The organism is Pseudomonas helleri (assembly GCF_045830615.1).
Lineage (GTDB): Bacteria > Pseudomonadota > Gammaproteobacteria > Pseudomonadales > Pseudomonadaceae > Aquipseudomonas > Aquipseudomonas helleri.
In genome coordinates, this window is sequence record NZ_CP174501.1 from 5,153,442 (window position 1) to 5,211,112 (window position 57,671).

Sequence of the window (57,671 nt, forward strand, 5' to 3'; positions counted from 1 at the left end):
CGGTTTCGTGGTCACGGATTTCACCGACCATGACCACGTCCGGGTCCTGGCGCAAAATCGCCCGCAACCCACGGGCGAAAGTCATGTTGGCCTTGCTGTTGACCGGCGTCTGACCGATGCCCGGCAGGTGGTATTCCACCGGGTCTTCGACGGTCAGGATGTTGCGGGTCGGCGCATTGAGGTGGCTGAGCGCGGCATACAGGCTGGTGGTTTTGCCCGAGCCGGTGGGCCCGGTGACCAGAAAAATCCCGTGGGGCCGGGCCAGGATGTGTTCAAAGCGGCTCAGGGTGGCTGCGGGCATGCCCAGGCATTGCAGGTCGAGGCGCCCGGCCTGTTTGTCGAGCAGGCGCATCACCACGCGCTCGCCATGGGCCGAAGGCAGGGTCGAGACGCGTACATCGACTTCATGCCCGGCCAATCGCAGGCTGATGCGGCCGTCTTGCGGCACGCGTTTTTCAGCGATGTCGAGGCGCGCCATGACTTTGATCCGCGACACCAGCAAGTTCGCCAGCTCACGTTTGGGCCGCAACACTTCGCGCAGTTGGCCATCGATGCGCATGCGCACCGACAGGTAATGCTCGAAGGTTTCCAGGTGCACATCCGAGGCTTTTTCGCGCATGGCTTCACGCAGCAGCGCGTTGATCAAGCGAATGATCGGTGCATCGCCCTCCTGCTCCAGCAGGTCGGCGGTTTGCGGCACTTGCTCGGCCACGCTCATCAGATCGAGTTCGCTGTCGAGCCCTTGCGCCACTTGCTCGGCCGCGCTTTGCCCGGCGCTGTAGCTGTGGGTAAGACGCTCGTTGAAGTGTGCATCCGGTACCCGTTGCACGTGCACCTCTACGCCCGCCCGGCGCTGCACTTCGGCCAGCACGGTCAGCGGCGTGTCGCTGCGTATCAGCAGGCTTGCAGGCTGGGTCGAGGTGTCCAGCAGCACCCCGAAACGCCGGGCAAAGCTGTAAGGCAAGCGCACCGGCGGCTGGTTCATGGGCGGGCAGCCTTGGGACGGCGCAGGTCGACGGCGTCCGGGTCTTGCAGGTTGCCGTCAAACATCTGGTGCGGGTCGCTGGGCAGCAGCAACGAGTTAGTGTCTTTGGACGATGGCTGGCTGAGGTTTCGCAACGCGTTGTAGCGGTCTTCGCTAATCTCGCGAATATCATGTTTGCTGCGCACGATAGTCGGGCGCAAAAACACCATCAGGTTGGTTTTGGTGTGGGTGTCTTTGTTCCAGCGAAACAACGCCCCCAAATAAGGAATGTCGCGCAGCAACGGCACGCCGCTGACCTGGGTGCGCACGCTGTCTTTGATCAAGCCGCCGATGACGATGATTTCGCCATCTTCGGCGAGGATGGTGCTTTTGAGGGCGCGCTTGTTGGTGATCAGGTCGGATGAATCCACCCCTTGCAGTGAAGGGGCCAGTTCGGAGTTCTCTTGTGCAACCTCTAAGCGCAACGAGCTGCCGTCATTGATGTGCGGCTTGATTTTGAGGCTGATGCCGATGTCTTGGCGGGTCACCGTGGTGAACGGGTTTTGCGAGCCATCGCCCGTACCCGTGTAGGAACCTGTCTTGAAGGGCACGTTTTGCCCCACCAGAATCTCGGCTTCCTGATTGTCCAGCGTCAGCAAGCTGGGCGTGGACAGCACGTTGTTATTGGTGTCACTGGCCAGCGCCGAGATCAACGCATTGAAGCGGTCACCGCCCAATTGCAGCACGGCCCCTTCGGGCAGCGCAGGAGCGGGCCCCGAGAGCGCGCCGACCTGGATATTGGTGCCCGGAAAGGTGATGCCGCCCTGGGCGCTGCCACTGTTCACCCCCCATTGCACGCCCAGGGTGTTCACAATGTCGCCGGAGATTTCGACGATGGCGGCATGGATCAACACTTGCGAGCGCGGCTGATCGAGTTGGCGCACGATGCTTTCCAGGCTTCGCACTTTCGCCGGATCAGCCATGATCACCAACGCATTTTGGCTTTCATCGGCGGCCACCATGACCTCGCTGGCGGAGGTCTTTTGTGCAACGCCAGCCAGCGCGGTGTCTTGTTGCATGCCCTGGGCAACGGTATCGAGCACCTCGGCCAATTGCTTGGCATCACTGTGACGAAGACGAATGACCCGCGAGTTTTCGGACTGCCGGGTCGGCTGTGTGTCCAGCGAATGCGCCAGTTTGCTCAAGCGCTCACGCACCGCCTTGTTGCCCAGAATCACCAGCCGGTTGGCCGACGCATCGGCAATGACCTGGCTGCTCGGCCCTTCCGCTTTTTTACCCAGCGACTGCTGCATGACCTTGGCCACATCACTGGCCTGCGCATGGCGCAACTCGACCACCGAATAGTCATGGCGCGTGCCGCCATCCAGTTGGCGCACCAGCTCGGCAATACGCCGGGCATTGGAGGCCGTGTCGGTAATGATCAACGCATTGGCCGACGCCGAAGGCCCGACGTACCCGTTGGTCGATACCAAGGGCCGCAGCAGGCCCGCCACGTCAGCCGCGACGCTGGCATTAAGCTCGATGACCTGGGTGACAAAGGCCTGCTCGGAGCCATCCGGGTTGCCCGCGCGGGCTTTGGCCTCGGCAGCGGGAATGATCAATAAACGATCACCTTGGTCGACCACGGCAAAACCGTGGGCATCCAGTACCGCGTAAAACAGCTCGCGCACCCCGGCACGGTCCAGCGGCGCTTCAGACATGACGGTGATACGGCCCTGCACCCGAGGGTCGAGCACAATGGTGGCGCCCAGCACCGATGACATTTCCTGCACGATATCGCGCAGTTCGGCGTCTTTCATTGCCAACTGCCAATACGGCTCATCGGCCAGCACATCGCTTTGCACTAGCGCGGTGCTGAGCACAAGGCTACACAGTAAAAGACGGCCGATGCCGAACACGTTGGGCCTGGTCATGATGCTTCTCTAAGGTTGTTCGGCAAGGGGCCGCAAATAAAGGGAGGTGGCCTGGGCCGGTGTGGCGGGCGTTTGGCTGGCAGGTAACACATGACGACCGGGCGGCTTGAGCAGCAGGCGCTCTTCGCGGTTGTTGCGCCACAGCACCACGTGCGACACCTCAACCCGCCGCAACACGCTGCCCCCTGGTAGCCGTTCACCGACGCGGTAAAAGCGCGCTTGCTGGCTGCCCGCCAGCAACGCCTGCGACGCGCCATGGCTGGACACAAGACTGGCGCGCAGCTCCAGCGGCTCGGCGCTGTGTGCCAATGCGCCTTCAGGCGCAAGGCCCAGCACGCTGGCGATGGCCTCTGGCTGAAAAGGCTCAAGCGCAGGCGCGGGCGCCGGGCGAGCCGGGGCAATAACCGGCGCGGCCAGTGCCTGGCGGTATAACCTCTCTTGCCAGGCTAAGTGCCCGCCATATCCAAAACACGCCCCCCACAGCAGCACTTTCAAGATGAGCGGTAAGTGGCGAGTTATGGCACCCGAAAAATTATTCAAAACCTTTTCATCTGCAAGCCATTAATAAATAAAAAATCACTCACTGTTAAAACGAACCGTGTAGGAGCGAGCTTGCCTCGCGATCTTTTGATTGTTTTAAAAGATCGCGAGACAAGCTCGCTCCTACAGTTGTCGGTGGATAACGATTAAATTAAAAACGTTATCCAGACTTGATCACGTGGAGTTACTTCTCAGTCCACGCCATGTTCCAGCTCGCACCAACGCCCGGTTCAAAACCATTGGCATTTGGGTTGTATTGAATGCAGTAGCCCGAATTCGGGAACGGCTGGCACTCATAGACTTTGTCGTTTTTAGGTTGAAGCACCAACGTGCCCGCCTTGTAACCGGCAATGCCTTCAGGGAACACGAAGTCATATTCCTGAGCACCGCCTTCGCCGGTCAGGTTGATCGACTTGAGGTCCTGGAAGTTCTCACGACCATCCTGGCTGATCGCAATCAGTTTCAAGGAGTGCTCGCCCGGTGCGCTGGTCACCGCAATGCTGACCGGCGACGTGGTAGCGCTGACGGTTTGCTTGGTGTAGCCCACTTGTTTGTGGGTGGCGTTGAACACCGTGGCTTCCAGCGTGACATTTTTGTTGGTCATCACCGTGAAGCCAACAGTGCCCTTGCCTTTGACCAGCACGTACTCCGGCGCCACATCATGCAGGTGCAGGTAAGCACCCGGGTCTGGCACCATCACGGTCTGCATTTCGTAGCGGGTAACGCCGCTCTCGGCCTTCACGTACAGGGTGTTTGCGCCTTTGATCGGCTCAATGTCACCGTTTTCATTGCGTACGCCTGCACGTACCAAAGGCTTGTTCGCCGCGTTCACGGTTTCTGCCAATTTGTAGGACCAGTTGGCCGGCTGGCCTTCTTCTGGTTTTTCAATGGTGACGCCGAAGCTGTATTCAGCGCTTTCGGAGCTGCCGGTAAAGGCACGTGCCTTGACCGAATCGCCTGGCTGCAATGCCTGGGTTTGCGAGATCGAACCGACGTTTTTCCAGCCATCCGGGTCTGCGCTCTGCGCGGTGATGTTGACATCCACAACGTCATAGAACGAAGCGGCGGTGTCATCAACCGTCCAGACACCCAGAATAATGTGGTGACCGCTGCGGTCTGTCGGGATCGAGCAGCTGTGTTTCTCTTTGGCCGGGCCTGTACCGCCCGCAGCGCCGTCGATAGGCACGCCGCCGCCACCTTCAACCTGGCAGAACGGTGTCAGTTCAAAGCTGTCGCGGGAGATCGGCAGGTTGGGGTTCCAGCCACCTTTGGTGATGAAGTACTGCCAGCGTGTACTTTTATGGGCAGCGGTATAGAACCAGCTGAAGTCGATGGTGTGGTCCTTGATTTCAGTCAGGTGCCAGCGGTTGGCCGACTGGGCGTCCAATGCCGCGAAGCTGGCATGGCCACCGCTTGCGATCTTGCCGTCGGCCGGGCCGAACTCAGGGAAACCCTTAGGGGCTTCGCCAACGGTCTGCGGTTCATACTGAGCTGCACCGCAGTCAATGTTCAGCCCTTGCTGACATGCATAAGCCCGCGATGGCGGGGAGTTCATGTAACCGTGAGCAACTGCCTGTTGAGCCGTAAACAGGGTAGCCATCAGCGTTAAGGATGATGCGCACAGCATCAAATTGCGGGACTTTGACAGTGCAATAGCCATATAAGCCTCATTCTATTTTTTATATAAATGATAAAAATTGCGCTCTCTGTTAAACGCACAACGATATAAACAACGCGATATGACAGAGAGAGCCCTACCACGGGCAACTACAACAAACTAAGAAACTTCCTACGTGACAGCCTGAAAGTTTTAAATAATTCATGGCCGCCCGAAATCAGGGTGGGAAATTTTACTTATTCTGATATTTAAATATGTAGGACTCTTCCTAAATATATATAAGGGAAGTCTGAATTATTTTATTTGCACGCATAAAAAAACGCCCGGCATTAACCGGGCGTTTTAGCGAGGGTCACTTCCAACAACTGCACTTATTCGTGATATTGCCCCGAGAACTCATGCACAGCGCTGATAAACGCACCGGCGTGTTCAGGTTTAACTTCCGGGGTAATGCCGTGGCCCAGGTTAAACACATGGCCCGAACCTTTGCCGTAACTGGCGAGAATGCGTTTAACCTCGGTGCGAATGGCCTCGGGGTTCGCGTACAGCACGGTCGGGTCCATGTTGCCTTGCAGGGCCACTTTGTTGCCCACGCGGCGGCGGGCTTCGCCCAGATCGCAGGTCCAGTCCAGGCCCAACGCATCGGCGCCGGCATCAGCAATGCTTTCCAGCCACAGGCCGCCATTTTTGGTGAACAGGATCACCGGCACTTTGCGACCTTCGTGCTCGCGGATCAGGCCGCTGACGATTTTGCGCATGTAGGCCAGGGAGAACTCTTGATACGCCGCAGACGACAGGTTGCCGCCCCAGGTGTCGAAAATCTGCACCGCTTGCGCGCCCGCGAGAATTTGCCCGTTGAGGTACGAGGTGACCGACTGCGCCAACTTGTCGAGCAGCAAGTGCATGGCCTGCGGCGTGTCGTAGAGCATGGCTTTGGTTTTGCGGAAGTCTTTGGATGAACCGCCTTCGACCATGTAAGTGGCCAGCGTCCACGGGCTGCCCGAGAAACCGATCAACGGCACACGGCCGTTGAGTTCGCGGCGGATGGTGCTGACCGCGTTCATCACGTAGCCGAGGTCTTTTTGCGGATCCGGGATCGGCAAGGCTTCGATATCGGCCAGGGTGCTGACGACCTTTTTGAAGCGCGGACCTTCGCCGGTTTCAAAATACAGGCCTTGGCCCATGGCATCAGGAATGGTCAGGATGTCGGAAAACAGGATGGCCGCGTCCAGCTGAGGGAAGCGGTCCAGAGGCTGCAGCGTGACTTCACAGGCGAATTCAGCATTCTTGCACAGGCTCATGAAGTCACCGGCCTTGGCGCGGCTGGCACGGTATTCCGGCAAGTAGCGGCCGGCCTGACGCATCATCCAGACAGGCGTTACGTCTACGGGTTGCTTGAGCAAAGCGCGAAGGAAACGGTCATTCTTGAGATCAGTCATGTCTGCATCCGGAAAAAAAGTGGGGGCATTTTCTCAGAGACAGACGCAAAAGGCACGGCAAGAGCCGTGCCTTTTATCTATCGGGGCGATTTGACGCGGGGGTGACGCACTGTTTTCTGTAGGAGCGAGCTTGCCTCGCGATCTTTTTAAAGATCAAAAGATCGCGAGGCAAGCTCGCTCCTACAGGATTTTGGTTAGACGCCCAGGTAGTCCATGATCCCCTCTGCCGCGGTGCGGCCTTCGAAGATCGCGGTCACCACCAGGTCAGAGCCGCGCACCATGTCGCCACCGGCAAAGATCTTCGGGTGGCTGGTCTGGTGCTTGAACTGCGACTGCTCAGGCGCAATTACGCGGCCCTGGCTGTCGGTGGCGATGTCGAACTGCTCAAACCACGGCGCCGGGCTCGGGCGGAAGCCGAACGCGATGATCACGGCGTCTGCCGGGATGATCTCTTCGGAACCCGGAATCGGCTCAGGGCTGCGACGGCCACGGGCGTCCGGCTCGCCGAGACGGGTCTCGACCACTTTCACGCCTTCAACCTTGCCGTCACCGACAATCGCAATCGGTTGACGGTTGTAGAGGAATTTCACGCCTTCTTCTTTGGCGTTTTTAACCTCTTTGCGCGAACCGGGCATGTTGGCTTCGTCACGACGGTACGCACAGGTCACCGACTTGGCGCCCTGGCGGATCGAGGTCCGGTTGCAGTCCATGGCGGTGTCACCACCGCCCAGCACCACGACCTTTTTGCCTTTCATGTCGACGAAATCTTCCGGCGATTTTTCAAAGCCCAGGTTGCGATTGACGTTGGCAATCAAGAAATCCAGCGCGTCGTGCACGCCCGGCAAGTCTTCACCGGCAAAACCACCTTTCATGTAGGTGTAGGTGCCCATGCCCATGAAGACCGCGTCGTACTCGGCCAGCAGTTCTTCCATGCTGATGTCTTTACCGATTTCGGTATTGAGGCGGAACTCAATACCCATGCCGGTGAAGACTTCGCGGCGATTGCTCAGTACGGTTTTCTCCAGCTTGAACTCCGGGATGCCGAAGGTCAGCAGACCGCCGATTTCCGGGTTCTTGTCGAAGACCACCGGGGTCACTCCGCCACGCACCAGCACGTCAGCGCAGCCCAGACCCGCAGGCCCGGCGCCGATGATTGCCACACGCTTGCCGGTCGGCACCACTTTGGACATGTCCGGGCGCCAGCCCATGGCGAAGGCGGTGTCGGTGATGTACTTCTCGACCGAACCGATGGTCACCGCGCCAAAACCGTCGTTGAGGGTGCAAGCACCCTCGCACAGACGATCTTGCGGGCACACCCGGCCGCACACTTCGGGCAGGGTGTTGGTTTGGTGCGACAGTTCAGCGGCGGCGAGGATGTTGCCCTCGGCCACCAGTTTGAGCCAGTTGGGAATGAAGTTATGCACAGGGCATTTCCATTCACAGTACGGGTTACCGCACCCCAGGCAGCGGTGGGCCTGGTCGGCCGACTGCTGGGGTTTGAAAGGTTCGTAGATTTCCACGAACTCTTTTTTGCGTTGACGTAACAGTTTCTTCTTCGGATCTTTGCGCCCGACATCGATGAACTGGAAGTCGTTACTCAGACGTTCAGCCATTGTTAAAACCTCATCAAACTCTTCAGGCGCATATCACTGCGGGTTGGCACGGATGCTGGAAAGCAACGTTTTCAAGCTGGCAGCCTTAGGCTTGACCATCCAGAAACGACGCAGGTAATCATCGAGGTTTTCCGCGAGATTACGACCCCACTCGCTGTTGGTTTCCTCAACGTATTCGTCCAGCACGTGTTGCAGGTGGTTGCGATAGGCTTCCATCGCTTCGCCGCTGATACGCTGGATCTCCACCAACTCGTGGTTCACCTTGTCGACAAACGTGTTGTCCTGATCCAGCACATAGGCGAAACCGCCGGTCATGCCTGAGCCGAAGTTGTAACCGGTTTTGCCCAATACGCAGACAAAGCCGCCCGTCATGTATTCGCAGCAGTGGTCGCCTGTGCCTTCCACCACGGTGTGGGCACCGGAGTTACGCACCGCGAAACGCTCGCCTGCGGTGCCTGCGGCAAACAGCTTGCCGCCAGTGGCGCCGTACAGGCAGGTGTTGCCGACAATGGCGCTGTCCTGGGTTTTGTAGACGCTGCCCGCAGGCGGCACGATCACCAGCTTGCCGCCGGTCATGCCTTTGCCCACGTAGTCGTTGGCGTCGCCTTGCAGGTACAGGTTCAAGCCACCGGCGTTCCACACACCAAAGCTCTGACCGGCAGTGCCTTTGAAGCGGAACGTGATCGGCGCCTTGGCCATGCCCTGGTTGCCGTGGGTACGGGCGATTTCACCCGAGATCCGTGCACCAATCGAACGGTCGCAGTTGCAGATGTCGAGGTCGAACTCGGCACCGCTCAGGTCGTTGATCGCCGAGCGTGCCATGTCGAGCATTTGCTCAGCCAGCAGGCCTTGGTCGAACGGCGGGTTGCGATCAACCTGGCAGAACTGCGGCTTGTCAGCCGGGATGTGGTCGCTGCCCAGCAACGGTGTGAGGTCGAGGTTGTGCTGCTTGGCGGTTTCGCCCGGCAGGATGTCCAGCAGGTCGGTACGCCCGATCAGCTCTTCAAGGCTGCGCACGCCCAGCTTGGCCAGCCACTCGCGGGTTTCTTCAGCCACGTAGGTGAAGAAGTTGACCACCATGTCGACGGTGCCGATGTAGTGGTTTTTACGCAGCGATTCGTTCTGTGTGGCCACACCGGTCGCGCAGTTGTTGAGGTGGCAAATACGCAGGTATTTGCAGCCCAGCGCGATCATTGGCGCGGTGCCGAAGCCGAAGCTTTCAGCGCCCAGAATCGCCGCCTTGATCACGTCGAGGCCGGTTTTCAGGCCGCCGTCGGTCTGCACCCGCACTTTGCCGCGCAGGTCGTTGCCGCGCAGGGTCTGGTGGGTTTCCGCCAGGCCCAGTTCCCACGGCGCGCCCGCGTACTTGATGGAGGTCAGCGGCGATGCACCGGTACCGCCGTCGTAGCCGGAGATGGTGATCAGGTCGGCATACGCCTTGGCCACGCCAGCGGCGATGGTGCCTACGCCCGCTTCGGCCACCAATTTGACCGAGACCAGCGCTTTAGGGTTGACCTGTTTGAGGTCAAAGATCAGCTGCGACAAGTCTTCAATGGAGTAGATGTCGTGGTGCGGCGGTGGCGAAATCAGGGTTACGCCGGGCACGGCATAGCGCAGCTTGGCGATCAGGCCGTTGACCTTGCCGCCTGGCAGTTGCCCGCCCTCACCCGGTTTGGCGCCTTGGGCAACCTTGATTTGCAGCACTTCAGCGTTCACCAGGTATTCCGGCGTGACGCCGAAACGGCCGGTGGCCACTTGTTTGATTTTCGAGCTTTTGATGGTGCCGTAACGCGCCGGGTCTTCGCCGCCTTCACCGGAGTTGGAGCGGGCGCCCAAGCGGTTCATGGCTTCAGCCAGGGCTTCATGCGCTTCTGGCGACAGGGCGCCGAGCGAGATACCGGCCGAGTCGAAGCGCTTGAGGATCGAGTCCAGCGGTTCGATCTCGTCGATGGCCAATGGCGTGTCGAGGGTTTTGACCTGGAACAGGTCGCGGATCATCGACACCGGGCGTTTGTCGACCAGTGCGGTGTATTCCTTGAACTTGCTGTAATCGCCCTGTTGCACAGCCGCTTGCAGGGTGGCGACCACGTCCGGGTTGTAGGCGTGGTACTCGCCACCGTGTACGTACTTGAGCAGACCGCCTTGCTGGATGGCTTTGCGCGGGCTCCAGGCTTCAGCGGCGAGCAGTTTTTGCTCGGCTTCAAGGTCGACAAAACGCGCGCCCTTGATGCGGCTTGGCACACCACGGAAGCTCAGGTTGCAGACTTCTTCGGACAGGCCAATGGCTTCGAACAGTTGTGCACCGCGGTAGGACGCGATAGTCGAGATGCCCATTTTCGAGAGGATCTTGAGCAGGCCTTTGGTGATGCCTTTACGGTAGTTTTTGAATACTTCGTAAAGGTCGCCCAGCACTTCGCCAGTACGGATCAAGTCGCCCAGCACTTCGTAGGCCAGGAACGGGTACACCGCCGAGGCGCCGAAGCCGATCAGCACGGCAAAGTGATGCGGGTCACGAGCGGTCGCGGTTTCGACCAGGATGTTGCTGTCGCAACGCAGGCCTTTTTCGGTCAAGCGGTGGTGCACAGCGCCCACGGCCAGCGAGGCGTGGACCGGCAGCTTGCCCGGCGCGATATGACGGTCGGTCAAGACGATCTGGCTATGGCCCGCACGCGCGGCTTCTTCGGCCTGGTCGGCGATGTTGCGCACGGCAGCTTCAAGGCCAATCGACTGGTCGTAGTTGAGGTCGATGATCTGACGCTCAAAGCCCGGCAGGTCGAGATTCATCAGCGAACGCCATTTGGCTGGCGAGATCACAGGCGAACTGAGGATGACGCGCGAGGCGTGCTCTGGCGATTCCTGGAAGATGTTGCGCTCGGCACCGAGGCAAATTTCCAGCGACATGACGATGGCTTCACGCAGCGGGTCGATCGGCGGGTTGGTAACCTGCGCGAACTGCTGGCGGAAGTAGTCGTATGGCGTGCGCACACGCTGGGACAGCACGGCCATTGGCGTGTCGTCACCCATCGAGCCCACGGCTTCGTAGCCTTGTTCGCCCAGTGGGCGCAGCACCTGATCGCGCTCTTCGAACGTGACCTGATACATCTTCATGTATTGCTTGAGCTGATCGACGTCGTAAAACGCAGAACCGTGGTCGTTGTCTTCAATGGTGGCCTGAATGCGCAGGGCATTCTTGCGCAGCCACTGTTTGTAGGGGTGGCGCGACTTCAAGCGGTTGTCGATGGAGTCGGTGTCCAGCACCTGGCCGGTCTCGGTATCGACCGCAAGGATTTGCCCTGGGCCAACGCGGCCTTTGGCGATCACGTCTTCAGGCTTGTAGTCCCACACGCCGATTTCGGAGGCGATGGTGATGTAGCCGTTGGTGGTCGTGACCCAGCGCGCCGGGCGCAGGCCGTTACGGTCGAGCAGGCAGACCGCGTAACGACCGTCGGTCATTACCACGCCCGCCGGGCCGTCCCACGGTTCCATGTGCATGGAGTTGTACTCATAGAACGCCCGCAGGTCGGGGTCCATGGTTTCAACGTTCTGCCATGCCGGTGGAATCAACATGCGCACGCCACGGAACAGGTCAATGCCGCCGGTGACCATCAACTCAAGCATGTTGTCCATGCTGGAGGAGTCAGAACCCACGCGGTTAACCAGCGGGCCGAGCTCGTCGAGGTCGCCGATCAGGTCATTGGCAAACTTGGTGCGACGGGCCTGCGCCCAGTTGCGGTTGCCAGTAATGGTGTTGATCTCGCCGTTGTGGGCGAGAAAGCGGAATGGCTGAGCCAGCGGCCATTTCGGCAATGTGTTGGTGGAGAAGCGCTGGTGGAACACGCAGATGGCGGTTTGCAGGCGCTCGTCACTCAGGTCTGGATAGAAGGCGGTCAAGTCCGCCGGCATCATCAGGCCTTTATAGATAATGGTCTTGTGAGAAAAGCTGCAGATGTAGTGATCGGTGTCCGCTGCGTTGGCCACCGAGGAACGGCGACGGGCGCTGAACAGCTTGATCGCCATGTCCTGATCGCTGAGGCCGTCGCCTGCGATGAACACTTGCTCGATTTGTGGCAGACGCTCCAGCGCCAGACGACCCAGCACGCTGGTATCAATCGGGACTTTGCGCCAGCCCACCAATTGCAGGCCCGCCGCGAGGATTTCGCGGTTCATGTGGGCGCGGGCCGCTTCGGCCTTGATAGGGTCCTGGTTAAAAAACACCATGCCAACCGCATATTGCTTGGGCAAATCAGTGCCGAACTGTTCTTTGGCGACTGCACGCAAGAACTGATCGGGCTTTTGAATCAGCAGGCCACAACCGTCACCGGTCTTGCCGTCTGCGTTGATCCCACCGCGGTGGGTCATGCAGGTCAGGGCCTCAATGGCGGTTTGCAATAGGGTATGACTGGGTTCGCCCTGCATATGGGCTATCAGGCCGAAACCACAGTTATCCTTGAATTCATCGGGGTGGTACAGACCTGCTTTCATAGACACTTTCTCACCAGGCTGCCCCAAAAAGGGGCAAATTTCTTTTTAATTCAACCACCTGCTTTCCGCGCTGAACGTACGCCAGCTTAGCGGTAGCAAAAGGGTGGCCATTTTACACACCGTCGCAAAGACCCACAAATTAAGCGGCGATTAACCGTAAATTTATGTCGCATTGATGAAGGTTTAAAGCGATTGCTCGTGCTAGTCAAAACATTTTTGATGTTGACCGCCGCACGGCGCAGACACCACAACGCATGCGGCTCGATTAAGTCGCATGCTGGGCGAATATTTTGATGGTTTAGAACGGCGACCTGGGTAAGGCCGCCGCCTCATCAGCGAGCTGCTGCCAGTTCTTGTTGGACGCTGGCGACAGTGCGAGGCCAAGGTTTACCAGCCTGCGTCTTCGCTGGCAAGTTCTTGATTGCCGCAGTGGCGGCGGCATGGCTTGGGAAATTACCGTAAGTCACGACGTACAGCGGCTTGCCGTTCAAGGATTTCTTGAAATAACGAGCTTCGCCACCCAACTCTTTTGCGACATTTTGCGCTGACGCTTCAGAGCTGGTGCCCACGATCTGCACGACGTAGTTGCTGGCCGGTTGGCTGGCGTACCAGCTACCGCCCGGTGCAGCCTTGGCCACAGTCACCGGCTTCTCAGCAGGTTTGGCGGCAGGCTTGGGAGCCGGGGCCGGAGCGGGCTTGGCGGCTGGCGCAGGTGCAGGTTTGCTCGCTGCCACCGCTGGAGCCGGTGTTGGACGCGGCGCAGGAGCAGGCGCCGGGCCAGACGGCACACCCGCAGGTGGCGCGGTGGTGGTTACAGTTGGCGGGTTGGCCACACCGCCGTCGACCGCAGGCGCACCGCCGTCGTCACCTTCGCTAATGCCACCGGCGGCTTCCGCTAGCGGGCCACGCATGACCGGTTGCGATTGCCCAACCAGCGGCAACGGCATCGGCTGGGAAGAACCGGCGAAATCAATCGACGGGTTGGCGCCATTTTTCGGCGTGGCCTGACCCAGCGGCAATTGCCCCTGTTCAGCGTTTGGCGCGGTCGGCGTTTTGCCCCGGCCAGGAATCAACACAGCTGCGGCAACCGCCACGACCACAACGGCACCAATGGCCAATACGTGCTTCTTCGGCATTTTGAACCCCATACTTGGACGCTTGACCGCTGAACGGCTGGCAATCATGGCTTCGATCATTGCATCGCGGGCGACCTGATTGATGATGCCAGGCCAGCCTCCAGAGCTCTCATGTATATCTGAGATCTGCTGAGCGCTAAAGAGTTCGATTCCGCGCCCTGCACCTTCAAGGCGCTGAGCCAGATACTCGCGGGTTTCTTCTTCGGTGTACGGCTGCAATTCGATGACGTGGAAGCGCTCTTCATCACCGCTGAGCTGCTCAAGCCCGGCAATCATCGACGGCTCGCCGAACAGGAACACATGCGGACGGCCTTCAGGCGTACCGGCGGCCAGGCCCAGCAAGGCTTCCTGGGCTGAGTCGTCGAGCTGCTCGGCATCATCGACCAGCAAATAGACTTCTTGACCGGTGAGGGCCAATTGCACCACTTGCTTGAGGATCGCGTCGACTTCAGGCCGGGCCACATTCAGGGTTTGTGCCACCTGGCGCAAAATACCCGCCGCATCACCTGCACCGCGCGCCGACACCACCACGCTCTGTACCGACTGTTTGTTGGTGCTGGCCACCAGTGCCTGGCGCAGCAAGGTCTTGCCGCTGCCTTCAGGGCCGGTCACCACCAGCAGTAACTGGCTGTAACGGGCGAGGTGGTGCAATTGCCCCAGCACGGGCTTGCGCTGTGCAGGGAAAAACTTGAAACCCGGCACCCGAGGGGCGAACGGGTCATGGGTCAGCTGGAAGTGACCGAGGAACGCCTCGTCGGCATGCAAACTAGTCATCGGGATCTTATTAACCTTTAAGCTGAGCCAGCGCGCGGTAATCCGCACCCAGCGTGGCTTGTAGAACCTCTTGTGGATAATCGTCGGTCACTGTCGCTTCACCGATGCGACGCAACAGCACCAGGCGCATACGACCGTCGATCACTTTTTTATCAACTGCCATGTGCTGCATGAAATCAGCGGGGCTCATTTCAGCAGGCGGCACCACCGGCAAGCCGGCGCGCTCGAACAGGCGAATCCCGCGGTCACGCTCGGCGTCAGTGATCCAGCCCAGACGTGCGGACATTTCCAGCGCCATCACGGTGCCAGTTGCTACCGCTTCGCCGTGCAACCACACGCCATAGCCCATGTGGGTTTCGATCGCGTGGCCAAATGTATGGCCCAGGTTAAGCGTAGCGCGTACACCCGACTCGCGTTCATCAGCGCCCACAACGATGGCCTTGGCCTTGCATGAACGGTAAATCGCGGCGGTCAGGGCCTGTTGGTCAAGGCCGCGCAGGGCATCCATGTTGTCTTCAAGCCAGGTCAGGAACGGCTCGTCGCAGATCAGCCCGTACTTGATGACTTCAGCCAGGCCTGCCGACAGCTCGCGCTCGGGCAAGGTGTTGAGGGTTTGGGTATCGATCAGCACCAGGTTGGGCTGGTAGAACGCGCCCACCATGTTTTTGCCCCGCGGGTGGTTGATGCCGGTTTTGCCGCCGACCGACGAGTCGACCTGGGACAGTAAGGTGGTCGGCACCTGAATAAAATCAACGCCGCGCTGGTAGCACGCCGCCGCAAAACCGGCCATGTCCCCCACCACGCCGCCGCCCAGAGCGACCACGGTGGTGCGACGGTCATGACGGGCGGTCAGCAGGCCATCAAAGATCAGTTGCAGGGTTTCCCAGTTTTTGTGCGCTTCGCCATCCGGCAGGATGATCGGCATCACAGAATACTGCGCGAGGCTGCGCGTCAGACGCTCGAGGTAGAGTGGCGCAACGGTTTCATTGGTCACAATCGCCACTTGGCGGCCAGCGATGTGCTCGGCCAGCAACTCGGGCTGATCCAACAAACCTTCGCCAATGTGAATTGGGTAACTACGCTCGCCTAGATCAACCTTCAGTGTCTGCATGAAACCCCGTGCCTTGTTTCGCAATTATCAAGTGATGGCATGCCGCTGCGCGGTCATGGTCGGCGCCGAGGATAACGCATTTCGTGGCGCACTTTAACGGGGAGGCAGCTGCCCCAGCCGCTCGAGAATATCCAGAACCACCATTCGTGGCGGCCGCTCATCGGTTTCTACCACCAGGTCGGCGATTTCTCGATAAAGCGGGTCACGCATGGCCAGCAAATCGCGCAGGGTTTTCTCGGGGTTGGCAGTGCGCAGCAAGGGCCGATTGCGATCGCGCGCGGTGCGGGCAACCTGCTGTTCAACCGATGCATGCAAATACACCACGCGCCCGCCCGCCCACAACGCCTTGCGGTTTTCGGGGCGCATCACGGCGCCGCCGCCCGTCGCCAACACCACGCCATCGGCCTCGCACAGCTCGGCGATCATGGCCGACTCGCGATCACGAAAGCCTGGCTCGCCTTCTTTATCGAAGATCCACGGGATATTGGCACCGGTGCGCACTTCAATTTCCTTATCGGAATCTTTAAATGGCAGGTGCAGCTCTTTGGCCAGCAAACGTCCGATGGTGCTTTTACCAGCCCCCATGGGCCCAACAAGAATCAAATTTCGCACAGAATCAATGACTCACAGCAATCGCCTGGTTGCTCATAATACGCGGAGTAAGGAACACCAGCAGCTCGGATTTTTTTTCCAGCACAACGTCTTTACGGAAAAGTCGGCCAACATACGGCAGATCGCCCAAAAATGGCACTTTATCTACCACATTGCTTTGAGTATTTGAGAAAACACCGCCGATTACGATGGTTTCGCCATTTTTGACCAGCACCTTGGCGTTGACCTCGTTCTTTTTGATCGGCGGCACATCATTGACCATGTTCATGTAGTCCGGCTCGTCCTTGGTCACCACCACGTCCATGATGACGCTGTTGTCCGGGGTGATTTGCGGGGTCACCTCCAGCGACAGGGAGGCCTCTTTGAATGACACGGAGGTGGCGCCGCTGGCACTGGACTCCTGGTAAGGAATTTCAGTGCCTTTAAGGATTTTGGCGGTCTCCTTGTCGGACGTGACCACTTTGGGCTGAGAGATGATTTCGCCATTGCCGGTTTTTTCCATGGCGCTCAACTCAAGGTCCAGCAAGACGTTGTTGCTGATAAAGGCGATGCCCAAGCCCGAGGTATTGCCCCTGACACCCATGTCGACAAAGGGCGCACTCATCTCGCCCGCCCCGGCGCCCGTGCCGCCGACACTCCAGTTGCCACCCGCATTCAAGGTGCCACCCCAGCGCACCCCCAAATGGCGTTCAAAATCCACCCCGGCCTCAACAATGCGCGCTTCGATCATGACCTGACGAACCGGCACGTCCAGTTGCGCCACGATGCGCCGCAGTTCGGCCAACTGCTCGTCCGACTGCAGCGCGATGATGTTATTGGTGCGCTCATCCACGGTGATAGACCCGCGAAGGCCCATGCCGTCCTGGCCATGGGTAACGGACTGGAACAGCTTGGCGATGTCACTGGCCTTGGCGTAATTGACCTGCACCAATTCGCGTCGCAACGGCGCCAGCTCAGCCCGCTGGTTGTGCGCCTCCAACTCGTGGCGCTCACGGGCGGCGATTTCTTCTGCGGGGGCAATCAACAGCACGTTGCCTTCGAGACGCTTACCGAGGTCTTTGCTGGCCAGCACCAGGTCCAGCGCCTGATCCCACGGCACCTCCTGCAAATTGAGGGTAATGCTGCCTTGCACCGCATCACTGACCACCAGATTGAACCGGGTAAATTCGGCCAATAACTGCAACACCGTGCGCACTTCAATGGCCTGAAAATTCAGCGAGACCTTTTCCCCGACATACACCGGGGGCGGCGCCACTACAGGGGGTTTTACTGACAACGGGGGTTGATGCTGGGCGATGGCCAGCGCTGTCTGCGAATTCAGCGCACTCCATAGCGCCAGTGCACAGACCGGGAAAATCCTTTTCATGGTGTTTATCCGTTAAGACTGCTGCTTTAAAGGGATGCTCAGGGACCTTTCCAGCCAACCGCCCTGACCATCTGAAATCACTTCAAACACTTCAACGTGCGCGCGATTGATCGAGGCAACCTGCCCGTTATTGCGCCCCAGGTAGTCACCGACCTTCAAACGGTGCACCAGCCCATTAGCGCGCAGCAGGGCGTTGGCCCCGTGCTCATTGGAAAACGTGCCGACCATCTCGAAGTGCTCAAGGGCCAGCCCCTCCAGAAAATGCCGGGGGCGGTCGTTGTCCAGGTCTTCGGCCACCAGCAAGCTGGGCTGCCAACGCCCTGTTCCGCCGTCAAGTTGCGCCTGAAAAGGGCTGCGCAACCCCGACGCTGCATACGCCACCACAGCGAGAGGCTCGACACGCGGTACAGCCGCCATAACGGCGACCGGGCCCGCCGGCACTGCCTGTAAAGAGGCTTGCAGTTGCGCAAGGTTGTGCGCGTGATCGCAGCCCGTCAGGCCCGCCAGACAGCAGGCACCGAGCAGCCGAAAGCCAACACTCATGGGATCTATCCTTGATCGTAGGTGCGGTAGGTCTTGGCCAGCAGCGTCATGCGCAATTGGCCGTCGTTTGACTCATTGAGTGGGGTGAGGGTGAAGTCATGCAGGGTGACAATGCGCGGCAGGCCCGCCAACTGGCTGACGAAATGCCCCAGGTCGTGATAGCCGCCAATCAGCACCAGCTTTAACGGCAGTTCGGCGTAGAACGGTTGCAACACCTCGGGCGACCACTGAATGTGTTCGATCTGCAAGCCGCTGGTCTGGCCGAGACGAGACATGTCGACCAGCAGGCCGGGCACTTGGGCCTGACCGGGCAGTTGCTTCAAGACGTCGCTGAACGCCGCTTCCAGCTCATGCATAGACAGCAACTGGGCTTCCAGGCTCGCGACCTGAGCGGCCTTGGCAACAAATTCGCCATGCAGCATCACTTCGGCGTCACGCTGCTGGGCAAGCTGGTTAATCGGCGCCCGCAGCATCAGTCCGTAGCCCATCACCAGCACTGCACTCACTAACAACAGTGCAACCAAGGCCTTGAGCTTTAGCGGACCATTACTGACACGCTCAACGCTCAGGTCTCGCAAATCAAAATGGCTCAAGCGCGCCAGCCACTGAGCAACCATCAGAACTGGGCGCCGGTATGGGCATGCCGCGTTTGGCGCACGCTCATCTGGAACAAGCGCTGCGGCCCTTCGCTTGGGCTGGGGCCTGCCTGCACGTCGATCAGCACCGGCGCTTCAAGCCAATGCGAGGCGTCCAGATTGCGCATCAGCTCGGCAACGAGGCTGTTGGACTGCGCCACCCCGGTGATCACAAGGGTCTGGTCAGACATTTTTACGTCGGTAAAAAACACGCCCTTGGGCAAGCTGCGCGCCAACTGCTCCAAAATGATCCCGCTGTCAGACCGGTTGCCCTGTAGCGTTTCGATGGTCTGCATGCGCTCAAGCAATTGCTCGCGGCGCACTTTCAACTGGTCGATCTGCTCGGCACGACCATCCAGTTGCACCATCGAGCTTCTGATCAAGTCATTGCGCGCCAGCTGCCGTTCAACGGCCCGATCAATAAAGTGGTCGATCACAAACAACCCGCCTACCGCCACCGCTGACAGCGCGATCAGTACGACTACAAAACGCTTACGTCGTTTTTCTCGCAACAGGGTGCGCCACGGCAGTAAGTTGATGCTCGCCATTAATCAAAACCCCTCAAGGCCAGGCCGCAGGCAGTCAACAACATCGGGGCATCGCAACGCAAGGCTTGAGGTGTAACCAAAGGGCTAATGGTCATTTGCGAAAACGGGTTGGCAACGTGCACGGGCAGCCCGAGGCGGGCCTCAAACCAGGCGCTGAGGCCGCTGCGGGCGCCGATTGCCCCCGCCAACCAAAGCGATTGCACGGCGGGCGCTACAACTGATTCGGCGTATTGCTCAAGCCCACGCTTCACCTGCTCCAGCGCGCCCGGGTTAAAGGCGCCCTCTTCACGTGTGTCGGCGCCAAACAACAGCTCACGGGCATAAAGCACCTGCCCTTGGTGCACGACGCTGAGCAGCGTGGTGTGGCCCGCAACGTCGATGACGGCCACGGTGGCCGGCAACTGCGCCTCAGCGACCAACGGTGTTGCGCCTTCAATCGCACGCGCCAGCGCATGGGCCTGAACCGCGACCACTCGCGCCTTGAGCCCGGCCTGGCTCAGCACCGCCTCGTACCACGCCAAGGTTTGCTGGCGGCACGTCACCAGCAGCACGTGCAGCTGTTCGGAGTTGTTCGGTGAAGGCCCCAGCACGTCGAAATCCAGGGCGGCTTCGTCCAGGGCATACGGAATGTATTGCTCGGCCTCAAGCCGCACATAAAGCTCCAGATCGTCATCGCTGAGCCCGGCGTCCACCTCAAGCTGTTTACAGATGACGTGCGTGTCCGGCAGCGCCACCACCGCCTCGTGCGCCGACACCGAAGCGGCACCCAACGCCTTGAGCAGCACCTGGGCGACACTTTTCGGCTCGGCGCTGGTCTGATCGTCCATGAGCGTGGCGGGCAGCGGTTCAACCGCATAGGCCTCCAGCTGGAAGGGGCCGTTTGAACGGCTCAATTCGACAATTTTTATCGTGTGCGAGCCAATGTCGACACCCACAAACCGCTGGCGGGTTTTACAAAAGTATCCGGGCACTGTGATTTTCCCTAATGCATTGCGTGACTTACGGAGGGTAAAAAATGAGATCCGTTCATAACCCGTTCTGACATGCGGCCCATGACGCTGGCAGCCGAAAAATGCTTATAATGCCGGGCGTTTTTTTCCGCATCGTCGACCCGGCGCAGCATGCGCACTACCCTGACGTGCAAACCCATTTCTTAATCTGGAAATCCAAAAGCCTTGATTCGTCTGCTGAAGTTTTTCGGGTGGTCTTTCGTTGCCGTGGTCTGCGGGCTTTTGCTCGTGCTCAGCGGCGCGTTTCTCTATCTTAGTCCTGGCTTGCCGTCCGTAGAGTCGTTGAGAAGCATCCAGTTGCAGATTCCTTTGCGGGTCTACACCAGCGACGGGAAATTGATTGCAGAGTTTGGCGAAATGCGCCGTTCTCCAATCAAGTTCGCCGACATTCCGCCCAATTTCATCAATGCATTGCTCTCGGCAGAAGATGACAACTTCGCCAATCATTACGGGGTCGACCCGAGCAGCCTGATGCGTGCCGCCAGCCAGTTGGTAAAAAGCGGACACATACAATCGGGTGGCAGCACCATCACGATGCAGGTGGCGAAGAACTATTTCCTCACCAGTGAGCGGAGCTTTTCACGCAAAACCAACGAAATCCTGCTGGCCCTGGAAATCGAACGCGAACTGACCAAGGACGAGATCCTTGAGCTGTACGTGAACAAGATTTACCTGGGTAACCGCGCTTACGGCATCGAGTCTGCTGCGCAGGTTTACTACGGCAAGTCGATCCGCGACCTGAGCCTGGCGCAGATGGCCATGATTGCCGGTCTGCCAAAAGCCCCTTCGCGCTTCAACCCGCTGGCCAACCCGGTGCGCAGTAAAGAACGCCGCGACTGGATTTTGGGCCGCATGTACAAGCTGGGCAAAATCGACCAGGCCAGTTATGAAGCCGCGATTGCCGAGCCGGTTAACGCCAGCTACCACGTGCCGACGCCAGAAGTGAACGCGCCTTACATTGCTGAAATGGCCCGTGCCGAAATGGTCGGCCGCTATGGCAGCGAGGCCTACACCGAAGGTTATCGCGTCACCACGACCGTCCCGAGCGACCTGCAAGAGCTGGCCAACAAGTCGGTTGAAGACGGCTTGATGGTCTACGACCAGCGCCACGGCTATCGCGGCCCTGAATCACGCTTTGCCGGCAAATCTCCGTCGGCCTGGGCTCAGGAGCTGACCAAACAGCGCACCATCAGCGGGCTTGAGCCGGCCATCGTGACCCAGGTCGACAAAGACGGCCTGCAAGTATTGACCCGTAACGGCGAGGCTCACGTCCCGTGGGACAGCATGAAATGGGCGCGCAAGTTCATTAACACCAACAGCATGGGCCCCATGCCCAAGCAGCCTTCGGATGTAGCGCAAGTTGGCGATTTGATTCGCCTGCAACCGCAAGCCAACGGCACCTACAAATTCAGCCAGGTCCCTGACGTGCAAGGCGCACTGGTGTCCCTTGACCCGGACAACGGCGCCATTCGTGCACTGGTGGGTGGTTTTGCCTTCGAGCAAAGCAACTACAACCGTGCCACTCAGGCCAAACGCCAACCGGGCTCCAGCTTCAAACCATTCATTTACAGCGCCGCCCTGGATAACGGCTACACCGCCGCCACCCTGGTAAACGACGCACCGATCGTGTTTGTCGATGAGTACCTGGACAAGGTCTGGCGTCCGAAGAACGACACCAACACCTTCCTTGGCCCGATCCCGCTGCGTGAAGCGCTGTACAAGTCGCGCAACCTTGTGTCGATCCGCACCCTGCAAAGCCTGGGTGTCGACCGCACCATCGACTACATCAGCAAGTTTGGCTTCAACAAGCAGGACCTGCCGCGCAACCTGTCGCTGGCCCTGGGCACTGCCACCCTGACGCCGATGGAAATCGCCACCGGCTGGAGCACCTTTGCCAACGGCGGTTACAAAATCACGCCGTACCTGATCGACAAGATTGAAAGCCGCAACGGCGAAACCCTGTTCGTGGCCAACCCGCCAAGCGTTCCGAAAAACGCCAGCAAAGACGTACCTGCTGAGGCCGCCGCGCTGACCATTGACACCATCAACGCCGCCCCTGGCCTGCCCACCGCAGAAACCCAGGCCGTGGCTGAGCGTATCGTTGACGGGCGCACCACTTACATCCTCACCAGCATGCTGCAGGACGTGATCAAACGCGGTACCGGCCGCCGCGCTTTAGCGCTGGGCCGTACCGATCTGGCAGGCAAAACCGGTACCACCAACGAGTCCAAAGATGCGTGGTTCTCGGGCTACAACGCCGATTACGTGACCACCGTATGGACCGGTTTCGACCAACCCGTGAGCCTTGGCCGTCGCGAGTACGGCGGCACCGTGGCCCTGCCGATCTGGATGAGCTACATGGGCGGCGCGCTCAAAGGCAAACCTGCGCACACCCAGGCCGAGCCGGAAGGCATCCTCAGCCTGCGCATCGACCCGGCCAGCGGCCGCATTGCTTCACCGGGCACACCGGGCGCCTACTTTGAACTGTTTAAAAGCGAAGACACACCGCCGACCAACAGCGAACTGGGCAGCACCCCGGCACCGGGCAGCCCGCTGCCAGCAGAAGACGGGGCGCCAATAGATCTCTTCTGACGAAGAGAGCGCCAAGGGGGTTAGCTGCAAGCGGCAAGTTTGAAGCCGCTTGCAGCTAACCCCCTTTTGTTTAGGGCTGCTGAACACAGTCGCCATACACCTCAGCCACGCCTGGCACCTTGAACCTCATGTCGTACAAGCGCTGGCGGGTGATGTGGAGCCGGCTCAGCTCACGCATCAACAGGTTGATCATGCGTTCTTGCTCATGCGAGTGCGCATACACCTCGCTCACCACGGCCTGATAACGGCTACGCAGTTGCTGGCCAATATGCTCAAACGCCAGATCAACCGCCTTTATTACAGCTTCTGTCACTTCGGGTTCACGAGCCTCCAATGCGGCCTGTGAACGCTGCAATGCAGCCCAACTGCTCGCCACATAGCTGTCTACACCCAACGACTCCCCAAGGCCGATCCCAACCACCCCGTCGCACTCGGGCCTGTCACGCACCTTCTCAAACACCAAACGACTCAGCGCATGCTGGGTCACGATATCGCTCGTGGGTGCCCACATCAGGTGCGCACTCTCCTGCCCGGACGCCAGCGGCATGAAGTGGCACAAGGCTCCGTGATGCTGATACAGCTCGCCGGTCAACGCGCCAAGGCCAGCCACAAACACACCCAGCTCAGGCGGCGCATGGTTAAAGCTCTGCGCGGCGTGCCCGTGATACGTCGACAGCCGGGTGTTCATCCAGCTGCCTGGCAGGCTGGGCAACAGGTCGTGATGGTGGACCATCCGATAATGCGCCAGCGATTGCGCCGCCCCAACAAAGGCAGCGTCGCCCGCACGGGGAGCGCCGTAGGTATAAAGCTGCACGTCACGATGGCGCAGCATCTGGCCGAGGATCAGCGCAATGGCACCACTCACACCGTGCCCGCACATCAGCACTTTATGCCCGCCGAAGCCGTTATTCAGACAAGCACTTACGCGCTCATAAAGGCACTTGGCGGCGTGGTAAAAGCCCCGATGCACGCGGCCTGCCCCCTCATCAAAGGGCACTGGCTCAAGGTCGCCCTCCCCCAAAAAGGCCGTCGCCGGGCGCGGCTCGCGCACGGCGATCAGCAACAGTTCAGGGTTATGGGCCATAAACAGCTGATCGCAGGCCCCCGGCACCGACTGAAAACGCTGTGAATACGCTACGTCCTGGTACAGCGGACGATAATCTTGATGCTCCTGCGCAGCAGGCTCCAGGATGCCGCCACCGTGCGCGGCCACCAAGGCCATTTGGTAGCGGTTCAGGGCACATTGCTGGCCTGCGCCCGACAACATGAGGCTTTGAGCACGCAATACTCCGTTGATTTCTCCGCGCCCAGTAGCGTCCAGGCCATCGTGGTGACGCTGGCCCTGTTCATCGGCCAATTGAAGACAGGTATTCAGGAGATCAGGCACTGGTGTCTGCATATCAGCGGGCGTCATGGGCTGGAGTCAAAAAAGGAGAGCAGACGCTAACGGATAGTGCCGGGGATGGATGTAGGAAAATTCTTGAAATACACAAGAAATACTTGAGAGACGAACAGTCGCTTTCAGCCCCCTTAACGCAAAAAGCCCCGACTCTTGCGAGCCGGGGCTTTTAGTTTGACGCTACGCGGGCTTAGCCGTTGAAGACGTCATCCACGCTTTTCAGCGGGTAGTGTTTCGGGTACGGCAGGGTGGCCACACCGGTCTCGATAGCGGCTTTAGCCACGGCATCGGAGATCAGGGTGATCAGGCGCTTATCCATTGGTTTCGGGATGATGTACTCACGACCGAATTCCAGTTTGATGCCACCGTAGGCGTCGCACACTTCTTGTGGCACTGGCAGTTTGGCCAGTTCACGCAGTGCGTTGGCCGCTGCGATTTTCATTTCTTCGTTGATGCGCTTGGCGCGAACGTCCAGAGCACCACGGAAGATGAACGGGAAGCCCAGTACGTTGTTGACCTGGTTCGGGTAGTCCGAACGGCCAGTGGCCATGATCACGTCGCTACGGGTGGCGTGAGCCAGTTCCGGAGAGATTTCTGGATCCGGGTTGGAGCATGCAAACACGATCGGGTTGGCCGCCATGGACTTCAGGCCTTCAGCGCTCAGCAGGTTCGGGCCGGACAGGCCTACGAACACGTCAGCGCCTTGCAAGGCGTCATCCAGGGTGCGTTTTTCGGTCGCGTGAGCGAACACCGCTTTGTACTGGTTCAGGTCGTCACGGCCGGAGTGGATCACGCCAGTACGGTCGATCATGTAGATGTTTTCGATTTTGGCGCCCATGCTCACCAGCAACTTCATGCAGGAGATGGCCGCTGCGCCTGCGCCCAGGCACACGATCTTGGCTTCTGGCAGGGTTTTGCCAGCGATTTCCAGGGCGTTGATCATGCCGGCCGCGGTCACGATCGCGGTGCCGTGCTGGTCATCGTGGAAAACCGGAATGTCGCACTGCTCGATCAGAGCACGCTCAATCTCAAAGCACTCAGGTGCCTTGATGTCTTCGAGGTTGATGCCGCCGAAGGTGATGGAAATACGCTTAACGGTATCGATGAAAGCTTGTGGGCTTTCGGCGTCGACTTCGATGTCGAACACATCCACACCGGCAAAGCGCTTGAACAGCACGCCTTTGCCTTCCATAACCGGCTTGGACGCCAACGGGCCGAGGTTGCCCAAGCCCAGAATTGCGGTGCCATCAGAAATTACGGCGACCAGGTTGCCCTTGCCGGTGTACTTGTAGGCCAGCTCAGGATCGCGGGCGATTTCGCGTACTGGCTCGGCTACACCCGGGCTGTATGCCAGCGCTAGATCGCGGGCAGTCGCAGTAGGCTTGGTGAGCTCGACGCTCAGTTTCCCCGGGCGGGGCTGGGCATGATATTCGAGAGCGGCGGTTTTCAAATCAGACATATAGGCATTCCGCTTTTTTTCTGTTGGACGACGGACCGCCGAGCATACGCGTGTCGTAAAGTCCCGACAAGACTGACCAGTCAGCAGTGTCAAGGGCTTTACCCTACGACTTTGGGCCAAGAGCCGCGACCTAGAAGGGCTGAATGTCCACAATTTAAATATAAAATTGTCTACAACTTTACATTCGAAATGGTTTTTATCATGCCCGGATGGGTCAGTGAGAGCATCCAGCGCGCCTGCCCTGATTTCAAACCACCGCGCCGGGCACGATCCAGCACCCAGCCGCGCACTTCGATTTGCTTGCCCTGCAAGCGGTTGAGCGCTGCCTGATCGAAGTTGCTCAAGTACTCAGGGGCAATGCGCACCACCGCCCCGCCTTGCAGATCAATCCACAGGCCACCACGGTTTCGCTGCACCCGGGTGACGTTGGCACTGACCAGCGCGAAACCCGAACGGCTGATCTGCTGCGGGGCCAGCACCGGTGATTGTCGCCACAACCCGAGTGCGGCTGCACGGGCACGCTGCTCGGCAGCCTGCTGGCACTCGAGCAGTTCAACGTTAGGCGCCAGGGCGACTTGAAAACCCAAACCATCGGCCAGCAACTGTGCTTCGAAATTGCTGCCATTGGCGCCGAAAACATGGGCCAGAGTACGCCCATAGCGATCTTGCGGCTGCAACCCCGGTAGCAAGCCGACACGCCCGTCACTTTGCGTGACCAGCGCTTGCAGGCGTTTGCGTGCGGCATCGGCAAACGGCTCGTCAGGGCGGCCCTTTTTACCGGTTTCCGGGGCATTGAGGCCAATCAGGCGCACGCTGCGGCCATCTTTAAGCCGCAGCGAGTCGCCATCGACCACGCGCTCCACCTGCGCGTAGGTGAGCGCGCGCGGCGCCGGGCACAGCACCTGCGCCTGAGCGACGGAATACCAAATCGCGGGCACAAAAAAGGCGCCCACAAGGGACGCCTTTTTCATTAACCCGGTCAGACCCAAAAGCCTGGCCAAGGTCATGTGCCTTACTCGGCGACTTTTTTAGCGCCGAAAGCACCAAAACGAGTCTTGAAGCGATCAACACGACCGCCAACGTCCAGAGTTTTTTGCTTACCGGTGTAGAACGGGTGGCACTCGTTGCATACGTCAGTACCCAGTGGCTTGCACAGGTTAGAACGAGTTTCGAACTTGTTGCCGCAGCTGCAAGTTACTTCGATCACTTCGTACGCTGGATGGATATCGGCTTTCATGGGGTATTCCTCAGGCTAGCGTGCCGCCACTCAACACCATTGTTGAATACCGCACGTAAATTTAGGGCGGGAATGATACCAGACCTTTAAACAGACGCAAGCACCGGGGGTCGGCTGTTTCTTGATCTTCATCTACGGGTTTTCAGCCACCCCGAACCTGCTTCCGGGCGCGTTGTCTGCTAGGCTCCCGGCCATATTGAACGCCGACCACTTGAGAGCCCCGCGTGCCCGACGCCATTTTGCGCCTTGCCCTGCCTTCCCCTTTGCGCCGCCTGTTTGACTACCGGGCGCCTGCGGGCGTGCTGCGCAGTCAATTACAGCCTGGCATGCGCTTGCGGGTGCCGTTCGGGCGACGGGAAATGATCGGCATTCTGGTGGAAGTAGTCGATCACAGCGAAGTCCCGGCCGACAAGCTCAAACCGGCCATCGCCCTGCTCGACACCACGCCACCGCTGCCCGCGTCGCTGTTCAAGCTGTGCCTGTGGACGTCGCAGTATTACCAGCACAGCTTGGGCGACACACTGAGCTGGGCGCTGCCCGTACTGCTGCGCCAGGGCGAACTGGCCGAAGCGCGCCAGGAGCGTTTCTGGCAGATCGCCCCCGGCGCCAAGCTGGATGACCCGCGCATCGCCCGCGCCCCGCGCCAGCGCGAGGCCCTGGCCACTCTCGCCCAGCACCCGCACGGCGTGGCCCATCAGCTGTTGAGCAAGTTAAAGCTGAACAAGGACAGCCTCGACCTGTTGCTGGCCAAAGAGCTGGTGACGGTCGAAATTCGCCGCCACGCGCCCAGTGCACGCCATGAACGCTGGCTGGCCCAGCCCGAGCTGCCGCTCAACGATGAGCAACGCGCTGCCTGCGAGGCGATTCGCGCCGGGTTCGACAGCTTCCATGCCTTTTTATTGGCGGGCGTGACCGGCAGCGGCAAGACCGAAGTGTATTTGCAGCTGATCCGCGAAACCCTCGAAGCCGGTAAACAGGCCTTGGTGTTGATCCCGGAAATCAACCTGGGGCCACAAACCCTGGCCCGCTTCGAGCAGCGCTTCAACGCCCGCATCGCGCTGGTGCATTCGGCGGTTAATGATCGCGAGCGCCTCGAAAGCTGGCTCGCGGCCCGCGACGGCGAGGCCGACATTATTATTGGTACGCGCTCGGCGCTGTTCACCCCGATGAAAAACCCCGGGCTGATCATCATCGACGAAGAACACGACGGCTCTTATAAACAGCAGGAAGGCCTGCGCTACCACGCCCGCGACTTGGCGCTGGTGCGGGCACGGCAAGAAAACATCCCGATCGTGCTCGGCTCAGCCACTCCTTCGCTGGAGAGCCTGCATAACGCCTACACCGGCCGCTATGGTTTGCTGCGCTTGAATGAACGTGCAGGCGGAGCTAAACAGCCGCGATTCCTACGCCTGGATGTAAAAAGTCGGCCACTGGACAGCGGTATTTCCGGGCCGATGCAACAAGCCATCGGCCAGACACTGGCGGCGGGCCAGCAAGTGCTGGTGTTTCTCAACCGTCGCGGCTTTGCGCCGACCCTGCTGTGCCATGACTGCGGCTGGATGTCGGAGTGCAAGCGCTGCGACGCGCGCATGACCGTTCATCAGCGCTCAGGCGAATTGCGCTGCCATCACTGCGGTTACGTCGAGCGCGTGCCACGCAATTGCCCGCAATGCGCCAAGGTTGATTTGCGCCCTGTAGGGGCTGGTACCGAGCGGGCCGAAGAGCGGCTGGCGATTTTGTTCCCGGATTACCCGGTGCTGCGGGTCGACCGCGACAGCACGTCACGCAAAGACGCGATGAACCAGCTGTTTGCAACCATCCAGAAAGGCCAGCCGTGCATTTTGGTGGGCACGCAAATGCTCGCAAAGGGCCACCACTTTCCACGGGTAACGCTGGTGTCGATTCTGGATGCTGACGGCGGGCTGTTCTCGGGCGACTTCCGCGCCAGCGAACGCATGGCGCAATTGATCGTGCAGGTCGCAGGCCGTGCGGGCCGGGCGGAAGAACCGGGCCGGGTGATTATCCAGACCCACCTGGCCGATCACCCGCTACTGATTCAATTGACCGAGCAAGGCTACTTTGCCTTCGCCGAACAGGCCTTGAGCGAGCGCCGGGCTGCGGGCTTGCCGCCCTTTGCGCACCTGGCGCTGTTGCGCGCCGAAGCGCACAAACCGGGGCAAGCCGAAGGGTTCCTGGATGAAGCCTGCAGCGAGGCCGAGCGTTTGCTGGGCGAGCTCAACCTGCACGGCATCGAACTGCTGGGCCCCGTGCCTGCGCCAATGGAACGCAGGGCCGGACGCTACCGCGCTCAACTACTCTTACAAGCCAACGCCCGAGCGCCGCTGCATCGGCTGCTGAGCCACTGGCTGCTGATCCTTGAACAAATGCCCAGTGGCAGACAAGTCCGCTGGTCGCTGGATGTCGACCCGGTTGATTTGTATTGATCCAAGCTCGCTCCTACAGGCTTGCAGCTCGCCGCTCCGTTAGCGGACAATACCCAGTTTTTCCACCTGCGCACTGAAGCGCTACCGCGCTTGCGGTCGAAAGAGAAGACCATGAAAGACACCATTCGCCAGCTGATTCAACAAGCCCTTGCTCAACTCGTCACAGAAGGTGTGTTGCCTGAAGGCCTGACGCCAGCGATTCAGGTGGAAAACGCCCGTGACAAAACCCACGGCGACTTCGCCAGCAACATCGCCATGATGCTGGCCAAACCTGCCGGCCTTAAGCCACGCGATCTGGCTGAAAAAATCATTGCCGCGCTGCCGGCCGATGAGCAAATCAGCAAGGTCGAAATCGCAGGCCCCGGTTTCCTCAACTTCTTCCAGAACACTCAAGCCCTGGCCTCGCGCCTGGACGCCGCACTGGCCGACCCAAAGCTCGGCGTGCGCAAATCCGGCCCGCACCAGCGCACCGCTGTCGACATGTCCGCGCCTAACCTGGCCAAGGAAATGCACGTAGGCCACCTGCGCTCCACCATCATCGGTGACGGCGTAGCACGGGTGCTGGAGTTTTTGGGCGACGAAGTGATCCGTCAGAACCACGTGGGCGACTGGGGCACCCAGTTCGGCATGCTGATGGCCTATCTCGAAGAAAATCCGATCACCAGCGACGAGCTGTCTGACCTCGAAAACTTCTACCGCGCCGCCAAAAAGCGCTTCGATGAGTCCCCTGAGTTTGCCGACCGCGCCCGTAGCCTGGTGGTCAAGCTGCAAGCCGGTGACCCGGACTGCCTGGCGCTGTGGAGCAAGTTCAAAGACATCTCGCTGTCGCACTGCCAGAAAATTTACGAACTGCTCAACGTTAAATTGACCATGGACGACGTGATGGGCGAAAGCGCCTACAACGACGACCTGATCAACGTGGTCAACGACCTCAAAGCCAAGGGCATGCTGGTGGAGAGTAACGGCGCGCAGTGCGTGTTCCTCGACGAGTTCAAAAACGCCGAAGGCGAGCCGTTGCCGGTGATTATCGTCAAGGCAGACGGCGGCTACCTGTACGCCACCACCGACCTGGCAGCCATCCGCTACCGCAGCGGTGTACTGAAGGCCGACCGCGCCCTGTACTTCGTCGACCAGCGTCAGGCCCTGCACTTCCAGCAAGTGTTTGCCGTGGCGCGCAAAGCAGGCTTTGTGACCCACCCGATGGAAATGGAACACATGGGCTTCGGCACCATGAACGGCGCTGATGGCCGCCCTTTCAAGACCCGCGACGGTGGCACGGTAAAACTGATCGACCTGCTCACCGAAGCCCAGGAACGTGCCTACACCCTGGTCAAAGAGAAGAACCCTGAGCTGGCCGAAGAAGAACTGCGCGCCATCGCCAAGGTGGTCGGCATCGACGCGGTGAAATACGCGGACCTGTCCAAGCACCGCGCCAGCGATTACAGCTTCAACTTTGACCTGATGTTGAACTTTGAAGGCAATACCGCACCTTACCTGCTGTATGCCTACACCCGTGTGGCGGGCGTGTTCCGCAAACTGGGCAAGCGTTTCGACGAAGTACCGGGACACATCGTCCTGGCGGCGCCACAAGAGCAGGAATTGGCCGCAAAACTGGCGCAATTCGGTGAAGTGCTGAACAACGTTGCTGAAAAAGGCACGCCACACACACTGTGCACCTACCTGTACGAAGTGGCCGGTCTGTTCTCCAGCTTCTACGAGAACTGCCCGATCCTGAACGCCGAAGACGAGGCCCAAAAACAAAGCCGTCTGCGCCTGGCAGCCCTGGCCGGCCTGACCCTCAAGCAAGGCCTGGAATTGCTGGGCCTGGAAACTCTGGAGCGCATGTAAGTTGGCCGCCAAGAAAAAACCTGCACCCAAGCGAGGCGCCAGCCGGTATCAGGCGCCAGCCAAAAAGCCGATTCCGGGCTGGTTGTGGCTGGCCATCGGCCTCACCGTCGGCGCGTTTATCGTGTTTTTGATGAAGCTCGAGCCGGGCAAGGGCGACGACGTCAAACGGGTCAAGCAAGAGGCGCAAAAAACCTCGCAACAGGCTGAAGCCAACAAGACGCCGCCGAGCCCGACTCAGCCGGTCAAGCCTAAGTACGACTTCTATACCTTGTTGCCCGAGTCAGAAGTGATCGTGCCGCCAGAAGCCGTGCCGGAGAAGACCCCACCTGCGCAGCCAACGGCCCCTCTGGCGCCGGTGACACCGGCTGAAGCGGCAAAAATCGACACCGTGCGGGCTCAAGCCGCCCTGAACGGCCTGACGCCACCGCCGGCACCACCGGTGGTCAAGGAAGCGCCGTCGACGACCAAGTTCTTCCTGCAGGCGGGCTCGTTCCGCAAACAGGCCGATGCGGACAAAGTGCGCGCCCAAATCATTCTGCTCGGCCAAACCGCTTCGGTTGAGTCGGGCACGGTGAAAGACGAAACCTGGTACCGGGTACTGGTCGGCCCGTTCAGCAACCGCGAACAACTGACCGTGGCCCAGAAGCAATTGGCCGGTGGCGGCTTCAACAACCTGTTGTTGCAGCAGCGCCGCTAATCCAGGCCGTAGGCTGCGATCTTTTAACATTCGAAAAGATCGCAGCCTGCGCCAGCGCCTACAGACGCTTCCTTCACTCCATTCATCCGCATTCCCCTCCCGCTGTTGAAATACGCGCTACAACCCCCATATGTATCTCCATCAGGCATTTTCGCCCCGCTGCGTGGAGACTCTCCCTTGACCACCATCGTTTCAGTTCGCCGCCACGGCAAAGTCGTTATGGCTGGCGACGGCCAGGTTTCTCTTGGCAACACCGTGATGAAAGGCAACGCGAAAAAAGTCCGTCGCCTGTACCACGGCCAGGTAATCGCCGGTTTCGCCGGTGCAACTGCCGATGCTTTCACCCTGTTCGAACGCTTTGAAGGCCAGCTTGAGAAACATCAGGGCCATCTGGTTCGCGCCGCTGTCGAGTTGGCCAAAGAATGGCGTACCGACCGCTCGCTGAGCCGCCTGGAAGCCATGTTGGCCGTCGCCAACAAAGACGCATCCTTGATCATCACCGGTAACGGCGACGTGGTTGAGCCCGAAGACGGCTTGATCGCCATGGGTTCTGGCGGTGCTTTTGCCCAAGCGGCAGCCCGCGCCCTGCTGATGAAAACCGACCTGCCGGCCCGCGAAATCGCCGAGACCGCACTCGGCATTGCTGGCGACATCTGCGTGTTCACCAACCACAACATCACTATTGAGGAGCAGGACCTCGCTGAGTAAGCCCCCTGCCGGGCCAGTTCGCTGGCCCGTGTATGCACCTGACTTCAGCTAGAGGAACGCCAATTATTATGTCCATGACTCCCCGCGAAATCGTCCACGAACTCAACCGCCATATCATCGGCCAGGACGACGCCAAACGCGCCGTTGCAATCGCCTTGCGTAACCGCTGGCGCCGCATGCAGCTCCCTGAAGAGCTGCGCGTTGAAGTCACCCCGAAAAACATCCTGATGATCGGCCCGACCGGTGTCGGTAAAACCGAGATCGCGCGCCGTCTGGCCAAGCTGGCCAACGCACCGTTCATCAAGGTTGAAGCCACCAAATTCACCGAAGTGGGCTATGTGGGCCGCGACGTAGAGTCGATCATCCGTGATCTGGCTGACGCGGCGATCAAGCTGCTGCGCGAGCAAGAAATCGTTAAAGTCCGTCACCGCGCTGAAGATGCCGCTGAAGAGCGCATTCTCGACGCCCTGCTGCCACCTGCCCGCACGTTTGGCGAAGAGGCGGCTGCACCGCAGGACTCCAACACCCGTCAGCTGTTCCGCAAGCGCCTGCGTGAAGGCCAGCTGGACGACAAGGAAATTGAAATCGAAGTGGCCGACGTGGCCGGTGTCGATATTTCCGCGCCGCCAGGCATGGAAGAAATGACCAACCAGCTGCAAAGCCTGTTTGCCAACATGGGCAAAGGCAAGCGCAAGAGCCGCAAGCTGAAAGTCAAAGAAGCCCTGAAAATGGTGCGTGACGAAGAAGCCAGCCGCCTGGTCAACGACGAAGAACTCAAGGCCAAAGCCCTGGAAGCCGTTGAACAGCACGGTATTGTGTTCATCGACGAAATCGACAAAGTGGCCAAGCGCGGCAATGTCGGCGGCGCCGATGTGTCCCGTGAAGGCGTACAGCGCGACCTGCTGCCGCTGATCGAAGGCTGCACCGTCAACACCAAGCTGGGCATGGTTAAAACTGACCACATCCTGTTTATCGCCTCCGGTGCTTTCCACCTGAGCAAACCAAGCGATCTGGTGCCTGAGCTGCAAGGCCGTCTGCCGATCCGTGTCGAACTCAAGGCGCTGACCCCGGAAGACTTCGAACGCATCCTCAGCGAGCCGCACGCTTCGCTGACCGAGCAATACCGCGAACTGCTGAAAACTGAAGGCCTGAACATTGAGTTCCAGCCTGAAGGCATCAAGCGTCTGGCGGAAATTGCCTGGCAGGTTAACGAGAAAACCGAAAACATCGGTGCTCGTCGTCTGCACACGCTGCTGGAGCGCCTGCTCGAAGAGGTATCGTTCAGTGCCGGTGACATCGCCAGCGCGCAGAACGAAGAGCCTATTCGTATTGACGCCGAGTACGTGAACAGCCACTTGGGCGAACTGGCCAAGAACGAAGACCTCTCGCGCTACATCTTGTAAGCCGGGCACCTGTAGCCGCTGTCGCAGCCTGCGACAGCGGCTTCGTGTTTGTGTGAAGACCAAAAGGTTATGACCATGATCCCCAGCGCCATCACCCTGCACAAAGCCTCAAAAACCCTGACCCTCAAATACCCGTCTGGCGAGGAGCACCACCTGTCGGCCGAACTGCTGCGCGTGCATTCGCCGTCCGCAGAGGTGCAGGGCCACGGCAAGCCCATTCTGCAATTCGGCAAAATCAATGTCGGTTTGCTCAAGATCGAAACCGCAGGCAATTACGCCCTGAAGCTGACCTTCGATGACGGCCATGACAGCGGGCTGTTCACCTGGGAGTACCTGTATCAGTTGGGGGTACGCAAAGATGAGTTGTGGCAGGACTACCTGGCCGAACTCAAAGCCGCCGGCAAGTCGCGCGACCCTTCGGTGTCAGTTGTAAAGCTGATGTTGTAGCACTCAGCCCAACTGTAGGAGCGAGCTTGTCTCGCGAGCTTTTTAAAGATCAAAAGATCGCGAGGCAAGCTCGCTCCTACAGTCCAGATGTGGGCAACTCAGGATGAGGTGGTTGGCTCCGGGGCCTTCACTTCGGCTGGTTTTTTGGCCGCTGCCGGTTTTTTAGCGGCGGGTTTGGCCGCTGCCTTGGCTGCCGGTTTTGCGGCTGGTTTTGCGGCTGGCTTGGCAGGGGCTTTGGTGACAGGTTTAGCGGCTGGTTTTGCCGCAGGCTTGGCAGCAGCGCTGGCTGCCGGTTTAGCCGTTGCAGGCTTGGCGGCTGGTTTAGCGGCCGCGGGCTTGGCAGCAGCAGGCTTAACGGCAGGCTTGGCGGTCGTCGCTTTGGCTGGTGCGGGCTTGCTTGCAGGCGTGGCTTTGGTGGCGGCGACTTTTGCTGCGGCTGCGGTGAGTTTTTCGATGTGCTTGGTCAGTACGTCGACTTGCGCATGCAAGGTTTTGACTTCTTCGCGGCTCGGCACGCCCAAGCGGGAGATCGCGCTGGTCAGGCGTTTATCGAAAGCCTCTTCGAATTCGCTCCACTTCTCCAGCGCCAGGTCTTTCACGTCTTCAACCCGTGAACGCGCGGATGAGGTGGTTGCCTTGGCTTCATCGACAAACTTGTTGCCTGCACTCTTGGCCAGCTTTTCAGCTTTTTCGCCGTCTTTGACCAAACTGTCAAACAGCTTGCTGCCATCGGCATCAATCTTTGAGTACACCCCAAGGCCTGCCAACCAGATCTTGCGCGAGTACTCTTCTATCTTGCCGGTCCATGAGTGACTTTCTTTTGCAGGTGCAGCCGGTTTCTTTGCAGCCATTGTGTTCCCCTCAATGTTCAGTCGCGACGTCTTTGAGTCAAAGCGCCGCGTCATCAAGGTGAACAACATGTTCACCTGTAACAGGTTTAGACCTTAATCCGCCTAGTTTCAAGGCAGGTTTAAAACAGGTTTATGCCAGCGCTTTGTCCAGCGAGCGTTCAATTTCTGACTGGATCATGCCGCTCATCGCCGACATCAACATGCCCAGTTTCACGTCCACTTTGACCCGGCGCTCATCGACTTCCAGTTGGGCCTCGACCCCGGAACGTTTCAGGGTCACCTTGTCGCCCGACCACTCAGGGCTCAGCCCGTACTGAGATTGCAGCTTACCCACCACTTCCCGGGCCTTGACCCGTGCCTGCTCAAGACCCAGGTTGTGGATGCGCTCAACACTGATGTTTGCCATTGCTGCGTTCCTCGTAAAAAAGTCGATCACTATACTTACATTGACCCTCGCCAAGACAAAGCCGGCTACCGGGATTAGAATGGCCAGCATTCTCTTCTGGTGACAGCGATATGACTGATCAGCGCAAAGGCAGCGATGCCGAACCCACCACTCACTTCGGCTTCAAGAACGTGCCGGAAAGCCAAAAGGCCGACAAAGTCGCCGAGGTTTTCCACTCCGTGGCCGGTAAATATGACCTGATGAACGACGTTCTGTCGGGCGGCATGCACCGCCTGTGGAAGCGTTTCACCATCGAGCTGTCGGGTGTACGCCCAGGCAACAAGGTGCTGGACATCGCCGGCGGTACAGGCGATCTGGCGCGCAAGTTCTCGCAACTGGTCGGCCCGACCGGCCACGTGGTACTGGCCGACATCAACGCCTCGATGCTCAAGGTAGGCCGTGATCGCCTGCTGGACAAAGGCGTGGCCGGCAATATCGAGTTCGTTCAGGCCGACGCCGAAAAGCTGCCGTTCCCGGACAACCACTTCGACTGCGTGACCATCGCCTTTGGCCTGCGTAACGTGACCCACAAAGAAGACGCGCTGCGCTCCATGCTGCGTGTGCTCAAGCCGGGCGGCCGCCTGTTGGTGCTGGAGTTCTCCAAGCCGACCAATGCGCTGATGTCCAAGGTTTACGACGCCTACTCGTTCGCCTTTATGCCCATGGTCGGCAAGCTGGTGCTCAACGATGCCGACAGCTACCGCTACCTGGCTGAGTCGATCCGCATGCACCCGAACCAGGAGACGCTGAAGTCGATGATGGTCGAGGCCGGTTTTGACCGCGTGACCTATCACAACATGACCTCAGGTATCGTCGCACTGCACCGCGGCATCAAGCCCTGATGTTGCTGCGCGGCCTTCTCGCCAGCGTCGAAACCGCCGTTAACCGGGTATTGCGCCTGGACAGCACGGCCTTGGCACGCTTGCGCCCGTTGACCGGCAAGGTCATTGCGGTGCGCGGCAGCAGCCCGACGGTTCAGCTGTTTATCCTGCCCAGCGATGAAGGCCTGATGCTGGCCGCTGAGTGGGCCGCCGAAGCCGACTGCACCTTGCGTGCCCCGACGTCGACCCTGCTGCGCCTGGCCTTGAGCAAAGACAAAAGCGCGGTGTTGCACGGCCCGCAGGTCGACCTCGAAGGTGACAGCGCCGCATTGATGGCGCTGGCCGCCGTGCTGCAAGACCTTGAACTGGATTGGGAGTACGAACTCTCACGCTGGATCGGTCCTGTGCCTACGGCGTTGATCGGCGGCCACCTGCGCAGCCGCGCCAACTGGTACCAGCAAGGTTTCGCCAGCCTCAATCAGAATTTGGCCGAATACCTGAGCGAAGAAGCCCGCACCTTGGTCGGCGAACGTGAAGCGCAAGCGCGCTTTGAGCAAATCGACCGACTTAAACTCGACCTGGACCGCCTGGAGGCACGCTTTGAGCGCCTCAGCCGATCCCTCAAGCCCAGCGATCACGCATGAAGCTGCTTGCCATACGCCGTTTGTTTCGCATCCAGCGCGTCGTCATTCGCTACCGCCTGGATGACCTGCTGTTCGCCCTGCCCTTGCCGTGGTGGCTGTTGTCGCTGCGCTATGCCCTGCCGTGGCGCTGGTTCCCGCGTAAAAAGCTGGAGCTGAGCCGGGGCGCAGCCCTGCGCCTGGCCTTGCAGGACTTAGGACCGATCTTCATCAAGTTCGGGCAAATTCTGTCGACCCGTCGCGACTTGCTCCCACCGGACATCGCCGATGAGTTGATGCTGTTGCAAGACCGCGTTCCGCCGTTCGACCCGGAGCTGGCGGTCAAGCTGATCGAAGAACAGCTCGGCGCCAAAATCAGCGAAGTCTTTAGCCGTTTTGACATTGATCCGCTGGCCTCAGCCTCGGTGGCCCAGGTGCACGCCGCCAAGCTCAAGACCGGCGAAGAGGTCGTGGTCAAAGTCGTCCGCCCGGGCCTCAAGCCGATCATCGGTTCTGACCTGGCCTGGCTGTTTATTCTGGCCAAGACCGCCGAGCGCCTGAGCGCGGATGCGCGCCTGCTGCACCCGGTAGACGTGGTCAGCGATTACGAAAAAACCATTTACGACGAACTCGACCTCCTGCGCGAGGCGGCCAACGCCAGCCAGCTCAAGCGCAACTTCGAAGGTTCGCCGCTGCTCTACGTGCCGCAGATTTACTGGGACTGGTGCCGCCCCAAGGTGCTGGTCATGGAGCGCATCTACGGGCTGCAAGTCACCGATCTGGCGGCCTTGGCCGACCAGCGCACCGACATGAAGCTGCTGGCCGAACGCGGGGTCGAGATCTTCTTCACCCAAGTGTTTCGTGACAGTTTTTTCCATGCCGACATGCACCCCGGCAACATCTTCGTCAGCACGGTCAGCCCGTGGAGCCCGCAATACATCGCTATCGACTGCGGCATCGTCGGCAGCCTGACCCCCGAAGACCAGGACTACCTGGCGCGCAACCTGTTTGCCTTCTTCAAGCGTGATTACCGGCGTGTGGCCCAACTGCACATCGACTCGGGCTGGGTGCCTGCGAACACCAAGCTCAACGAGTTTGAGGCGGCGATCCGCACCGTGTGCGAGCCGATTTTCGAGAAGCCGCTCAAAGAGATTTCCTTTGGTCAGGTGCTGATGCGCCTGTTCCAGACCGCTCGGCGCTTCAACATGGAAGTCCAGCCGCAGTTGGTTTTGTTACAAAAAACCCTGCTCAACATCGAAGGCCTGGGCCGCCAGCTGTACCCCGACCTTGACCTGTGGAGCACCGCGCAGCCGTTCCTTGAACGCTGGATGCGCGAGCGCGTCAGCCCCAAAACCCTGCTGCGCAACCTGCACAGCCAGGTCGAGCAGATCCCGCATCTGGCGGGCATGACCCGCGACCTGCTGGAACGTATGTCGCAACCTCACGCCAAGAACCAGCCGCTAGCGGTGCGTGAGCCCCGGGACGGCTGGTTCTTGCGCCTGCTGGGCGCCGGGCATGTGGTCGCAGGCGCCTTACTGGCAACTGTCGGACCTTTGGGCAGCATCGGTTACTGGCCGGCGGGTATCCTGCTGGTGGTGGGCCTTTACCTGATCGTGCGCCGATCGTAGGAATTCTGGTCACTCTTGAGAGAGGCTGGCAAACTGTGGGCATCGCGAGTGCGGAGTCAAACATGAAAGACTGGCTGGACGAGATCAAATGGGACAACGATGGCCTGGTGCCTGCAATTGCCCAAGACCATAAAACCGGACGTGTGCTGATGATGGCCTGGATGAACCGCGAGGCCCTGAGCCTGACCGCGGCAGAAAACCGTGCCATCTACTGGTCACGCTCGCGTGGCAAACTGTGGCGCAAAGGCGAAGAATCAGGCCATGTGCAAAAGCTGCATGAAATGCGCCTCGACTGCGACGCGGATGTGATCATCCTGATGGTTGAGCAAATCGGCGACATCGCCTGCCATACCGGCCGTCAAAGCTGCTTCTACCGCGTTTACGAAAACGCCGAATGGAAGACCGTTGATCCGGTGCTTAAAGACCCGAACGCCATTTATCACGCAGGCCACTCCCATGACTGACACCCTGAACCGCGTCGCCCAAGTGCTCGAAGCACGCAAAGGCGCCACGCCAGACAGCTCCTATGTCGCCAGCCTGTACCACAAGGGCTTGAACAAGATCCTGGAAAAAGTCGGCGAAGAGTCGGTCGAAACCATCATTGCCGCCAAAGATGCTGCCATCAGCGGTGACTGCAGCGATGTCATCTACGAAACGGCTGATTTATGGTTCCACAGCATGATCATGCTCGCCCAGTTGGGCCAGCATCCTCAGGCGGTACTGGATGAACTGGAGCGCCGCATCGGCACTTCCGGACACGTGGAAAAAGCCTCCCGGCCTTCCGCCTAAACCCTTTTTTCAAGGAGCACAGCATGGGCATTTTTGACTGGAAACACTGGATCGTCATTCTGGTAGTCGTGGTCCTGGTCTTCGGCACCAAAAAACTGAAAAATCTGGGCACCGACGTGGGCGAGTCAATCAAAGGCTTTCGCAAAGCCATGAACGACGACGAAAAGCCTGCCGAACCCGTGGTTCCTCCTGCGCAGCCAACTGGCGCACCGACACCGCACACCACTTCGACCCTGAATGAGCCGCACACCATCGACGTGCAGGCACAAAAAGTCGAAGAGCCGACCCGCAAAGACGTGTGAGCCAAAACCCATGTTCGGTATCAGCTTCAGTGAACTGCTGCTCGTCGGCCTGGTTGCCCTCGTGGTGCTGGGCCCCGAGCGCCTGCCGGGTGCTGCACGCACCGCCGGCCTGTGGATCGGACGCTTGAAACGCAGTTTCAATGCGATCAAACAGGAAGTTGAACGTGAAATCGGCGCTGACGAGATCCGTCGCCAGTTGCACAACGAACACATCTTGTCGATGGAAGAGGAAGCCAAGAAGATCCTGGCCCCGCTCCAGCCGACGGTGCCGCCCGTGGTGCCGACAGAGCCCGTGCCAGCCCCCGCAGCCGCGCCTGTGGCCCCACTGGCTCACCCGGAGCCTGCCAGCCCGGCACCGGCCAGCCTGAGCGAGACCGAGGCCGGGCCAGCGCCTCACGCGCCTGCGCCACACGACCCAACCCTGCCACCGCGAGCCCCCTAAGCGCATGAGCGACTCCTCCAAAAACGAGCAGCCCGAACACGACCAGCCAATGCCGCTGGTCTCGCACCTGACCGAGCTGCGTACCCGTTTGTTGCGCTGTATTGCGGCGGTCTTTCTGATCTTTATCGCCTTGTTTGCCTTTACGCAGCAGATCTACACCCTGGTCTCCACGCCGCTGCGTGAATACCTGCCGGTGGGCGCCACGATGATCGCCACCGACGTGGCCTCGCCGTTCCTCACGCCGCTCAAGCTGACCATGATGGTCTCGCTGTTTATTGCTATTCCGGTGATCCTGCACCAGATCTGGGGCTTCATTGCGCCGGGCCTGTACAAGCATGAAAAACGCATTGCCGTACCGCTGCTGATCTCCAGCATCTTTTTGTTCTATGCCGGTATGGCGTTTGCCTACTTCCTGGTCTTCCCGCTGGTGTTCAAGTTCTTCGCCGCCGCGACCCCGGAAGGCGTGGCCATGATGACCGACATCAGCAGCTACCTTGATTTCGTCATGACCCTGTTTTTTGCCTTTGGCGTGGCCTTTGAAATTCCGGTGGCCGTGGTGCTGCTGGTCTGGATCGGCATCGTCGACGTCAAATACCTGCGCAAGATCCGCCCGTACGTGATCATCGGCTGCTTCGTGGTCGGCATGATCCTGACCCCGCCAGACATCTTTTCGCAGACGCTGCTGGCCGTGCCGATGTGGATGCTGTTTGAGATCGGCATTCTGTTTGGCAGCCTGATCAGCAAAAACAAGCGCGGCGACGAAGAAGAACCGGCTGACAGCGACAGCAACGCCCAACCGCCAGCACCGCAGCCGTGAACCTGCTGCTCCTCGAAGAGGCTGACTTCATTGCCGCCGACCGCGTGATCCTGCGCGACCGGCGCCTGACCCACATGCAGGACGTGCACCGGGCAGCGGTGGGCGACACCCTGCGCGTGGGCCGGATTAGCGGTTTGATGGGCAGCGCCGAGCTGGTGCGCCTTGAAGCCAAAGAGGCCGAGCTGGTGATCCTCAGCCTCGACCAGCCCCCGCCGCCAAAGCTCCCGCTGACCCTGCTGCTGGCCCTGCCCCGGCCGAAAATGTTGCGTCGGGTGCTTCAGACGGTGGCGTCCTTGGGCGTGCCCAAGGTCGTGCTGGTCAACAGTTACCGGGTTGAAAAGAGCTTCTGGCAAACCCCGTTTCTGGAGCCCGAGGCCATACGCGAGCAATTGATCCTGGGCCTTGAACAGTCCCGCGACAGCGTGCTGCCTGAAGTCATCATCGAAAAACGCTTCAAACCGTTTGTCGAAGACCGCCTGCCGGCCATGGCCGACGGCACCTTGGGCCTGATCGGCCACCCCGGCAACTACCCCGACTGCCCACGCGGCCTGAACGAAGCCGTCACCCTGGCCATCGGCCCGGAAGGTGGCTGGATCCCTTACGAGATCGACCTGCTGGTCAACGCCGGACTGCAACCGGTACAACTCGGCGCCCGCATCCTGCGGGTCGAAACCGCCGTCACCGCCCTCCTCGCCCGGTTGTTCTAAGCCCACCGCCATCCTGTAGGAGCGAGCTTGTCTCGCGATCTTTTGATCTTAAAAGACCGCGAGCACGTTCTCTCACTCATGGCAATAAGCCACTTCTTGCGACCTGGGTCACATATTCGACAGCCGTTCTACAGTTATCTGCCGGGACGCCGATGCGCTGTGAAGTCACGAGCACCGCAAAGCAACGGACAACTTTGCGTCTCTCGATCCAGGTCCATAAAGGAGCAGCACCATGTACCGTCGATTAGCCCACCTACTCGGCAATATGAGCGTCAATCGTAAACTCAGCCTGGGTTTCGGCCTGGTGATGGTTCTGACGGTGCTGATTACCGCAGCCGGCTGGAACGGCCTGGCCTCGGTGATTGAGCGGGGCGACAAGCTGGCCAATATTTCCAGGATCATCGCACTCAGCAAAGACCTGCGCATTGCCCGGCTCGACTATCAACTCACCCCTCAGCCCGACACTCAGCAGCACGTGTATGAGCGTTTGCGCGAGCTGGACGCCATTCTGGTCACGTCGCGCAAGCAACTGAACATGCCTGAGGATCTGACACTGGTAGACCAGCAGATCAATGCAGCCGTCGAGTACAAACGTGCCTTCGATGACCTGGTGCAAGGTAAAAATACCGATCAGGCCTTGGAGCGCATGCACCTGCAAGGCAATCACCTGATCGACCTGAGCCAAAAGCTCTCGGCACTGCAAACCGCCAAGCGCGATAGAGACAGCCAGCAGGCCAGAACGCTGCTGGTCAGTTGTGCCGCGCTGGCGCTGGTGATCGGGATCATTGCGGCCTGGATCATCACCCGTCAGATCGTGGTGCCACTACAACGCACGCTCAAGTCCGTTGAGTACATCGCCGCCGGCGACCTGTCCCATGACTCTAAAACTGAGCGCCGCGATGAGCTGGGGCAGTTGCAGAAGTCCATCCAGAACATGACCGAAGGCCTGCGTGAGCTGATTGGCGGAATTCGCGATGGCGTCACCCAGATTGCCAGCGCTGCGGAAGAGCTGTCCGCGGTCACCGAGCAAACCAGCGCCGGGGTTAACAGCCAGAAGGTCGAAACCGACCAGGTGGCTACCGCCATGAACGAAATGGCCGCGACGGTGCAAGAAGTGGCCCGTAATGCCGAAGAAGCCAGCGAAGCCGCCGGTGCTGCCGACCAGCAGGCCCACGAAGGCGACACGGTGGTCGCACAAGCCATTGCCCAGATCGAGAAGCTCGCCGTCGAGGTTGCGCACTCCACCGAGGCCATGGATCACCTCAAGCGCGAAAGCGACAAGATTGGCAGTGTGCTGGACGTGATCAAGTCGGTGGCCCAGCAAACCAACCTGCTGGCCCTGAACGCGGCCATTGAGGCGGCACGGGCCGGTGAAGCCGGGCGCGGTTTTGCGGTGGTGGCCGACGAGGTGCGCAGCCTGGCGCAACGCACGCAGCAATCAACCGAGGAAATCGAAGAACTGATTGCCGGCCTGCAAAGCAGCACACAGCAGGTCTCAAGTCGCCTGGACAGCAGCCGCACCCTCACCGACAGCAGCGTCGAACTGACCCGCAGTGCAGGCCAGTCGCTGGGCAACATCACCCGTACCGTGTCGGCCATTCAGGGCATGAACCAGCAAATTGCGGCTGCCGCCGAGCAGCAGAGTGCCGTGGCAGAAGAGATCAACCGCAGCGTGCTGAATGTGCGTGATGTGTCGGATCAAACAGCCGCCGCCAGCGAAGAAACCGCCGCGTCGAGCATTGAGCTGGCGCGTTTGGGCACGCATCTACAGACGTTGGTGGGGCGATTTAAGGTCTGAACCGGTCGGAGCGAGATTGTCTCGCGATCTTTTGATTGTTTAAAAGATCGCGAGGCAAGCTCGCTCCTACGGGTTTTGGGTGTTAAAGGACTTGGCGCAAGAACGCTTGGGCGCGCAGGTCTTTTGGCGAGTTGAAGAAGTCTTCCGGGGCGGAGTCTTCCAGCAGTTTGCCGTGATCGAAGAACAACACGCGGTTCGCCACTTCACGGGCAAAGCCCATTTCGTGGGTCACGCAGACCATGGTCATGCCTTCCAGGGCCAAGGTCTTCATCACGTCGAGCACTTCGCCGACCATCTCCGGGTCGAGTGCCGAGGTGGGTTCGTCAAACAACATGACCTTGGGTTCCATCGCCAGCGCACGGGCAATGGCCACACGCTGTTGCTGGCCGCCCGACAGGCGCGACGGGAACTCATTGGCCTTCTGCCCGATCCCGACTTTCTCCAGCAGCGCACGGGCCTTGGCTTCACGCTCGGCCTTGCCGCGCTTGCGCACGACTTTCTGCGCCAGGCAGAGGTTTTCGAGCACGGTCATGTGCGGGAACAGGTTGAAATGCTGGAACACCATGCCGACTTCACGCCGGTAGGCGTTGACGTCGGTTTTCGGGTCGGCCAAATCAACGCCATCAATGCTGACGGAGCCCGAGTCGAACTCTTCCAGGCCATTGAGGCAGCGCAGAAAGGTCGATTTGCCGGAGCCGGACGGGCCGATCACCACCAGCACTTCGCCCTTGTCGACCTTGGTGGTGACGTTGTCGACCGCGCGTACGATGTGCCCGCGGGTGTCGAAGACTTTTACCAGTTCGCGAACTTCAATCACTTTGCGCGAGCCTCCGCTCAAGCCGGCTGGCGAAGTGCGACAGCGGCAGGTTGATCAACAAGTACAGGCCCGCCACACAGAACAGGATTTCAAACGGCGAGAACGAGGTGGTGATGACTTCACGACCGCTTTTAAGCAGCTCGGTAATCGCAATCACCGACACCAGCGAGGTGTCTTTGACCAGGCTGATAAATTGCCCGGCCAGCGGCGGCAGCACCCGTTTGAACGCTTGCGGCAGGACCACGTAGCGCATCGACTGGCTGGCGTTGAGGCCCAGCGAGCGTGCCGCTTCGTTTTGCCCACGGGCGATGGACTGGACGCCCGCGCGGATGATTTCGGCCACGTACGCGCCCGTGAACAGCGACAGCGCGGCAATGCCGGCAAATTCGCGGGACAGATTCAGCACGGTGCCAATAAAGAAGTAGAAGATAAAAATCTGCACCAGCAACGGCGTACCGCGTACCAGCTCGACGTACAACGTCGACAGGTCGCGCAGGGTCGGGTTGTTTGACAGCCGGCACAGGCCCGTGGCCAGCCCGATCAGCAAACCCAGCACGCCAGACACCAGCGACAGCCAGACAGTGGTCCACAGGCCCAGCAGCAGCGGCCCGGCAGCCCAATGTCGGTTCACACCAATCACATCGCCTTCAGCGACATCGTCGCCCTCAGCCAATTGCAGGCTGTTGTCAGCAACGGTCAGACGCTGTTCAGCGCCATCGTCGCCGCGCAGCACGACTTCGGCTTTGCCGCCGTTGTGTATGACTTCGATCACGGTGGAGGTTTCAGCGGCCCGCTGAGCTTCTTCGGCCTGATAGGCGAAGTACTGCGGGACTCGGTTCCAGCGCCACTCGTAGGACATCAGCGAGGTGGCGTAATACAGCGCCCCCGCCAGACCGATGAGGATTAGCACGGTCAAGACGTGCCAGGGCCACTGGGCTTTCTTTTGTTTGATCACTTTCAGGTTCCACGTTTTGTGTCGCTAGGGAGGCCGCCATCGCGAGCAAGCCCGCGCCTACAGGTGGTGTGCAGGCGCGAGCAAGTTGACGAATGGTTTAACAGCCTTATTCCATGTCTTTGAGCCAGGCGGTGTCTTTGAACCACTTGTCATGGATGCGATCGTAGGTGCCGTCTTCGTGGATCTGGTGCAGGAAGTTATTGATGTAGTTGATGCTGTCGTAGTCGCCTTTCTTCAGACCAAACGCCAACGGTTCGTAGGTGAACGGCTTGTCGAGGAACTCCAGCTTGCCGTTGCCGAACTTGTTGACCGCTACAACGTTGTAAGGCGCGTCGTAGATAAACGCGTCTGCCTTGCCGTTAACCACGTCCAGCACCGCTTCTGGCTCGTTGTCGTAGCCGTGGTACTGGGCTTTGGACATCAGCTTGCGCGCGACGATTTCACCCGTGGTGCCGATTTTGGAGGTCAGGCGGTACTGTGGATCGTTGAGGTCTTTGTAGGACTTGACCTTGTCTGCCAGTTCCTTGCGGATCAGCAGAGTTTGGCCCACAACAATGAAGGGTTCGCTGAAGTTCAGGCGCAGGTTGCGCTCTTGGGTCAGGGTCATGCCGCTGCCGATCATGTCGAACTTGTTGGTCATGAGGGCCGGGATGATACCGTCGTAGGCCGTGGACACCAGTTCCAGCTTGACGCCCATGGACTTGGCCATGGCTTTGAGCAGGTCAACTTCAAAACCAATGATCTGACCGCGCTTGTTGGTCATTTCAAACGGCATGTACGTTGGGTCCATACCGACTTTCAGCGTGCCGCGCTTGACCGCGTCGTCAATGGCGCCTGCATGGGCTGCGCTGACTGCCAGTAATGCAGTGGCGCCGCACAGCAGCTTCGTCAGAAACTTCTTCATCATCAACCTCCCCTCAACCGACTCAATAAAGGTGTTGGCCTGCGGCGGGTTTGCTTGATAAAGCCAACAAAGCCGGGCACTCACCCATTCGGGGACGGATGCTAACTCACAGAAGGTTTTGAGACGAGTTTTGCGCGCTAAAAGCACGACAGGCGGGGGAATGCAGAAGCTTATTTCGTAGCAGCTGCCGAGCTTTGCGAGGCTGCGTTCGATTGCGAAGCGATCGTAAAAGCTAAGTGCGGGGGTTTGTCAGGTTCTGCGCAATGTAGGGTTTTACGACGGCTTTGCCGCCGGACGTAGCCTTCGGCAACTGCTACGAAAAACCGTGTCTCGCTCGCCCTCCTGTAGAGGTGCGAGCGAGATTTGGATCACGCCGCTGGCTGCAACGCCAGCAACGGTGCGTGGTTATCGGCGGCCACCGAATCACGCCAGGCTTTAAGCCAGTCTTCGAGACCGTCGGTCCACACCAACGCGTGCAGACGGGCCAACGCCACCGGGTCGCTCAACAACGCCATACGCTCGTTGTTGTTCAGACCGCTCGGGCCGACCTTGATCGCATGACGCACGCGCTCGGCGCGCAGCCATTCGATCGGCTCGGCTTCACGGTGACGCGAGGTCGCCAAGGCGCACGCCAGGGCATTTTGCTGCGGGTCCACCACGGCCCGTACAAAGCCATCGTGAAGCGCGTGGTAGCGGTTCTCGTGGGTGTACTCCTCAGTGGCCGACAACTCACGGGGCGGTGCGTATTCCTCAGGGATCAGGAACAGCTTTTCGTCACGCGACTTGAGGCCCGGCTTCACCCGGCTGGAAAGCACCGACACCGGAATCGACAGCATCAGCGAACCCACAATCGGCACCAGCCACCACAGGAAGCTCGGGTTCAACCACAGCACCAGGCAGGCCCACGCAGCACCCAACAGGGTTTGCGGACCATGACGGCGTACCGCTTCGCTCCACGGCGTGGAATCGTCGTCACGTTGTGGCGAGTTCCAGGTCGCGGCCCAGCCCAGGAAGGCAGCCAGAACGAAACGGGTGTGGAAGATCATGCGCACCGGCGCCAGCAGCATCGAAAAGAGCATTTCGAGCAGCATCGACACGGTGACCTTGAACTTGCCGCCGAACTCTTTGGCGCCCTTGGCCCAGATCAGGATGATGCTCAGCAGTTTAGGCAGGAACAGCAGCACGATGGTGGTCGAGAACAGCGCGACTGCCTTTTCCGGGTGCCATTGTGGCCACAACGGATACAGCTGACGCGGCTCCATAAAGTACTGCGGTTCCATCAGCGTGTTGACCGCCAGCAAGGCCGTCGACAGCAGCAGGAAGAAGAACCACAACGGCGCCGACAAGTAGGACATCACGCCGGTCAGGAACACCGCACGGTGCACCGGGTGCATGCCTTTAACCAGGAACAGGCGGAAGTTCATCAAGTTACCGTGGCACCAGCGGCGGTCACGCTTGAGTTCGTCCAGCAAGTTAGGCGGCAGTTCTTCGTAGCTGCCCGGCAAGTCATAAGCGATCCACACGCCCCAACCGGCACGGCGCATCAGCGCGGCTTCAACAAAGTCGTGGGACAAAATCGCCCCCGCAAACGCGCCCTTGCCCGGCAACGGCGCCAGGGCACAGTGCTCGATAAACGGCTTCATGCGGATGATCGCGTTGTGGCCCCAGTAGTGGGATTCACCCAACTGCCAGAAGTGCAAACCGGCGGTGAACAGCGGGCCGTATACGCGCGTCGCAAACTGCTGCATGCGTGCATACAGAGTGTCCATGCCCGACGCCCGTGGCGCGGTCTGGATAATGCCCGCGTCTGGTGTGGCTTCCATCAGGCGCACCAGGCTGGTCAGGCATTCGCCGCTCATGACGCTGTCGGCGTCGAGCACCACCATGTACTTGTAATCACCGCCCCAACGACGGCAGAAGTCGTCGAGGTTGCCGCTTTTACGCTTCACACGACGGCGACGACGGCGATAGAAAATCCGCCCGAAGCCTTCTGTCTCGCGGCACACATCCAGCCAGGCCTGTTGTTCTGCGACACAAATATCGGGGTCGTTACTGTCGCTCAGGACAAAGAAGTCAAAGCGGTCCAGATCACCTGTGGCAGCCACCGATTCAAACGTTGCACGCAAGCCCGCAAACACACGGGTGACGTCTTCGTTACAAATCGGCATCACCAGCGCTGTACGCGCTTGCTCAGGGATCGGCTCATCTCCAGCGCTGGCGCCGGAAATACGGTACTTGTCATGCCCGGTCAGCAGTTCAAGGAAGCCCATCAAGGCGGTCCAGAAGCCCGCAGACACCCAGCAAAACAAAATCCCGAAGAGGATCAGGATGCTGGTCTGCAAGGCGTACGGCAGCACTTGTTGTGCGGTTTGCAGCAACGGCTGGTGGAGTACTTCTTCCAGGTCAACAAATGACCAGCCCTGGTACGGCATGATGCCTTTCATGTACCAGCCCGCGACGATGGTTTGACCCAGCATCAGTACCAGCAGGATGTAACGGCGGATCGAACCCACCGTACGCCAGCGGGCCTTGGGCAGCACATTTTCGTCTTTTTTCGGCAACGCAGGGTTGCTGCGCCCGGTCATGCGGCGCCAGCCACGCACCAGAATATTGGTGCGCCATGGCTCCGGGACCACCTTGGTACGGCGAATCGGCGGCGTAGCCTTGAGCATCACCCGGCCACTGGCATCGAGGGCGAGCATTTCTGCGTCCTCAAGCTCTTGGGCCGTGCTCAGGTTCAGACGCGAAGCCACCGAAGCCTGGGCGGCCTCGGCGGTGTCGATGTCCGGGCGCGCCGACAGGCGTTCATGCAACTCGGCGAACGAGGTGCAGCTCGCCAGGTCGGCGCGCTGCTCATCGTTCAGTGGCAGATGGGCCAGATACTCGCCAAGCGAGACTGGCTGAGAGTGAGCATTACTCATCGGCTGGCAACTGATAGCTCCAGGTCTCGGTCAGTACTTTTTCAGTCTTCACCGGCTCTGGGGTGGCAGGGGCAGCTTCGGCGGCAGGCGCCGGGGTGCCCTTGGCATCCTTGGCGTCCTTGGCTTTTGCTTCTTTTGGCTCTTTCTTCTCGTGCACCTTGGCCGCCACTTTCTCAGCCTTGGCCACGGTTGCCGGAGCTTGCTCAACGTCCTGGACCAGTGCCGCACGCAGTTCCGTGGACTTGCTCGGGTCTTTGACTTTCAAGCGCAGGGTCAAGCGCCAGCCTTTGGTTTCCGGGTTGTAACGCAGGTTGTTTTCAACCAGATCGGCGTTGTCACCCACACTCACCTGGCTGCGCACAGGCGCATCAGCAGGCAGTTTGGCCAGCGCCGGGCCTTCGAAGTCCACCAGGTAAGCCACGCTGCCGTCAGGCTGACGGATCAGGTTGGATTGCTTGACGTCACCGGTCGAACGCATGGTTTGTTTAACCCAGGCGCTGTCAGCCGGGTGCAGAGCTGCTTCGTCCAGGGTCCAGTGCAGGCGGTAAGCGTAATCAAATGGCTTGCCAGGCTCTGGCAGAGTACCCGGGCTCCAGAACGCAACGATGTTGTCGTTGGTTTCGTCAGCTGTCGGGATTTCTACCAGGTCAACGGAGCCCTTGCCCCAGTCACCTTGTGGCTCGATCCAGGCGCTTGGACGCTTGTCGTAGCGGTCGTCGAGGTCTTCAAACTGGCTGAAGTCACGGCCACGTTGCAGCAAACCAAAGCCGCGCGGGTTCTCAACGGCGAAGTTGCTCACCGACAGGTGTTTCGGGTTGTTCAGCGGACGCCAGATCCACTCACCGTTGCCGGCATGGATCGCCAGGCCCGACGAGTCGTGCAGCTCGTGGCGGTAGTTGAGGACTTTGGACGGCTGGTTCGCACCAAACAGGTACATGCTGGTCAGCGGAGCGATGCCCAGCTTGCCCACTTTGTCACGCAGATACATTTGCGCCTTCACGTCCACCACCGTGTCTACGCCAGGGCGCAGGATGAAGCGGTAGGCACCGGTCGCCCGTGGCGAATCCAGCAAGGCGAAGATCACCAGGTGTTTGTCGTTGGGTTTTGGGCGTTCAACCCAGAACTCGGTGAAGCGCGGGAACTCTTCGCCCGATGGCAACGCGGTATCAATCGCCATGCCACGTGCCGACAAGCCGTAAGTCTGGCCTTTGCCGATCACGCGGAAGTAGCTCGCGCCCAGCATGGTCATGATTTCGTCTTGTTTGTCGGCCTTGTTGATCGGGTACAACACGCGGAAACCGGCCCAGCCGAGGTTCTCGGTGGCTTTAGGGTCGAATTTGACGTCGCCGAAATCAAAACGACTCGGATCGTACTTGATCTCTTCAACCTTGTCGGCGGTCACTTCGTTGATTTTCACCGGCGTGTCGAAATGCATGCCCTGGTGATAGAAGGACAGCTTGAACGGGGTCTTGTCGCCCGCCCACTGGGACTTCTCGCGCTTGAACTGAATCTTTTGATAGTCCGCGAATTTCATGTCACGGAATTCGTTTGGCAGATTGCTGCGCGGCGCTTGGTATTTCTGTTCGGCCAGGGCTTTAGCCTGAACCGCTACGTCATCCAGACTGAAGGCCCACAGTTGACCCGCACCGAGCAAGCAAAAGAGCGCAGAGCCCGTCACCAGTGCGTTGCGTAACCGCTTGGCAGACCTTTTTGGTGCATTTAATGGACTAACAATCACGAGCAACCTCGCCGAAAACAGATGATGAAACCAACGGCCAGCGATCTAAATGCCGGGTTGGCGAGCACTGTTCCGACCGTCAAAGGGAAAAATGATTCCCCTGACGTATCGGATTAGTCTCTATGGTAGTCGGGGATTATCTAGTAGCCCGCGTTACAACGCATCTATTGTCGCCAAGTATTTCTAACTAAAACTTAATGTTTTCTGACGAAAACACAGATTTTCAAGGTTTTAGATCTGTAACAGAAATGTCACAGGGCCATCATTGACCAAATGCACCTGCATATCGGCGCCAAAACGGCCTGATTCGACCATCGGATGCAGGCGTTTGGCTTCGGCCAGGACGTGCTCAAACATCGCCTCGGCCATTGCGGGTGGGGCCGCGGTGGAGAAGCTGGGGCGCAAGCCGCTTTTGGTGTCGGCGGCCAGGGTAAATTGCGACACCAGCAGCAAACCGCCGTCGATATCCTTCAGCGACAGGTTCATTTTGCCCTCGGCATCGCTGAACACCCGGTAATTGAGCAGCTTGTGCAGCATTTTGGCCGCATGGGCCTGGGTGTCGTCAGGTTCGACGGCCAACAGCACCAGCAAACCCTGATCAATCGAACCGACAATCTCCCCGCCCACCTCTACCCGCGCGCCTTTTACGCGTTGCAGCAGACCCTTCATGCTTCGTCCGGCTGCAAGTTGAGCAGGCTGCGAGCCATTTGCTCGGCAGCCCGCACCAAGGCATCGGTAATACCGGGCTCAGACGCTGCGTGGCCGGCTTCGCGGATCACTTGCAGCTCGCTGCCCGGCCAGTTCTGGTGAAGCTCCCAGGCGTTGTCCAGCGGGCAAATCACGTCGTAGCGGCCATGCACAATCACGCCCGGCAGATGGGCGATTTTGTGCATGTCGCGGATCAGTTGATCCGGCTCAAGGAACGCGCTGTTGGTGAAGTAATGGCATTCGATGCGGGCAATCGACAGCGCCCGGTGCGGGTCGCAGAAGCGCTCAACCACTTGCGGGTTGGGGCGCAGCGTCGCGGTGCGGCCCTCCCAGGTCGACCAGGCCTTGGCTGCGTGCATTTGCGCGATCTGGTCATTGCCTGTCAGGCGCTTGTGGAAAGCACCGAGCAAGTCGTCGCGCTCCTCCGGCGGGATCGGCGCGATGTAGTCCTGCCAGTAATCCGGGAACAGACGGCTGGCACCGGCCTGGTAGAACCATTCAATTTCTTGCGGGCGGGCCAAAAAGATACCGCGCAGGATCAGCCCATGGACCCGATCCGGATGGCTTTGCGCGTAGGCCAGCGACAGGGTCGAGCCCCAGGAGCCGCCAAACAGCACCCATTTGTCGATGCCCAGAAACAGACGAATCCGTTCCATGTCCGCGACCAGATCCCACGTGGTGTTGTTGTCCAGGCTGGCATGTGGAGTCGAGCGGCCGCAGCCGCGCTGATCGAAGGTAATGATGCGGTACACGCCCGGATCGAAATAACAGCGGCTGTTGGCGTCACACCCCGACCCCGGCCCGCCGTGCACAAAGACCACCGGCAGGCCGTCGGGCGTACCGCTTTCGTCGACATACAAGACATGCGGCCCATCAACAGCAAGATCGTGCCGGGCGTAGGGTTTGATCTGCGGGAACAAGGTCTGCATTACACACTCCGCGGGAGGGTTGAGGTCATCCCTGGTGGGGACATCAAAAAAAAGTGCCGTTTGGCATCATAAACCCGATTGGCGGAATGAGCATGGGGTTATAAAAATCCTGTAGGAGCGAGCTTGTCTCGCGATCTTTTGAATCGTTAAAAGATCGCGAGGCGAGCTCCTACAGTTGTATCGCGTACAACCTGTAGTCGCTGACGAGGCACGAAGGCTGCGAACAAACACCCCCCGTAGCAGTTGACGAGCCTTGCGAGGCTACGTCCGGGCGCGCAGCGGCCGTAAAAAGAGCCAAGATCAAAAGATCGCGAGGCGAGCTCGCTCCTACAGTCAGACGTAGCGCTCCTGGCCCCACTCGATCATCCGTGTCAGCAATTGCTTGAGCACTACCTGCGTCGGCGCCGCCAGGTCTTCGCGGTAGTTGAAGGGTTCGAACTCTTCCATGTAGGTGCTTTGGGCCAATTCCAGTTGCACGGCATGGATGTTGTCCGCCGGGCTGCCGTAATGCCGGGTGATGTGGCCACCCTTGAAGCGCCCGTTGAGCACATGACGATAAGCCGGGTGTTCGGCGCAGATCGCTTCAAGATCACCCGCAAGTTGCGGCGCACAGCTGGCGCCATTGAACGTCCCCAGGTTGAAATCCGGCAAGCGCCCCTCAAACAAATGCGGGATATGCGAGCGGATGGAGTGCGCGTCAAACAGCAACGCATAGCCAAACTGCTCTTTGAGGCGCTTGAGCTCTTGCTGCAAGGTCTGGTGATACGGCTGCCAGATACGCTCCAGGTAAGTCGCGCGCTCTTGCCTGGATGGCGCTTGCCCTTCGCGAAACAGCGGCACGCCATCAAACAGCGTGGCCGGGAACAACCCGGTGGTCGCGCCCACGTACATCGGCGCGTCATCTTCGGGGCGGTTGAGGTCGATCACAAACCGCGAATACTCGGCCGCCAAGGTGCTGGCCCCCAGTTCTGCGGCAAATTCGTACAACTTGGGGATGTGCCAGTCCGTGTCCGGCAGGCTTTGCGCTTCGGGGATCAAGCCCGCCTGCACCGCCGGGGTCAGTTTTATGCCCGCGTGGGGCATGCTGATCAGCAACGGCACGCGGCCTTGTTTGAATGTCAGAACCTTATCCACAGCCTGTTCTCCTAAAGCTCGACGCCGTTGCGCACGACGCGTTTGTCCAGCTCCCCGCCCAACCAGTACGCAAGGTCTGCCGGGCGATCAATGTTCCAGGCGACGAAGTCGGCCACTTTGCCGGGCTCCAGCGAGCCGTGGCTGTCGCCCAGGCCCAAGGCCGTGGCGGCATGCTGAGTCACGCCTGCCAGCGCCTCTTCGGGGGTCATGCGAAACAGGGTGCAGGCCATGTTCAGCATCAAGCGCAACGACAAACCCGGCGACGTACCGGGGTTGAGGTCGCTAGCAATGGCGATTTTCACCCCGTGTTTGCGCAGGGCCTCCATGGGTGGCAACTGGGTTTCGCGCAAAAAGTAGAACGCCCCCGGCAACAGCACGGCGACAGTCCCGGATTGAGCCATGGCAACAGCGTCTTCTTCGGTCATGAACTCCAGATGGTCCGCCGACAACGCCTGATACCGCGCCGCCAGGCTTGAGCCATGCAGCGACGACAGTTGCTCGGCATGCAGTTTGACCGGCAAGCCCAGTTGCTGCGCCACCTTGAACACCCGCTCGACTTGCTCTGGCGAGAACGCCAGGTACTCGCAGAACGCATCCACCGCGTCCACCAGCCCTTCGGCGGCCAGTGCCGGGAGCATGTGCGTGCAGATGTGCTCGATGTAATCGTCTGCCCGATCTTTGTACTCGGGCGGCAAGGCGTGCGCCGCCAAACAGGTGCTGCGCACCGTCACTGGCAGCTCTTGGCCCAAACGGCGAATCACCCGCAAAATTTTGCGCTCGCTCTCCAGGCTCAGGCCATAACCGGACTTGATCTCGACCGTGGTCACGCCGTCGCGCAGCAAATTCAGCAAACGCTGACGCGCGCTGGCGAACAATTCGTCTTCGCTGGCGGCACGGGTCGCACGCACGGTGCTGGCAATGCCGCCGCCGGCAGCGGCGATTTCGGCATAGCTCACACCTTGCAGACGCTGCTCAAACTCGCCACTGCGGTTGCCGCCAAACACCGTGTGGGTGTGGCAGTCGATGAGCCCCGGCGTGACCCACGCGCCGTCCAGGCCGATGGTGTGGCCGTATTCACCGGCGGGGACCTGCTGGCGCGGGCCGATCCACTCAATGAAGCCCTCGCGGGTCACGATGGCAGCGTCTTCAATGATCGAATACGTGCCATTGGCCATGGTCGCGGCATTGCAGTGTTGCCAAAGCGTTTTCATTGCATCACTCCCTTGATGACTCACGCCAGGTATGCGGCCAGTGGCTGCAACGCGTGCGGGTCTTTGAGGATCGCCGCGCTCTTGGCAATCTCAGGGGCCAGCCAGCGGTCTTGATCGTAAGGCGCAACGTGTTCACGCAGTAACCGCCAGGCCACTTGGGTACCGGCACCGAAGTGCTTGGGCTGATGGAACTCAAACGCTTGCGCAGCCAGCAAGTACTCGATGGCCAGCACCTGGGTAGCGTTCTCCAGCACTTGCAACAGCTTGAGCGCGGCATTGGTGCCCAGGCTCAAGTGGTCTTCCTGCAGGGCCGAGGTCACGTAGTTGTCGAGCACGGCGGGTTGCGCCAACTGGCGGTTTTGCGCGCACAGCGAGGCGGCGACGTACTGGGTGATCATCATTCCCGAGTTGACGCCCGGCTGGCTGACCAAAAACGCCGGCAAGTCGCTGACATGCGGGTTGATCAGACGGTCGAGCCGGCGCTCGGCAATCGAGCCGATTTCGGCCATGGCGATGGCCAGCCCGTCGGCGGCCAGCGCAACGGACTGCCCGTGCGGGTTGGCCTGGCTGACCACCCGGTAGGCATCGGGCGTGCCCAGCACCATCGGGTTGTCATTGACCGAGTTGAGCTCGGTCTCGATCTGCACCACCGAGTGATTGAACTGGTCCCGTGCGGCGCCATGCACCTGCGGGATGGAGCGCAAGCTCAGGGCGTCCTGGGTGCGCACGCCTTTGCTGCTGGCGATGACCTCGCTGTCGGCCAGCAAGCGGCGCAAGTGGCGGCCAACCTGCTGCATGCCCGCGTGGGGCTTGAGTGCGAGGATCTCAGGGTCGAAGGCGTCGATCTGGCCGCGCAGCGCTTCAAAACTCATGGCGCCGGTCACATCAGCCCACTGCAACACCTGCGCGGCATCGGCCAGCGCCAGGCAGCTCAGGCCGGTCATGCACGGCGTGCCATTGACCAGGCACAGGCCGTCTTTGGCGCCCAGTTGCACCGGGCTCAAGCCTTCGGCGGCCAACGCTTGCTGCGCGGGGACGATCTGCCCACGGTAGCTCACATCGCCCACGCCCAGCAGGCCGACGCCGATGTGCGCCATGTGGGTCAAATAGCCGACCGAACCCTGGGACGGCACCTGCGGGGTGATCTGGTGGTTGAGCAGCGCCAGCAGCGCTTCGACCACCTGACGGTGCAGGCCGGATTTGCCCTGGCTGTATTGAATGACCGCCGCGCAAATGATCGCGCGGGTCTGTTCATTGCTCAGCGCCGGGCCGACGCCGCAGGCATGGCTGAGCAAGGTGTTGCGCGACAGGGCGCTGAGTTGCTCGTGCTGCAACGAAACGTTGCTCAAACCGCCCAGGCCGGTGTTGATGCCGTAAGCACGTTCGCCGCTCTGGACAATGCGCTGCACGATGGCCTGCGCGTTGTCGATGCGCGCCCAGGCCTGCGCCGACAGCTCCAGCCGCGCGCCATGCCGGGCAACCGCGACCACGTCTTGCCAGCGCAGGCGGGCATTGTCGATGATCACGGCAGCGATCACGGGTGCTTCATTCTGTACGTTACTCATCGCTCACCTTTCTAACGCTAAACGGCCACGGCACGGCGTTGAACAAAACGGTCCACATAATCATCGGCCGGGGAATGAAGAATGTCCTTGGGCGTGCCCACCTGAATCAGCCGCCCGTCCTTGAGAATCGCAATCCGGTTGCCGATACGCACCGCTTCATCGAGGTCATGGGTGATGAACACGATGGTTTTGTGCAGGGTCTTTTGCAGCTCCAGCAGTTGGTCCTGCATTTCGGCGCGGATCAACGGGTCGAGGGCACTGAACGCCTCGTCCATCAAGATGATGTCGGTGTCGGCGGCCAAGGCCCGGGCCAGCCCCACACGCTGGCGCATGCCGCCCGACAGTTGGTGCGGGTATTTACTTTCGTAGCCCTTGAGGCCCACGGTGTTGATCCAGTGCAAGGCGCGCTCGGCGCACAGGGCTTTACTTTCGCCGCGCACTTTGAGGCCGTAGGCCACGTTGTCGAGCACGCTCTTGTGCGGCAACAAACCGAAGCTCTGGAACACCATGCTGATTTTGTGGCGGCGAAATTGGCGCAAGGCTTCCATATCGTATTGCAGGATGTCTTGGCCATCCACCAGGATTGCCCCGCTGGTGGGGTCGATCAGGCGGTTGAAGTGGCGCACCAAGGTCGATTTGCCCGAGCCCGAGAGGCCCATGATGACGAAAATCTCGCCGGTGCCGATGCTCAGCGACAGGTCATTGACCCCCACCACGCAGCCGGTCTGGGCCAGTACCTGGTCTTTGGTTTTGTGCTGCTGGATCAAGGCCAGCGCTTCTTTGGAGCGGCTGCCAAAAATCTTGAACACGTTTTTGACTTCAATTTTCGAAGGCGTGGTCATGTTCATTTGCTCATCTCATGCCGTGGGCGGCCATACGCCTGGGTAATGCGGTCGATCACCACCGCCAGAATCACGATTGCCAGCCCGGCCTCCAGCCCTTTGCCGACGTTGAGCGTTTGAATGCCCACCAGCACGTCCTCGCCCAGGCCACGGGCGCCAATCATCGAC

The 57,671-nt window shown here is 59.9% G+C and carries 50 protein-coding genes (2 of these 50 cut by a window edge); 17 read left to right on the plus strand and 33 right to left on the minus strand.

Annotated features, from left to right (window positions below; all coding sequences use genetic code 11):
- The 15 genes from gspE to pilM all read right to left on the minus strand — a co-directional run.
- Positions 1-985: the 5' portion of a type II secretion system ATPase GspE gene (gspE, locus tag ACJJU9_RS23160; protein WP_407729625.1), read on the minus strand. Its footprint begins 488 nt before the window's first position; only the first 985 of its 1,473 coding nucleotides appear in the window; the start codon lies at positions 983-985; the stop codon falls past the left edge of the window.
- Positions 982-2,898 carry a type II secretion system secretin GspD gene (gspD, locus tag ACJJU9_RS23165; RefSeq protein ID WP_407729626.1) on the minus strand — a complete coding sequence of 639 codons (1,917 nt, stop codon included), beginning with the start codon at positions 2,896-2,898 and terminating at the stop codon, positions 982-984. Before gspD ends, gspE begins: the two co-directional genes overlap by 4 nt.
- A gap of 9 nt (positions 2,899-2,907) precedes the next feature.
- A complete protein-coding gene (locus tag ACJJU9_RS23170) occupies positions 2,908-3,438 on the minus strand; it encodes a type II secretion system protein N (protein WP_407729627.1) in 531 nt (176 codons plus the stop codon).
- A 184-nt stretch (positions 3,439-3,622) separates the two neighbouring features.
- Positions 3,623-5,098, minus strand: coding sequence for an N-acetylglucosamine-binding protein GbpA (gene gbpA, locus ACJJU9_RS23175; RefSeq protein WP_407729628.1), 1,476 nt, complete (start codon positions 5,096-5,098; stop codon positions 3,623-3,625).
- Between the two features lie 329 nt (positions 5,099-5,427).
- Positions 5,428-6,495 (minus strand): uroporphyrinogen decarboxylase, encoded by a 1,068-nt coding sequence (hemE, locus tag ACJJU9_RS23180; protein ID WP_048366706.1) that lies wholly within the window; start codon positions 6,493-6,495, stop codon positions 5,428-5,430.
- 194 nt (positions 6,496-6,689) lie between these two features.
- Complete coding sequence (locus ACJJU9_RS23185) at positions 6,690-8,108, minus strand: FAD-dependent oxidoreductase (protein ID WP_048366707.1); 1,419 nt, start codon at positions 8,106-8,108, stop codon at positions 6,690-6,692.
- 33 nt (positions 8,109-8,141) lie between these two features.
- Positions 8,142-12,590: a glutamate synthase large subunit gene (gene gltB, locus ACJJU9_RS23190; RefSeq protein WP_153334101.1), complete on the minus strand. Its 4,449-nt coding sequence runs from the start codon at positions 12,588-12,590 to the stop codon at positions 8,142-8,144.
- Positions 12,591-12,922: 332 nt separating this feature from the next.
- Positions 12,923-14,500 carry an AAA family ATPase gene (locus ACJJU9_RS23195; protein WP_407729629.1) on the minus strand — a complete coding sequence of 526 codons (1,578 nt, stop codon included), beginning with the start codon at positions 14,498-14,500 and terminating at the stop codon, positions 12,923-12,925.
- A gap of 10 nt (positions 14,501-14,510) precedes the next feature.
- On the minus strand, positions 14,511-15,611 hold the full coding sequence (gene aroB, locus ACJJU9_RS23200; RefSeq protein WP_407729630.1) for a 3-dehydroquinate synthase: 1,101 nt from the start codon (positions 15,609-15,611) through the stop codon (positions 14,511-14,513).
- 93 nt (positions 15,612-15,704) lie between these two features.
- Entirely contained in the window at positions 15,705-16,223 is a 519-nt protein-coding gene (gene aroK / locus ACJJU9_RS23205; RefSeq protein WP_048366711.1) for a shikimate kinase AroK, read from the minus strand.
- Positions 16,224-16,227: 4 nt separating this feature from the next.
- Complete coding sequence (locus tag ACJJU9_RS23210) at positions 16,228-17,589, minus strand: type IV pilus secretin PilQ (RefSeq protein WP_407729631.1); 1,362 nt, start codon at positions 17,587-17,589, stop codon at positions 16,228-16,230.
- 12 nt (positions 17,590-17,601) lie between these two features.
- Positions 17,602-18,132, minus strand: a complete 531-nt coding sequence (locus ACJJU9_RS23215) for a pilus assembly protein PilP (RefSeq protein WP_048386381.1) — start codon at positions 18,130-18,132, stop codon at positions 17,602-17,604.
- Between the two features lie 5 nt (positions 18,133-18,137).
- Entirely contained in the window at positions 18,138-18,749 is a 612-nt protein-coding gene (locus ACJJU9_RS23220; RefSeq protein WP_407729632.1) for a type 4a pilus biogenesis protein PilO, read from the minus strand.
- Positions 18,749-19,315, minus strand: coding sequence for a PilN domain-containing protein (locus ACJJU9_RS23225; protein ID WP_048386385.1), 567 nt, complete (start codon positions 19,313-19,315; stop codon positions 18,749-18,751). Before ACJJU9_RS23225 ends, ACJJU9_RS23220 begins: the two co-directional genes overlap by 1 nt.
- Complete coding sequence (pilM, locus tag ACJJU9_RS23230) at positions 19,315-20,286, minus strand: type IV pilus biogenesis protein PilM (protein ID WP_407729633.1); 972 nt, start codon at positions 20,284-20,286, stop codon at positions 19,315-19,317. Before pilM ends, ACJJU9_RS23225 begins: the two co-directional genes overlap by 1 nt.
- Positions 20,287-20,493: 207 nt before the next feature.
- Here pilM and ACJJU9_RS23235 point away from each other — a divergent pair, with 207 nt between their 5' ends.
- Positions 20,494-22,917, plus strand: a complete 2,424-nt coding sequence (locus ACJJU9_RS23235; protein WP_371929044.1) for a penicillin-binding protein 1A — start codon at positions 20,494-20,496, stop codon at positions 22,915-22,917.
- A 70-nt stretch (positions 22,918-22,987) separates the two neighbouring features.
- On the opposite strand, the gene ACJJU9_RS23240 is transcribed toward ACJJU9_RS23235, so the two are convergent.
- The 4 genes from ACJJU9_RS23240 to rpmE form a co-directional block, all read right to left on the minus strand.
- Positions 22,988-24,304, minus strand: a complete 1,317-nt coding sequence (locus ACJJU9_RS23240) for a lipase family protein (protein ID WP_407729634.1) — start codon at positions 24,302-24,304, stop codon at positions 22,988-22,990.
- A gap of 202 nt (positions 24,305-24,506) precedes the next feature.
- Positions 24,507-25,775, minus strand: coding sequence for a malic enzyme-like NAD(P)-binding protein (locus ACJJU9_RS23245; protein ID WP_048366718.1), 1,269 nt, complete (start codon positions 25,773-25,775; stop codon positions 24,507-24,509).
- 170 nt (positions 25,776-25,945) lie between these two features.
- Positions 25,946-26,782 carry a thermonuclease family protein gene (locus ACJJU9_RS23250; protein ID WP_407729635.1) on the minus strand — a complete coding sequence of 279 codons (837 nt, stop codon included), beginning with the start codon at positions 26,780-26,782 and terminating at the stop codon, positions 25,946-25,948.
- Positions 26,783-26,787: 5 nt separating this feature from the next.
- Positions 26,788-27,012: a 50S ribosomal protein L31 gene (gene rpmE, locus ACJJU9_RS23255; protein ID WP_048366720.1), complete on the minus strand. Its 225-nt coding sequence runs from the start codon at positions 27,010-27,012 to the stop codon at positions 26,788-26,790.
- Between the two features lie 224 nt (positions 27,013-27,236).
- Here rpmE and ACJJU9_RS23260 point away from each other — a divergent pair, with 224 nt between their 5' ends.
- From ACJJU9_RS23260 to ACJJU9_RS23285, 6 genes are all read left to right on the plus strand, one after another.
- Complete coding sequence (locus ACJJU9_RS23260; protein WP_048366721.1) at positions 27,237-29,456, plus strand: primosomal protein N'; 2,220 nt, start codon at positions 27,237-27,239, stop codon at positions 29,454-29,456.
- Between the two features lie 111 nt (positions 29,457-29,567).
- Complete coding sequence (argS, locus tag ACJJU9_RS23265) at positions 29,568-31,304, plus strand: arginine--tRNA ligase (protein ID WP_048366722.1); 1,737 nt, start codon at positions 29,568-29,570, stop codon at positions 31,302-31,304.
- A 1-nt stretch (position 31,305) separates the two neighbouring features.
- Positions 31,306-32,001 (plus strand): SPOR domain-containing protein, encoded by a 696-nt coding sequence (locus tag ACJJU9_RS23270; protein WP_153332914.1) that lies wholly within the window; start codon positions 31,306-31,308, stop codon positions 31,999-32,001.
- Between the two features lie 177 nt (positions 32,002-32,178).
- A complete protein-coding gene (gene hslV, locus ACJJU9_RS23275; protein WP_048366724.1) occupies positions 32,179-32,709 on the plus strand; it encodes an ATP-dependent protease subunit HslV in 531 nt (176 codons plus the stop codon).
- 68 nt (positions 32,710-32,777) lie between these two features.
- Positions 32,778-34,112, plus strand: coding sequence for an ATP-dependent protease ATPase subunit HslU (gene hslU / locus ACJJU9_RS23280; RefSeq protein WP_048386399.1), 1,335 nt, complete (start codon positions 32,778-32,780; stop codon positions 34,110-34,112).
- A 75-nt stretch (positions 34,113-34,187) separates the two neighbouring features.
- Positions 34,188-34,559, plus strand: a complete 372-nt coding sequence (locus ACJJU9_RS23285; protein WP_407731027.1) for a gamma-butyrobetaine hydroxylase-like domain-containing protein — start codon at positions 34,188-34,190, stop codon at positions 34,557-34,559.
- Between the two features lie 98 nt (positions 34,560-34,657).
- Here ACJJU9_RS23285 and ACJJU9_RS23290 read toward each other — a convergent pair whose 3' ends face one another.
- Together ACJJU9_RS23290 and ACJJU9_RS23295 are read right to left on the minus strand one after the other, a co-directional pair.
- Positions 34,658-35,410: a phasin family protein gene (locus ACJJU9_RS23290; RefSeq protein ID WP_407729636.1), complete on the minus strand. Its 753-nt coding sequence runs from the start codon at positions 35,408-35,410 to the stop codon at positions 34,658-34,660.
- A gap of 130 nt (positions 35,411-35,540) precedes the next feature.
- A complete protein-coding gene (locus tag ACJJU9_RS23295; RefSeq protein WP_407729637.1) occupies positions 35,541-35,816 on the minus strand; it encodes a polyhydroxyalkanoic acid system family protein in 276 nt (91 codons plus the stop codon).
- Positions 35,817-35,926: 110 nt separating this feature from the next.
- Here ACJJU9_RS23295 and ubiE point away from each other — a divergent pair, with 110 nt between their 5' ends.
- From ubiE to ACJJU9_RS23345, 10 genes are all read left to right on the plus strand, one after another.
- Entirely contained in the window at positions 35,927-36,697 is a 771-nt protein-coding gene (ubiE, locus tag ACJJU9_RS23300; RefSeq protein WP_048366729.1) for a bifunctional demethylmenaquinone methyltransferase/2-methoxy-6-polyprenyl-1,4-benzoquinol methylase UbiE, read from the plus strand.
- Entirely contained in the window at positions 36,697-37,320 is a 624-nt protein-coding gene (locus ACJJU9_RS23305; protein ID WP_407729638.1) for an SCP2 domain-containing protein, read from the plus strand. Before ubiE ends, ACJJU9_RS23305 begins: the two co-directional genes overlap by 1 nt.
- Entirely contained in the window at positions 37,317-38,924 is a 1,608-nt protein-coding gene (gene ubiB, locus ACJJU9_RS23310) for a ubiquinone biosynthesis regulatory protein kinase UbiB (RefSeq protein ID WP_407729639.1), read from the plus strand. Before ACJJU9_RS23305 ends, ubiB begins: the two co-directional genes overlap by 4 nt.
- Before the next feature lie 62 nt (positions 38,925-38,986).
- Positions 38,987-39,388 carry a phosphoribosyl-AMP cyclohydrolase gene (gene hisI / locus ACJJU9_RS23315; protein WP_019412272.1) on the plus strand — a complete coding sequence of 134 codons (402 nt, stop codon included), beginning with the start codon at positions 38,987-38,989 and terminating at the stop codon, positions 39,386-39,388.
- On the plus strand, positions 39,381-39,713 hold the full coding sequence (locus tag ACJJU9_RS23320; protein WP_048366733.1) for a phosphoribosyl-ATP diphosphatase: 333 nt from the start codon (positions 39,381-39,383) through the stop codon (positions 39,711-39,713). The genes hisI and ACJJU9_RS23320 overlap by 8 nt, the downstream gene beginning before the upstream one ends.
- 23 nt (positions 39,714-39,736) lie before the next feature.
- The gene (locus ACJJU9_RS23325) at positions 39,737-40,015 is read left to right on the plus strand and encodes a twin-arginine translocase TatA/TatE family subunit (RefSeq protein WP_153332906.1); all 279 of its coding nucleotides are present in this window, start codon (positions 39,737-39,739) and stop codon (positions 40,013-40,015) included.
- 10 nt (positions 40,016-40,025) lie between these two features.
- Positions 40,026-40,457, plus strand: coding sequence for a Sec-independent protein translocase protein TatB (gene tatB / locus ACJJU9_RS23330; protein WP_407729640.1), 432 nt, complete (start codon positions 40,026-40,028; stop codon positions 40,455-40,457).
- Positions 40,458-40,461: 4 nt separating this feature from the next.
- Positions 40,462-41,274 carry a twin-arginine translocase subunit TatC gene (tatC, locus tag ACJJU9_RS23335; protein ID WP_048366736.1) on the plus strand — a complete coding sequence of 271 codons (813 nt, stop codon included), beginning with the start codon at positions 40,462-40,464 and terminating at the stop codon, positions 41,272-41,274.
- Positions 41,271-41,981, plus strand: a complete 711-nt coding sequence (locus ACJJU9_RS23340; protein WP_407729641.1) for a 16S rRNA (uracil(1498)-N(3))-methyltransferase — start codon at positions 41,271-41,273, stop codon at positions 41,979-41,981. The genes tatC and ACJJU9_RS23340 overlap by 4 nt, the downstream gene beginning before the upstream one ends.
- 232 nt (positions 41,982-42,213) lie before the next feature.
- Complete coding sequence (locus ACJJU9_RS23345; RefSeq protein ID WP_407729642.1) at positions 42,214-43,779, plus strand: methyl-accepting chemotaxis protein; 1,566 nt, start codon at positions 42,214-42,216, stop codon at positions 43,777-43,779.
- A gap of 82 nt (positions 43,780-43,861) precedes the next feature.
- Here ACJJU9_RS23345 and ACJJU9_RS23350 read toward each other — a convergent pair whose 3' ends face one another.
- From ACJJU9_RS23350 to ACJJU9_RS23405, 12 genes are all read right to left on the minus strand, one after another.
- Positions 43,862-44,596, minus strand: a complete 735-nt coding sequence (locus tag ACJJU9_RS23350; protein WP_048366739.1) for an amino acid ABC transporter ATP-binding protein — start codon at positions 44,594-44,596, stop codon at positions 43,862-43,864.
- Complete coding sequence (locus ACJJU9_RS23355) at positions 44,589-45,548, minus strand: amino acid ABC transporter permease (protein ID WP_371924553.1); 960 nt, start codon at positions 45,546-45,548, stop codon at positions 44,589-44,591. Before ACJJU9_RS23355 ends, ACJJU9_RS23350 begins: the two co-directional genes overlap by 8 nt.
- Positions 45,549-45,657: 109 nt before the next feature.
- A complete protein-coding gene (locus tag ACJJU9_RS23360) occupies positions 45,658-46,455 on the minus strand; it encodes a transporter substrate-binding domain-containing protein (RefSeq protein ID WP_048366741.1) in 798 nt (265 codons plus the stop codon).
- Between the two features lie 368 nt (positions 46,456-46,823).
- Complete coding sequence (gene mdoH, locus ACJJU9_RS23365; RefSeq protein WP_153331524.1) at positions 46,824-49,376, minus strand: glucans biosynthesis glucosyltransferase MdoH; 2,553 nt, start codon at positions 49,374-49,376, stop codon at positions 46,824-46,826.
- Entirely contained in the window at positions 49,369-51,057 is a 1,689-nt protein-coding gene (locus ACJJU9_RS23370) for a glucan biosynthesis protein G (RefSeq protein WP_153330846.1), read from the minus strand. The genes mdoH and ACJJU9_RS23370 overlap by 8 nt, the downstream gene beginning before the upstream one ends.
- Before the next feature lie 288 nt (positions 51,058-51,345).
- The gene (gene dtd / locus ACJJU9_RS23375; RefSeq protein ID WP_407729643.1) at positions 51,346-51,783 is read right to left on the minus strand and encodes a D-aminoacyl-tRNA deacylase; all 438 of its coding nucleotides are present in this window, start codon (positions 51,781-51,783) and stop codon (positions 51,346-51,348) included.
- Entirely contained in the window at positions 51,780-52,751 is a 972-nt protein-coding gene (pip, locus tag ACJJU9_RS23380) for a prolyl aminopeptidase (protein WP_048386416.1), read from the minus strand. The genes dtd and pip overlap by 4 nt, the downstream gene beginning before the upstream one ends.
- 333 nt (positions 52,752-53,084) lie before the next feature.
- Positions 53,085-53,885, minus strand: a complete 801-nt coding sequence (gene hutG, locus ACJJU9_RS23385; protein ID WP_407729644.1) for an N-formylglutamate deformylase — start codon at positions 53,883-53,885, stop codon at positions 53,085-53,087.
- Between the two features lie 11 nt (positions 53,886-53,896).
- On the minus strand, positions 53,897-55,096 hold the full coding sequence (gene hutI, locus ACJJU9_RS23390; RefSeq protein ID WP_407729645.1) for an imidazolonepropionase: 1,200 nt from the start codon (positions 55,094-55,096) through the stop codon (positions 53,897-53,899).
- A gap of 20 nt (positions 55,097-55,116) precedes the next feature.
- Positions 55,117-56,661, minus strand: coding sequence for a histidine ammonia-lyase (gene hutH, locus ACJJU9_RS23395; RefSeq protein WP_153328118.1), 1,545 nt, complete (start codon positions 56,659-56,661; stop codon positions 55,117-55,119).
- A gap of 17 nt (positions 56,662-56,678) precedes the next feature.
- Positions 56,679-57,509 (minus strand): glycine betaine/L-proline ABC transporter ATP-binding protein, encoded by an 831-nt coding sequence (locus ACJJU9_RS23400; protein ID WP_053225176.1) that lies wholly within the window; start codon positions 57,507-57,509, stop codon positions 56,679-56,681.
- Positions 57,506-57,671, minus strand: partial view of a proline/glycine betaine ABC transporter permease gene (locus ACJJU9_RS23405; protein WP_123751050.1) — the end only. The gene runs 686 nt beyond the window's last position; 166 of the gene's 852 nt are visible here — the last part of the coding sequence; the start codon falls outside the window, past its right edge; its stop codon occupies positions 57,506-57,508. Before ACJJU9_RS23405 ends, ACJJU9_RS23400 begins: the two co-directional genes overlap by 4 nt.

Coding starts and splice junctions, on each gene's coding strand:
- gspD (WP_407729626.1), bottom strand. CDS start 2,898: ATGACCAGGCCCAACGTGTTCGGCATCGGCCGTCTTTTACTGTGTAGC.
- gbpA (WP_407729628.1), bottom strand. CDS start 5,098: ATGGCTATTGCACTGTCAAAGTCCCGCAATTTGATGCTGTGCGCATCA.
- hemE (WP_048366706.1), bottom strand. CDS start 6,495: ATGACTGATCTCAAGAATGACCGTTTCCTTCGCGCTTTGCTCAAGCAA.
- ACJJU9_RS23185 (WP_048366707.1), bottom strand. CDS start 8,108: ATGGCTGAACGTCTGAGTAACGACTTCCAGTTCATCGATGTCGGGCGC.
- gltB (WP_153334101.1), bottom strand. CDS start 12,590: ATGAAAGCAGGTCTGTACCACCCCGATGAATTCAAGGATAACTGTGGT.
- ACJJU9_RS23195 (WP_407729629.1), bottom strand. CDS start 14,500: ATGACTAGTTTGCATGCCGACGAGGCGTTCCTCGGTCACTTCCAGCTG.
- aroB (WP_407729630.1), bottom strand. CDS start 15,611: ATGCAGACACTGAAGGTTGATCTAGGCGAGCGTAGTTACCCAATTCAC.
- ACJJU9_RS23210 (WP_407729631.1), bottom strand. CDS start 17,589: ATGAAAAGGATTTTCCCGGTCTGTGCACTGGCGCTATGGAGTGCGCTG.
- ACJJU9_RS23215 (WP_048386381.1), bottom strand. CDS start 18,132: ATGAGTGTTGGCTTTCGGCTGCTCGGTGCCTGCTGTCTGGCGGGCCTG.
- ACJJU9_RS23220 (WP_407729632.1), bottom strand. CDS start 18,749: ATGGTTGCTCAGTGGCTGGCGCGCTTGAGCCATTTTGATTTGCGAGAC.
- ACJJU9_RS23225 (WP_048386385.1), bottom strand. CDS start 19,315: ATGGCGAGCATCAACTTACTGCCGTGGCGCACCCTGTTGCGAGAAAAA.
- ACJJU9_RS23245 (WP_048366718.1), bottom strand. CDS start 25,775: ATGTCTGATTTGAAAACCGCCGCTCTCGAATATCATGCCCAGCCCCGC.
- ACJJU9_RS23250 (WP_407729635.1), bottom strand. CDS start 26,782: ATGACCTTGGCCAGGCTTTTGGGTCTGACCGGGTTAATGAAAAAGGCG.
- rpmE (WP_048366720.1), bottom strand. CDS start 27,012: ATGAAAGCCGATATCCATCCAGCGTACGAAGTGATCGAAGTAACTTGC.
- argS (WP_048366722.1), top strand. CDS start 29,568: ATGAAAGACACCATTCGCCAGCTGATTCAACAAGCCCTTGCTCAACTC.
- hslU (WP_048386399.1), top strand. CDS start 32,778: ATGTCCATGACTCCCCGCGAAATCGTCCACGAACTCAACCGCCATATC.
- ACJJU9_RS23285 (WP_407731027.1), top strand. CDS start 34,188: ATGATCCCCAGCGCCATCACCCTGCACAAAGCCTCAAAAACCCTGACC.
- ACJJU9_RS23290 (WP_407729636.1), bottom strand. CDS start 35,410: ATGGCTGCAAAGAAACCGGCTGCACCTGCAAAAGAAAGTCACTCATGG.
- ACJJU9_RS23295 (WP_407729637.1), bottom strand. CDS start 35,816: ATGGCAAACATCAGTGTTGAGCGCATCCACAACCTGGGTCTTGAGCAG.
- ubiE (WP_048366729.1), top strand. CDS start 35,927: ATGACTGATCAGCGCAAAGGCAGCGATGCCGAACCCACCACTCACTTC.
- ACJJU9_RS23305 (WP_407729638.1), top strand. CDS start 36,697: ATGTTGCTGCGCGGCCTTCTCGCCAGCGTCGAAACCGCCGTTAACCGG.
- ubiB (WP_407729639.1), top strand. CDS start 37,317: ATGAAGCTGCTTGCCATACGCCGTTTGTTTCGCATCCAGCGCGTCGTC.
- hisI (WP_019412272.1), top strand. CDS start 38,987: ATGAAAGACTGGCTGGACGAGATCAAATGGGACAACGATGGCCTGGTG.
- ACJJU9_RS23320 (WP_048366733.1), top strand. CDS start 39,381: ATGACTGACACCCTGAACCGCGTCGCCCAAGTGCTCGAAGCACGCAAA.
- ACJJU9_RS23325 (WP_153332906.1), top strand. CDS start 39,737: ATGGGCATTTTTGACTGGAAACACTGGATCGTCATTCTGGTAGTCGTG.
- tatB (WP_407729640.1), top strand. CDS start 40,026: ATGTTCGGTATCAGCTTCAGTGAACTGCTGCTCGTCGGCCTGGTTGCC.
- tatC (WP_048366736.1), top strand. CDS start 40,462: ATGAGCGACTCCTCCAAAAACGAGCAGCCCGAACACGACCAGCCAATG.
- ACJJU9_RS23345 (WP_407729642.1), top strand. CDS start 42,214: ATGTACCGTCGATTAGCCCACCTACTCGGCAATATGAGCGTCAATCGT.
- ACJJU9_RS23360 (WP_048366741.1), bottom strand. CDS start 46,455: ATGAAGAAGTTTCTGACGAAGCTGCTGTGCGGCGCCACTGCATTACTG.
- mdoH (WP_153331524.1), bottom strand. CDS start 49,376: ATGAGTAATGCTCACTCTCAGCCAGTCTCGCTTGGCGAGTATCTGGCC.
- dtd (WP_407729643.1), bottom strand. CDS start 51,783: ATGAAGGGTCTGCTGCAACGCGTAAAAGGCGCGCGGGTAGAGGTGGGC.
- pip (WP_048386416.1), bottom strand. CDS start 52,751: ATGCAGACCTTGTTCCCGCAGATCAAACCCTACGCCCGGCACGATCTT.
- hutI (WP_407729645.1), bottom strand. CDS start 55,096: ATGAAAACGCTTTGGCAACACTGCAATGCCGCGACCATGGCCAATGGC.
- hutH (WP_153328118.1), bottom strand. CDS start 56,661: ATGAGTAACGTACAGAATGAAGCACCCGTGATCGCTGCCGTGATCATC.
- ACJJU9_RS23400 (WP_053225176.1), bottom strand. CDS start 57,509: ATGAACATGACCACGCCTTCGAAAATTGAAGTCAAAAACGTGTTCAAG.